Consider the following 57,671-nt stretch of genomic DNA (forward strand, 5'->3'; position numbering starts at 1 on the left):
CTGGCCGGTCGGGAGGACGTCGCCGGTCGCCATGGCGTTGCGCAGTCGTACTTCGGCCGGGTCGATGCCGAGCTTCTTCGCGATCTTGTCCATCTGCGCCTCGTAGGCGGCACAGACCTGCATGGCCCCTTCGCCGCGTACGTGGCCGGAGGGCGGGTTGTTGGTGCGTACGGCCCAGCCCTCGATGAAGGCGTTCGGGACGACGTACGGGCCGCAGGCGAACCCGACGGCGGCGGCCAGGGCGTCGGCGGAGGTGTCGGCGTAGGCGCCCGCGTCGAGCAGGATCTGCGCCTCGACCTTGACGAGTCTGCCCTCGGCGTCGGCGTGGTGGCGGTAGCGCAGCAGGGTGGGGTGCCGGTGGGCGTGGCCGAGGAACGACTCCTCGCGCGTGGCCGTGAGCTTCACCGGGCAGCCGGTGCGCAGCGCCAGCAGGCCGAGCGGGAGCTGGAAGCCCTGGTCCTCGCGGTCGGCGGTGGCGCCGGGGACGCCGGTGACGACGACCTTGACCCGCTCGGGTTCCAGGCCGAAGGCGGCGGCGGCCGTGTCGCGGTCGGTGTGCGGGTCGGTGGAGGCGAGGTACAGCTCCACGCCGCCGTCCGGGCGCGGTACGGCCAGGCCCGCCTCGGCGCCGATGGGCGCGGGGTCCTGGCGGCCGATGCGGTACAGGCCCTCGACGACGAGCTCGCCGGTGGCCTCCGGGTCGCCGTGGTGCAGCGGGATGTGCCGGATCAGGTTGCCGTCGGGGTGCAGCGGCTCGGCCTCGAAGGCCTGCTCCGGGTCGATGACCGGGTCGAGCACCTCGTACTCGACGATGACGGCGGCGGCGGCCATCCGCGCGGTGTCCGGGTGGTCGGCGGCGACGGCGGCGATGGGCTCGCCGTGGTGGCGCACGACCTCGGAGGCGAAGACCGGGCGGTCGGCCCTGCCGCGGCCGTGCAACGGGCTGCCGGGGACGTCCTCGTGGGTGACGACGGCGCGTACGCCGGGCATCTCGCGCGCGTGGGTGGTGTCGATGGAGACGATGCGCGCGTGCGGGTGCGGTGAGCGCAGCACGGCCGCCCACAGCAGGCCCTCGGCCCACAGGTCGGCGGCGTACGGGAAGGTGCCCTCCGTCTTGGCGCGGGCGTCGGCTGCCGGGAGGGAGGCGCCGAGGCCGTGCGGCAGTGGTTCGGAGGCGGAGGCGGCCTCCGCGGCCTGCGCGGTGGCTGCTTCGTTGGTCACGCCGGGCCTCCGTCCTGGCCGTAGGGCTGGTCATGGGGGTCTGGGGAGTGCGCGTCCGGGGCGTGCGGTTGCGGAGTGCGCGCTCCCGGGGGCAGGCCGAAGGCCGACGGGTTGACGCCGCCCGCCCCGGGGCCCGCCTGGTGCGGGATTCGGGGCTCGTCGGTGTCGCCGTCGGCGGGGGCGGTGTGCGTCTCGCGTTCGGCGACGACCTCCTTCACCGCGTCCACCACGCCCCGGTAGCCGGAGCAGCGGCACAGGTTGCCGCACAGCGCCTGCCGGGTCTCCAGCTCGGTCGGCGCCGGGTTGCCCTCCAGGAGGTCGTGCACGGTCATCGCCATGCCGGGTACGCAGAAGCCGCACTGCACGGCACCGCAGCGCGCGAGCGCCCGCTGCACGTCCGACGGCTGCCCGTCCTCGGCGAGGCCCTCGACGGTACGGACCTCGCTGCCCGCGGCGGTCACGGCGGGGACCAGGCAGGACGCGACGAGCCGTCCGTCGACCTGGACGTTGCACGCCCCGCACTCGCCCTGCGAGCAACCGTCCTTGGCCCCCGCCAGCCCGAGCCGCTCGCGCAGCACGTACAGCAGGGACTCGCCGATCCACGCCTCGGTGACGGGGCGTTCGGCGCCGTTGACGCGCAGGACGTACGAGGCGAGGGGGTGCTCCTCCTGCGGCATGGCGGGAGGCGTGTCGTGCGACGCCTCGTGGGCCACCTCGTGGGGGTGCGCGGCCGGGGCGTCCTCTGTCGGGGCGTCCGGGGCAGGGTCGTTCGAGCGCTCGGCGTCGACGTCGTCCGGTCCGGCGTCCGTGTCCGCCGCGTCCGGGAGGGGCCCGGCGGGCTGCTCGCCGGGGCCGTCAGCGCCCTCTGGAGCCTCTGGGGTCTCTGGTGCCTCTGAGGTGCCCTCCGCGGCCTCACCGGGCCCGTGGGCGGGCTGTGAGGCCTCCTGGGCGGGCTCCGGCGCTGCGGGCTCCGCGTGTGCCTCGGGTGCGGGGTCGCGGGCGGGCTGTGAGGCCTCCTGGGCGGGCTCCGGCGCTGCGGGCTCCGCGTGTGCCTCGGGTGCGGGGTCGCCGGGGGTCTCGGCGTAGGGCTGGGGCGACGCGGCGAGAGCGGGGCGCTCGGCTGGGTTCCCGGCGGGGCCGGACGGCTCGGGCGTGTGACCGGGGGCGCCCGTCGGATCCGGCGCGTGACCGGTTGCGCCCGCCGACTCCGGGCCATGTCCCGGAACGCCGGTCCGCTCCGGGCCGTGTCCGGGGAATCCGGAGGGCTCCGGCCCACGGCCGGGATAGGCGGGCTGTTCGGCCCCATGATCGGTGAAGGCGGGCTGTTCAGCCCTGTGCTCGGTGAAGGCGGGCTGCTCCGGCCCCCCGTCGGCAAAGGCTTGCTGCTCCGGTCCGCCCGCGGCGAAGGGCTGCTGCTCCCCCGCGTGGTCGGTGAAGGCGGGCTGCTCCGCCCCGTGCCCGGCGAAGTTGGAGGGGTTCGCGTCGTGTCCGGCGAAGCCGGAGTGCCCCGCGTCGTGACCGGGGAAGCCGGACCGCTCCGGCGCGCCTCCGGCCGCCGTCGGCTCGGTCGCGTGGCCGGCGGCCCGGTGTTCCTCCGGCGCGTGGCCGCGACTGTCGGACGGCTGGTGTGGGTGCTCGGCGGCGGGCATCTCCGGCCCGTGACCGGCGTACCCGGGCGGCGACTCGGGCGCGTGGCCGGCGTCGGCGTTCTCGTACGGCTGCGGCAGCCGGCCGTGACCGCCCGCCGCATGGCCGGGGCTCTCGTGCCCTCCCGGGGCGTGACCGGCCGCCGGGTCTGTCTCCTGCGGGAGGGGCCCGGCGGGTGGCTGCTCCAGGGCATGGGCGCTCTGCGTGGCCTGGTCCGGCGCGTATCCGGAGGCCGGTCCGGCGCCCTCGGGCCGACCTTGCGGCCGGTCGTGCTCCGGGCCGTGCTCGTGGCCGTGCTCGTGCGGGTGGCCCGGTCCGGGCTGCTCCTGGGCGGCCGGGTCCTGCTGCCCCCACGGCCGGCCCGCGGCCTGTGTCGCCCACGGCGCGGGCGCGCCGCCCGGCAGCGTGGGCGGCGGGGTGCCGCCCCACTGCTCGACCAGCGAGGAGGTGGTGAACTCGCCCGACTCGTCCGGGAGGTCGCCCCCGGCGACGGGGATGGACCACTGCCCGGTCACGTCATGGCCGGGCGCGGTCTCCGCCGCCGAGGCCTCTTCGAAGTTCCACTGCCCGGTGCCTCCCGGGTTGTACGTGAAACGGTCGTTCCCGCCGTGCTGCCCCGCTCCCGCGCCGGAACCGTACGGCGTGCCGGAGCCGTACGGCGCGTCGTAGGACTGCCCCCCGGCGTCGTGCTGCTGCTGGTGTCCGCCGTACTCCTGGCCCTGTCCGTGGCCCTGCCCCTGGCCCTGTCCGTGGCCCTGCTGGTGCGCCGTGTGCGGGTCGTGCCACTGGGCGCCGTCGGCGGGCGCGCCGGGCACCGGCCAGCCCGTGGCCGCCGGGTCGGTGCCGGCGGTCGTGGCGGGGTCGGCCGCTATCTGCGGCGGTACGTAGCCGTGGCCGGGCGCGGCGAGGGGACTGTGGGCGGCCAGCAGGGCGTCGACGCCCCCCTCGGGGAGTTCGACGAAGGCGGTGGCGCCGTCGTCGTACTCGCCCTGGGGCAGCGGGTCCCAGCGGCTCCCGCCGCGGGGCGTGCCCTCTCCGTGCTGGTCGTCGGTCACGACAGCGCCCTCCCCAGTGCTCGTCGGGCCAGCGCGGCGACGGTACGCCGCAGGTGCAGTACGGCGGGCGGGAGCTGCGGTACGGAGCCGTCCTCGGCCGGGGCCGCGTCGGGGATGCAGGCCGCGGCGACGTACTCCCCGAAGGCGCTGAGCGCCTCCGGCACGATCGCGCGGTTGTTGTCCCAGTCGATGAGCCGGCCCACCCACTGCTCGGCTTCCAGGGGCCGCAGCGGCATCGGCGCTATGGCGCCCACCGCGCAGCGCACACCCCGGCGCGCGGGGTCCAGGACCAGGGCCACGGACGCCACCGCGCGCCCCGGGCCGGTCCGGCCGGTCGCCTTCAGGAAGACCTGCGGGGCGTGCAGCAGCGGCACGCGCACGTAGCCGATGAGTTCACCGGCGCGCAGCATGTCCACCCCGGCCAGCAGGTGCGACACCGGGATGTCCCGACGGGCCCCGCCCGGGCCCGCGACGATCAGGGTCGCCTCCAGCGCGGCCAGCACCGGCAGCGCGTCGCCGGTGGGGGCGGCCGAGGCGATGTTGCCGCCCAGGGTGCCCGCGTTGCGGATGTGCGGCGGGCCCGCGGCGCGCGCGGCGGCGGCGAGCGCCGGGATCAGGGCCGCGAAGTCGGGGCGGCCCATGCGCGCGTGCGTGAGGCCGGCGCCGAGCAGCGCGTGCCCGTCGAGGTACTGCCAGCCGCGGATCTCGCTGATCCGGCCGAGTCCCACCAGGGCGGCGGGCCGGAGCTGCCCGGAGTTGACGGCGGCCATCAGGTCGGTGCCGCCCGCGACGGGTACGGCGGCGGGCACGGCGGTGAGCGCCGCGACGGCCTCGTCCAGCGTCGTGGGCAGCGTGACGGCCTGCGCCGCCTGCGGTGCGTGCGTGGTCAAACCGGCTGCCCCTTCCCGCTGCCCCACCTGGTCCCACCTGTGCTGCCGTACGGTACGTGCTGACAGGGCGGACGTGGCAACTCTGGCACATCTTGGCGAGAGCCGAAGACACGGGTCCGCTAGGAGGCATTCGCCCACCTCACCGGCGAGATGGTCCGTTTTCGTACAGGTTCGCCAGTGCGTGCCGATTGGCACTTTCGGTGACCCTTGTGCGCTTTTTCCGTGGCCTGTTCGAGCTGTTCGGTCGTGACGGCCGGCGCTACCGGCTGGGCGGCGGCCCGTCGATCGGGCGGCCCAGCACCCCGGGGCGCCGCTGCCAGGGCAGCGGTCCCGTGGGGGGCCGGTAGGCGACGCCCAGGGCGTCCAGCCGCCGGTAGTGGGCGGTCATACGGCGCTGGAACCCGTCGAAGTCCCGTTCCGCCGGGGCGGGCAGGGCGCTCCAGGCGACCTCCGCGAACGCCGCGAGGCGGGGGAAGGCCTGGTAGTCCACGCGCGCGTGGTCCTCCATCACCTCGGTCCACAGGTTGGCCTGGGTGCCCAGCACGTGCCGGGCCTCCTCGGGCGTCAACTCCGGTGGAACGGGCTCGAACCGGTAGACGTCCTCCAGGGTGCGCACCCACCCGATCGGTACCGGCTCCTCGGGGCCCGGGTCCTGACGGTGGTCCAGGTACACCTGCTGCTCGGGGCACATGACGACGTCATGGCCGGCCCGTGCGGCGGCGATTCCTCCGGCGTAGCCGCGCCAGGAGGACACGGCCGCGCCCTCGGCGAGCCCGCCCTCCAGGAGCTCGTCCCAGCCGATCAGCCGGCGGCCGCGCGCGGCGAGCCAGGAGTCGAAGTGCCCGATGAACCAGGACTGGAGCTCGTCCTCGTCCGCGAGCCCGAGTTCCCTGATGCGCGCCTGCGCGGTGGCCGACCGCCGCCACTGGTCCTTGGGGCATTCGTCGCCGCCGACGTGGACGAACTCCGAGGGGAACAGCTCGAGTACTTCCTCGAAGACGCCCTCGTAGAAGCGCAGGGTGTTGTCAGTGGGGGCGAGTACGTTCGGATTGATTCCCCAGGTGTCCCAGACGGAGAGGGCGGTCGTGTCGATGACGTCGGTGTTGCCGAGTTCCGGGTACGCGGCGATGGCGGCCTGCGAGTGGCCGGGTACGTCGATTTCGGGGACGACGGTGATATGCCGCTCGGCGGCGTACGCGACGATCTCCCGGATGTCGTCCCGGGTGTAGTAGCCGCCGTGCGGCTTCTCCTCCCACAGCGGCGAGGCACGATGGCCGGTTTTCGTCCGGGCGCGCCAGGAGCCGATCTCCGTCAGCCGCGGATGCCGCTCGATCTCGATGCGCCAGCCCTGGTCGTCCGTCAGATGGAAGTGGAAGACGTTGAGTTTGTGCGCCGCCATCAGATCGAGGTAACGCAGGACGCCTTCCTTGGGCATGAAGTGCCGGGCGACGTCGAGCATGAGGCCGCGCCAGCCGAATCGGGGGGCGTCCTCGATCGTGAGGTACGGCACGGCCCAGACGCGGTCGCGGTCGATCGGGGCCCTGCGGTAGGCGTCGGGGCCGAGGAGCTGCCGCAGGGTCTGGGCGCCCCAGAAGACACCGGCCGCGTCGCCGCCCTCGACGAGGACGCCGTTCCGGTCGCTGACGAGGCGGTACTCCTCGGAGCCGAGGCCGGGGGCGAGCCGGAGCCCGAGGCCGTCACCGTCGCCGTCGGCGTCACCGGGTCCCCGCGCCTCGTGCAGCGGCAGGCCGGTCGCCTGCCGGAGGGCGGTGCGCAGCCAGTGGGCGGCGCCCTGCGTCCCGGTGCCGGCGTGGAGCCGAGTGTGCTCCGTCAGCCGTACCTCGCCGGAACCGGCGACGACGTCACGGGGAGCCGGAATCAGTTCAGTCACGTCAGTCCTTTACCGCCCCGCCCAGCCCCGACACCAGCCGTCGCTGCACGAGTACGAAGAAGATCAGCACCGGAATCGTCATCACCGTGGACGCCGCCATGACGCCGCCCCAGTCCGGGTCGTCGGGCTTGTAGAAGACCAGCAGCGCCATGGGCAGCGTCGACTGGGAGGTGTCACTGATGATGAACGACTTGGCGAACAGGAAGTCGTTCCAGGCGGAGATGAAGGAAAACACGCTGGTGGCCACGAGACCCGGCAGGACGAGCGGGAAAAGGATCTGCCAGAGGAATCGTGCCCGGCTCGCCCCGTCGATGTACGCGGCCTCCTCCAGAACCTCCGGAACGGCTTTAACGAACCCCCGCAGCATCCAGATCGCGAAGGGCAGCGAGAAGGCGATGTGGGGCAGGATCAGCGAACCCAGCGTGTTCAGCTGACCGAAGTCCCGCATCAGGAAGAAGAGGGGGATCGTGAGGGCCTCCACGGGCACCATCTGGGCGATCAGAAACATGATCAGCAAGGTGGTCCGCAGCCGGAACCGGAATCGGGTCACGGCGGTCGCGGCGAGAAACGCGATGAGCGCGGAGGCGATCACCACACAGCCCGCGACGACGAGGCTGTTGAGGAAGTAACGGCCGAATTCCTGCTGCCCGAAGACGCGCCGGAAGGCGTCCAGGGACGGGGCGAGAGTCCAGGGCCGGGGCTCGGACGACTCGATCTCCCCGGCCGGTTTGAAGGCGCTGAGCACCATCCAGTACAGCGGGAAGGCGACGACGACCGCGATCAGCAGGGCGGCGGCCTCGGCGGCGAGCCGCCCGGGGCGGCGGACCCGGGCGCGTGGAAGATTCACAGTTCCTCCCCCTGGCGTCGCAGCAGCCGCAGGTACACCAGCGTGACGGCGAGCAGGATCAGCAGCATCACGACGCCGATCGCCGAGCCGAGGCCGTACTGCGAGGACGCGAAGGCCTGCTGGTAGGCGTAGACGTTGAGGACGAGGTTCTGGCCGGCGATGCCGCCGCCGTTCGTCATGACGTAGATCTGGGTGAAGACCTTAAAGTCCCAGATGACCGACTGGATGGTGACGACGACCAGGATCGGCCGGAGGATCGGGGCGAGTACGGAGCGCCAGATACGCCACTGCGAGGCGCCGTCCAGGGCGGCGGCCTCCAGGACCTCGGCCGGTACGGCGCGGATGCCGGCGTAGACGGTCACCATGACGAACGGGAAGGAGCACCACACCACTTCGAGCAGGACGAGGAGGAAGGCGCTGAGCCGTCCGTACGTCCACGCGTGGTCGCCGAGGCCCAGCATGCGGTTCACCGGGCCGAAGTCCGGGTCGAAGAGGAACAGCCAGACGGTGGAGCCGGTCACGGCGGGGGTCGCCCAGGCGCCCATGGCCGCCAGCATCAGCGCGAGCCTCGGCAGGGCCCGTACGCGGGTGAGCAGCACGGCGAGGGCGCAGCCGACGGCGAGTGTGGAGACGACACAGGCCGCCGCGAACAGCACGGTGGCGAGCAGCACCTGCCAGAACTGCGCGTCCCCGAACAGCTCGGCGTAGTTGCCGAACCCCCGGAACGCGGTCGGCTCCCCGCCGCTGACCTGAGCCTGCGTGTACTCGAAGAACGAGATCAGGCCGAGTTGGTAGACGGGGTAGACGAGCAGCCCACCGAGCACGAGGAGCGCGGGCGCGAGATACAGCCAGGGCGTCCAGCCGCCGGATACACGCCGGCTCCGGCCGGGCACGGCCCGACGCGGGCCCGGTCGCCCGCTCCGCGCCTTGCCGACGACCGTGCCCGAAGGCCGACGCGGCGAACCGCCGCCCTCCCCGGCGCCGCCCGCACCGGCGCGGGCCTCCCCGGTGCGATCCCCGGCCGGGCCACCCGGTGCTGCGGTGACGCTCGCGGGAGCGGGGGTGGCACGGCCGTCGGGCAGGTCACGCGCGGCTCCCGCCGAGACCTGCCCGACCGGGCCGCCCGCCGTGCCCGCAGGCCCCGCGCGACCGGCTCCCGTCCCGTCCGACCCGGCAGGGCCGCCCCCCGCCCCGGCGGTTCCCGGCAAGCCGGCAGCAGGCGGACCGGCCTCGGCGGCGCCGGTCCCGGCGAGGTCGGCTCCCGCCGACTCGGTACGGTCGTTCATCCGGCTCACCCGGCGGAGCCGAACGCGGTGTTCATCTTCTTCGCGGCGTCCTCGGAGGCGGCGGGCACGTCCTTCTTGCCGCTGATGATCTGCTGGAACATCGTCGGCAGGACGAGCGAGGAGTCGATCTGGGCCCAGGCGGGCGACGCGGGGACGAACTTGGTGCCGGCGGAGAGGGTCCGCACGAAGGGCTTCACGAACGGCTCCTTCGCCGCGGCCTGCTGCCGTACGTCCGTGAAGGTCGGCAGGAAGCCCATCGCGTCGAACAGCTCCGCCTGCGTCTTCTTCGAGGCGAGCTGTTCCATCAGGTCGACGGCGAGCGTGCGGTGCGAGGTGCTCTTCAGGACGCCGATGTTGTTGCCGCCCGCGAAGGCGGGGGCGATCGAGCCCGGCTTCACGCCCGGCAGCGGGACGACGGCGTACTTGCCCTTGACCTTCCCGGCCTCGACGGCGGTGTGGCTGAAGTCGCCGCCGATCGCCATCCCGGCCTTGCCCGCGGCGAACGCGGAGACCGTGTCGTTGCCGCCCATGCCGGCGCACTTGGCGGCGGGACAGTTGTCGTCGCCGAAGAGGGACGTGTACTCCTCGATGCCCTTCTGTGCCTCCGGGCTGTCGATGCCTGAGGCGTACGAACCGCCCTTGCCGCCGGCGAGTTCACCGCCGTTGGCCCAGACGAACGGCATCGCGCCGTAGGTGTAGGCGCCGCCGACCACGAGCCCGTAGAGGTCGGGGCGCCCGGCGCGTATCTTGCGGGCCGTGGTGGCCAGTTCGGCCATGGTCTTCGGGACGGCCAGGCCCAGCTCCTCGAAGACGTCCGTGCGGTAGTACAGGGCGCGGACACCGACGTAGAACGGGGCGCCGTACAGCTTGCCCTCCACCGTCACCGACTGCTTCGCGGTGGGGTCGGTGTCCTTCGCCTCGCTCCAGTCGCCGAACTCCTCGGTGACGTCGAGGAGTCCGCCGTCCTTCACATAGCCGGCCGTGTCGGTGTTGCCGTACTCCATGACGTCCGGAGCGGATCCGGGGTCGTTGAAGGCGGCCTTGACGCGCTGGGCGCGGGTGTCGATCGGGATGTACTCGACCTTGACCTCGGTGCCCTTGTGGGCCTTCTCGAAGTCGGCGACGACCGAGTCGACGACCTTCTGCTTGGGGGCGTTGCCGACCTCCTGGAAGAGCCACACGCGCAGCGTGCCGGTCTTCTCGTCCTCGCCGGAGGAGGAGTTCGAGGAGGTCTGGGGCGCGCAGGCGGTGGCCAGAAGGGCGGCGAGCGCGGTGACCCCGGCAAATCGGACGGACAGCTTCATGAAGTGCTCCTCCGCGGGAGTGTTGCAACATGCGCAATGAAGGTTTCGCTGTGCACAACACACCGGAGGCTAGGGACTGCATGAACACGCCCACAAGAGGTCTCAACCACTCTGTGACCGGCAGACCCACCCCGCGCAACGCCCGGACAGCACAAAAGCCCCCAGGGCACGCAAAACGCACCCTGGAGGCCTTACGCCGCGCGGGCGGGCGTTACTTGTCGCCCTTGCCCTGGTCGTCGTCGCCGGAGCTCATGGACTCGTAGATCTCCTTGCACATGGGGCACACGGGGTACTTCTTCGGGTCGCGGCCCGGCACCCAGACCTTGCCGCACAGCGCCACGACGGGAGTGCCGTCGAGGGCGCTCGCCATGATCTTGTCCTTCTGGACGTAATGGGCGAAGCGCTCGTGGTCACCGTCACCGTGGGAGGTCTGCGGCGTCGGCTCTACGAGGGTCCCCGTACCAGTCCCGCGCTCGGGCTCGAGAGTGCTCATAGGGCAAGGGTACTGAAGCTCACAGGCATCAGTTGAGCGACGGGTCGTCCGGATAGGTGGCCACCATCGCCAGCTCGCTGCGCTGGCGGCGCAGCACCTCGCGCCAGAGCCGCTCCGGGGAGGGGCAGGAGACGTCACCGGGCTCCGACTCGACGACGTACCACGCGCCGTCCACCAGCTCGTCCTCCAGCTGGCCCGGGCCCCATCCGGCGTATCCGGCGAAGATCCGCAGGGAGCCCAGGGCGGAGGCCAGCAGTTCCGGCGGAGCCTCCAGATCGACCAGACCGATCGCGCCGTGCACCCGCCGCCAGCCCAGCGGGGTGGCCTCCCCGGCCGCTCCGCCGGGGACGACGGCGACGCCGAGGGCCGAGTCCAGCGACACCGGACCGCCCTGGAACACGACGCCGGGCTCACCGGCGAGGTCCCCCCAGCCCTCCAGGATGTCGTCCACGTCCACCGGGGTGGGCCGATTGAGGACGACGCCGAGGGAGCCCTCCTCGTCGTGGTCGAGGAGCAGCACCACGGCACGGTCGAAGTTCGGGTCCGCCAGGGCGGGCGTGGCCACGAGCAGCCGCCCTGTGAGCGAGGACACCTCGGTCATGCCAGACATGATCCCGCATCTTCCCTCCACATGGGGCTGCAATGCGGGGACGGGAGGGAACGCAGCTCAGGGCGTACCGGCGCGCCCCGGGCGCACGAAAGTGACCGTGACCCCATGTGCCCGGCACGAAACGGTTCGTGTTGTGACAGAGCTATGACGTGGCTGGGTCTGACTCAGGCTTACAGAAGGGGGGTGGTGGGCGATTACCCTTTCCCTTCTGACCCCTGCCCGACTCCACGGAACGCGAGATTCATGACCGTCAACGACGATGTCCTGCTTGTCCACGGCGGAACCCCGCTCGAGGGCGAGATCCGTGTCCGCGGTGCGAAGAATCTCGTACCGAAGGCCATGGTCGCAGCGCTGCTGGGCAGCGCTCCGAGTCGGCTGCGCAATGTTCCGGACATCCGTGACGTACGGGTCGTACGGGGTCTGCTGCAGCTCCACGGTGTGACGGTCCGTCCGGGTGACGAGCCCGGCGAACTGGTGATGGACCCGACGCGCGTGGAGAGCGCGAACGTCGCTGACATCGATGCCCACGCGGGTTCCAGCCGTATCCCGATCCTGTTCTGCGGCCCGCTGCTGCACCGTCTGGGCCACGCCTTCATCCCGGGTCTCGGCGGCTGCGACATCGGCGGCCGGCCCATCGACTTCCACTTCGACGTGCTGCGGCAGTTCGGCGCGCGCATCGAGAAGCGGGCGGACGGACAGTACCTGGAGGCTCCGCAGCGGCTGCGGGGCACGAAGATCCGGCTGCCCTATCCGTCCGTGGGCGCGACCGAGCAGGTGCTGCTGACGGCGGTCCTCGCCGAGGGCGTCACCGAGCTGTCCAACGCGGCCGTCGAGCCGGAGATCGAGGACCTCATCTGCGTGCTGCAGAAGATGGGCGCGATCATCGCGATGGACACCGACCGGACCATCCGCATCACCGGTGTGGACAAACTCGGCGGCTACACCCACCACGCCCTCTCGGACCGCTTGGAGGCCGCGTCCTGGGCGTCGGCGGCGCTGGCGACCGAGGGCAACATCTACGTCCGGGGCGCCCAGCAGCGCTCGATGATGACGTTCCTGAACACCTACCGGAAGGTGGGCGGGGCCTTCGAGATCGACGACGAGGGCATCCGCTTCTGGCACCCCGGTGGCCAGCTGAAGTCCATCGCGCTGGAGACGGACGTCCACCCCGGCTTCCAGACGGACTGGCAGCAGCCCCTGGTGGTGGCCCTCACGCAGGCCACGGGCCTGTCCATCATCCACGAGACGGTCTACGAGTCCCGCCTCGGCTTCACCTCGGCCCTGAACCAGATGGGCGCCCACATCCAGCTCTACCGCGAGTGCCTGGGCGGCTCCGACTGCCGCTTCGGCCAGCGCAACTTCCTCCACTCGGCCGTCGTCTCCGGCCCGACCAAGCTCCAGGGCGCCGACCTGGTCATCCCCGACCTCCGCGGCGGCTTCTCGTACCTCATCGCGGCCCTGGCGGCCCAGGGCACGTCCCGCGTCCACGGCATCGGCCTCATCAACCGCGGCTACGAGAACTTCATGGAGAAGCTCATGGAGCTGGGCGCGAAGGTCGAGCTGCCCGGCAAGGCCCTCGGCTGACCCAAGCGGCCACACCCGCCCGGCTGGGGGTCCGGGGGTCACCCCCCGGGCAAGCACAGCATGGAGAAGCTCATGGAGCTGGGCGCGAAGGTGGAACTGCCCGGCAAGGCCCTCGGCTGAGCCGGACTCCGATTACGCCGATGGGGCGGTCACCCGAGATCGGGTGACCGCCCCATCGGCGTTGCTGGGGCGCCCCAAGGGGCGCGGGGAACTGCGCGACAAGCCACTACGCACCCGCTGCCGCCCACGGCGCCGAGCCAGCGCGGCGCGCTTGCGCGCTTACTTGCCCTTGGCGGCTTCCTTGAGCTTCGAGCCCGCGGAGACCTTCACGCTGTAGCCGGCCGGGATCTGGATGGGCTCGCCGGTCTGCGGGTTGCGGGCGGTGCGAGCGGCACGGTGGGTGCGCTCGAAGGTCAGGAAGCCGGGGATGGTGACCTTCTCGTCCCCCTTGGAGACGATGTCGCCGACGACCTCGGCGAACGCGGCCAGCACGGCGTCGGCGTCCTTGCGGGTCACCTCGGCGCGGTCGGCCAGCGCGGCCACCAGCTCACTGCGGTTCATGTTGTTACTCCCGTGTTCATCTTGCCGTTGAGGCGTCAGATCGAAGCCGATGCTGCCAGGGTCCTCTTGGAGTCCCCGGACCCGGGTCCGTCGTCAGACCCTCGCGCCCAGTGAGGCATCCTGCCTCTACCTGCGGCGGGAAAGCCAATCCGGCACCCGCAGGAGTCGTGAGAACACCCTGGAGGAGTCACACGAAAAGAGGGCCTGAGCCTGGCGCCACGATAGCTCCGCTGCTGACGGGGGTCTTGCGACGCGCCGGTCTCCCGGCCGCCGTGGGGTTACTCACAGTCCGGGGACTGGCCGTCCCCGGACCCCGCGCAGGCCCCTACGGGCGCGTTTTTCAGACGCCGGAGGGGCTGACCGCCGCCGCGCCCACGGCCTTGGCGGCTTCCCGCACCGCCCCGGCCACCGCGCCCGCGACCTTGTCGTTGAAGACGCTCGGGATGATGTAGTTCGGGTTCAGCTCGTCCTCGGTCACCACGTCCGCGAGGGCCGTGGCCGCGGCCAGCATCATCTCGGTGTTGACGGTGCGCGACTGGGCGTCCAGCAGGCCGCGGAAGACACCCGGGAAGACCAGCACGTTGTTGATCTGGTTCGGGAAGTCGGAGCGGCCGGTGGCCACAACCGCCGCGGTCTGACGGGCGATTGCCGGGTCGACCTCGGGGTCGGGGTTCGCGAGCGCGAACACGATCGCACCGTCGGCCATGGCGGCCACGTCGTCGCCGTCGAGGACGTTCGGGGCGGAGACGCCGATGAAGACGTCGGCGCCGCGCACGGCCTCCTTGAGCGTGCCCGTCAGGCCCTCGGGGTTGGTGTTGTCGGCGATCCAGCGCAGCGCCGAGTCCGGGGCGGCGTCCACGAGGTCCTCGCGGTCGGCGTGCACGACGCCGTGGATGTCCGCCACGACGGCGTTCTTCACACCGGCGGCGAGCAGCAGTTTGAGGATGGCCGTACCGGCGGCGCCGGCGCCGGACATGACGACGCGGATGTTCTCGATCGCCTTGCCCGTGACGCGCAGTGCGTTGGTGAGCGAGGCGAGGACGACGATCGCGGTGCCGTGCTGGTCGTCGTGGAAGACGGGGATGTCGAGGGCCTCGCGCAGCCGGGCCTCGATCTCGAAGCAGCGCGGCGCGGAGATGTCCTCGAGGTTGATGCCGGCGAAGCCGGGGGCGATCGCCTTGACGATCTCGACGATCGCGTCGGTGTCCTGGGTGTCCAGGCAGATCGGCCAGGCGTCGATGCCGGCGAACCGCTTGAACAGGGCCGCCTTGCCCTCCATCACGGGCAGCGCGGCCTTCGGGCCGATGTTGCCGAGGCCCAGCACGGCGGAGCCGTCCGTCACGACCGCAACGGAGTTGCGCTTGATGGTGAGGCGGCGGGCGTCCTCGGGGTTCTCGGCGATCGCCATGCAGACGCGGGCCACGCCGGGCGTGTAGACCATGGACAGGTCGTCACGGTTGCGGATGGGGTGCTTCGACGCCATCTCGATCTTGCCGCCGAGGTGCATGAGGAAGGTCCGGTCCGAGACCTTGCCCAGGGTGACGCCCTCGATGCCGCGGAGTTCCTCGACGATCTCGTCCGCGTGCGCGGTCGACGACGCCGCGATGGTGACGTCGATACGGAGCTTCTCGTGACCGGACGCGGTGACGTCGAGGCCGGTCACCGAGCCTCCGGAGGACTCCACGGCGGTGGTGAGCTGCGAGACGGCGGTTCCGCTCGCGGGCACCTCCAGCCGGACCGTCATCGAGTAGGAGACGCTGGGCGCCGTTGCCATGGCCGACTTCCTCTGCTTTCACCTGACGCTGAGTTGTGCCGTCCGATCGTCGCACCTACCGCTGAGTATCGGGTAGCCGCCCTCTATTGCGAACGTTTTGTTCGCGGAACGGGCCAGCAAAAAGAGACCCACGTCACGGGGACGTGGGTCTCTTTCGGAAGTTCAGGTGGCACCGACCCGCCATGCTCGCCTCGCGGCAAGTGGTCGCTCGTAGCGACGATGGTTGGGCCCGGGGGCTTGGATCGGGCCGGTGCCACATCCAGGCTAACAAACAGATCCCGTAAGGCCATTCCCGTACCGGGAGTTCATTTCGCCGGCAAGTGGGTATCGAGCCCCGGTTCCTGAGTCAGCCCCTGTCAGTCCCGTCAGTCCCGGAGAAGGTCGGGCACGCCCGCCGCGTCCGGCACGTCCCGCTCCGCCGAGACGACCGTGAGCTGCTGGGTGGCCCGGGTCAGTGCGACATAGAGCACACGCAGGCCGGCCGGGGACTCGTCGGCGATCTCCGCCGGGGAGACGACGACCGTCGCGTCGTACTCCAGGCCCTTCGCCTCCAGGCTGCCGAGTGCCACGACCCGGTCGCCGAGCCCGGCGAGCCAGCGGCGGGCCTCCTCGCGGCGCTGCATGGCGACGACCACACCGACGGTGCCGTCGACGCGCTCCAGCAGCCGGGCCGCCTCGTTCCGGACGGTTTCGCCGAGGGTGTCGTCGACGACCGTGAAGCGGGGCTCGACGCCCGTGGAGCGGACCGCTCTCGGGGATTCGGAGCCGGGCATGGCGAGGGCGAGGACCTTCGAGGCGAGCTCGGCGATCTCGGCCGGGTTGCGGTAGTTCACGGTGAGCTCGAAGCGGCGGCGCGGGCGGGTGCCGAGAGCCTCGTCGCGGGCCTCGGCGGCCTCGTCCGGGTCGGACCAGGAGGACTGGGCCGGGTCGCCGACGACCGTCCAGGTGGCGTGCCGGCCGCGGCGGCCGACCATGCGCCACTGCATGGGGGTGAGGTCCTGGGCCTCGTCGACGATGACGTGGGCGTACTCGGTGCGCTCCGCCGCCAGCCGCTCGGCGCGCTCGCGCTGCGACTCCTCGCGCACCGGCATCAGCTCCTCCAGGCCGGTGAGCTGGTCGAGCGGGTCGAGGTCGCGCCTCTTCCGGGGGCGGGCGGGGGCGCCGAGGATCGCCTGGAGTTCGTCGAGCATCGCGATGTCGTGCACGGAGCTGCCGTCGCGTCTGAGGGAGCGGGCGACCCTGCGGACCTCGCCGGGGTTCATGATCCGCCGGGCCCAGCGGCCGAGGCGGCGCTCGTCGGCCATGGCGGCCAGGACGGCCGCCGGGGTCAGCTCCGGCCACCAGGCGTCGAGGAAGGTGATGAAGGAGTCCTCGGAGGTGATGTCCTCGTCGAAGGAGGAGCGCAGTTCGGCGGCGAGTTCCGGGTCGGTGTGCCGGCCGGCCGCGCCGGACCGCTCCCACAGGGCGTCCAGGAGCAGTTTGCGGGCGCGGGGGCGCAGCAGGTTGACGGGGGCGGTGCCGCCGAGGACGGCGCGGCGGATGCCGGCCAGTTCCTCGGCCTCCAGCTCCAGCCGGCGGCCGAAGGCGACCACGCGCAGCCGGGTCGGTGAATCGTTCAGCTCCAGGGCGCCGCGCGCGGCCTTGCGCAGCACCTTGATCATGCGGGAGGAGCCCTTGGCGCGGGCCACGGACGGGGAGTCGTAGAGGGTGGCCTCGGCTCCGTCGACCAGGGAGCCGATGGCGCGGATGGCGACCTGGCCCTCCTCGCCGAGGGAGGGCAGCACGCCCTCGGTGTAGGCGACGAGCAGCGGGGTCGGGGAGACGATCAGGATGCCGCCCGCGTAGCGGCGCCGGTCCTGGTAGAGGAGGTAGGCGGCGCGGTGCAGGGCGACGGCGGTCTTGCCGGTGCCGGGGCCGCCCTCGACGTAGGTCACGGAGGCGGCGGGGGCGCGGATGACCAGGTCCTGCTCGGCCTGGATGGAGGCGACGATGTCGCGCATGGTGTGGCTGCGGGCCTGGCCGAGCGCGGCCATCAGCGCGCCGTCGCCGATGACGGGCAGCTCCTGGCCGTCGAGGAAGGCGTTCAGCTCGGGGCGCATGAGGTCGTCCTCGACGCCGAGCACCTTGCGGCCCTTGGAGCGGATGACCCGGCGCCGTACGACCCGGCCGGGGTCGACGGGCGTGGAGCGGTAGAAGGGGGCGGCGGCCGGGGCGCGCCAGTCGATGACCAGGGGGGCGTAGTCCTGGTCGAGGACGCCGATGCGGCCGATGTGCAGGGTCTCGGCGATGTCGGCGGTGTTGTCGTCCCGGACGGCGCCCTCGGCCGGCTCGACGGCGGTGTACGCGCCGTCGGGGCCCTTCTTGCCGTCCTTGCCGGGCAGCAGGTCGATGCGGCCGAAGAGGAAGTCCTCGAACTCGTTGTTGAGCCGGTTGAGGTGGACGCCCGCCCGGAAGACTTGCGCGTCCCGCTCGGCGAGGGCGCCGGGCGTGCCGACCTGGCCGCGCTGGGCCGCGTCGTTCATGAGGAACTCGGCCTCGTGGATCTTCTCCTCGAGGCGCCGGTACACCTGGTCCAGGTGTTCCTGTTCGACGCCGATCTCTCGGTCTCGCAGGGAGTCGAGCGCGGTTTCCTGTTGAGCCTGAGCGGCCACCGGGCCCCCTTCTGACGTGCATGGCAGCCGTCCACCGTACGCGAAGGGGACCCCCGAAGGCTACGCGTCGACCTCGACGAGCCGCTTGCCGTCGAAGTTCACGACCTCGAAGTGGTCGATCTGGTTCGGGTCGAACGCGGCGCCGCCCTGGACGTAGAGGGGTTCCTTGGCGCGGTCGGTCTTGGCGTCCGGGATGCCGTAGCCCCAGTCCGGGACGGACCAGGAGGACAGGGTCTCGCGCTCGCCGTTCTTGCCGACCGCGACGAGGGCGCACTTCTGCGGGCCCTTGAGGTTCTTCAGCTCCAGGATCGTGCCGGTGCCCCAGTCCTTCTTCTGGAGGGCGACCGTCGCGGTGACCTTGGTGGTCGGATCAGTGGCGGTGATCTTGTCGGAGATGCCGTCGAAGGCTTCCTTGACGGGGCTCGCCGCGAGCGGGCGGTTCTCCGCGCCGCCGCCGTCACCGCCGCCGTTCGTCGCGACCGCGACGAAGGGACCGCCGATGATCAGCGCACCGGCCGCGGCCACCATGTAGAGACTGCGGCGGCGCTTCTGGGCGCGGCGCTCGGCGACCTCGTCGACGAGCTTCTCCACTACGCGCGGACGGGGCTTGGCCGACAGCGACTCGCCGATCGCGGGCGTCCCGGAGCCGGGCAGGTCGGCGAGGGCGGCGAGCATCGGCTCCATGCCGGCCAGCTCGTCGAGCTGCTGGGCGCACCATTCGCAGGTGGCGAGGTGGGCTTCGAAAGCGGTTGCTTCGGCGTCGTCGAGGATGCCGAGGGCGTAGGCGCCGACGGTCTCGTGTTCGTTCGGCACCGGAGACTCCTGCATGGGACCAGACATACCCATGCCTCCCGTACCGAACCCTTGGTTACCCCCGTAAACACTCATCACGCCGTCACCCCCCGCTCCTCCAGTGCCAGCTTCATCGAACGCAGGGCGTAGAACACCCTGGAGCGGACGGTGCCGCTGGGTATGCCCAGGGTCTCGGCCGCCTCATTGACGGTACGCCCCTTGAAGTACGTCTCGACGAGCACCTCCCGGTGAGCCGGGGTCAGGTCGTCGAGTGCGTCCGACAGAGTCATCAGCCACAGCGCCTTGTCGATCTCGTCCTCCGCGGGGATGACCTCCAGCGGCGACGGGTCGACCTCCTGCGGCCGGGCCTGCCGGCTGCGGTGGCCGTCGATGACGATGCGCCGGGCGACCGTCACCAGCCAGGGGCGTACCGATCCGGTCGCCCGATTGAGCTGACCGGCGTTCTTCCAGGCACGGATGAGCGTCTCCTGCACGACGTCCTCGGCGCGCTGCCGGTCTCCGGCGACCAGACGCAGGACGTATGCCAGCAGGGGTCCGGCGTGTTCGCGATAGAGCGCACGCATCAACTCCTCGTCGGGTTCCGAGGGCTGGGACATGCGATGTCGGGCCCTCGGTGCACGTTCATTGGCCACGACGGAATCCTTGCGCACGCCCACCTCCGGTGTCCGGGGGTTCCCCCAGTCGGTCGCTCCACATGCCGTACGGACGCGAGCCGTTGGGTGTTCAAAGAGACGTGACAGATTTCTTCGGGATGACGTGACGAGCGGGACATGGGGTCACATTCCCACCCCGCGTTCTTTACATTTCCGCCACATCGGCACGATCAAGCCAGGGCTTCCCTACGGGGGCGTAGGTAAACGACATGTAATCGAAATCACTTCGACAGTGCGGTCGCAGAAGTCGCAATTAGGACAGCGGAATTGGCTGTACCGGACACGCAATTCCTTTGCGCCGAGGGGCAAAAGGGAATTAGAGGGCTCCTAAGCGCGAGCGAGTGCCGCGCGGCGTCGGTGCCGGGCGACGCGTTCGCGGTTCCCGCAGACCTCACTGGAGCACCAGCGCCTTCTGCGTCCCCGGGAGGTGTCGAGATACACGATCCGGCAGTTGTCGCCCTCGCACTGGCGCAGGGCGGCGCGGGCGACCGGGTCGGTGAGCAGGTCGACGGCGTCCCGGGCGACGGCCGCGAGCAGGGCGGCGCAGCCGGGCGGGTCGTCCAACTGCCGTACGAGCTCGCCGTCCGAGTCACGGACGGCTCGCGGGGCCGGGGGCGCGGTCCGCGCGAGGTCGTTGACGTGCGCGAGCGCGCGGTCGTACGCCCGGGCTCCCGGCCGCGACCAGCCGCGCACCAACCGGTCCGTCTGGCCGCGCAGTTCACGGAAGGCGACCAGCCAGCCGTCGTCGAGGTGGGCCAGGGCGGTGCCCGCCGGGACGAGCCCGGAGCCGGTGATCCAGGCGCGCAGCACGTCCACGGAGTCGAGCCGCTCCTCAGGATGCGTGGTGGAGAGCAGATCCAGGCAGATCCGCCCGGCATCGAACCGCAGCTCATAGGGGGCCGTGGCCGTACCCAGTGCCATGTGCCTGTCACCGCCTAGGGGTACCCCCCGAGCGCGAGGGGTCGGTGAGATGCCAGCGAGGGGGCTGGGAAACCGTTCCCTCTTACAGTGCCTGCCCAGCGCAACGCCGGAAACCCCTCGCACGGGCTGGACTGCCACACGCACCGGAAGTCAGCCTCGGCTGACGAACGCCGCCAGGGCAGCAGCCTCAGGGGCGCCCACACGCGGCGCACCCCGACGTGGATCGGCTCGGGCGGCCCGGTGCTCGTCACCGTGGCTGTTTTTCACCCAACTCGCGGGACGCCTCACGCGTCCGCGTACTTCGTCTCCGCCACCGGGTCCAGGGCCAGGCGGTAGCCCCGCTTGACCACCGTCTGGATCAGCTTGGGAGTGCCGAGGGCCGTGCGGAGGCGGGCCATGGCCGTTTCGACCGCGTGTTCGTCGCGGCCGGCGCCGGGCAGTGCGCGGAGCAGGTCCGCACGGGCGACCACCCAGCCGGGACGGCGGGCCAGGGAGCGGAGGAGGGACATGCCGGCGGGCGGTACGGGCTTGAGGTCGCCGTCGACCAGGACGGCGTGGCCGCGGATCTCCACCCGGTGCCCCGCGACCGGCAGCGACCGCGCCCGGCCCGGCAGCTCCTGGCAGAGGAGCTGGACCAGAGGGCCGAGCCGGAAGCGTTCGGGCTGGACCGTGTCGACGCCGTGGGCCTGGAGCGGCAGCGCGGTGACCGGGCCGACGCAGGCGGGCAGGACGTCGTGGCCCAGGGCGGCCAGGAGCTCCGGGAGGAGTCCGCGTTTCTCGGCCCTGGACAGAAGGGACGCCGCGGCCGGGGCGCTGGTGAACGTCAGCGCGTCCAGGCCCCGGGAGACCACCGCGTCGAGGAGACGGTCCACCGGGCCGATGTCCTCCGGCGGCATCCACCGGTACACCGGCACGCCGACGACCTCGGCCCCGCCCTCCCGCAGCGCCTCCACGAACCCGGGCAGCGGCTCACCGTGCAGCTGGATCGCGATCCGCGAGCCCTCGACGCCCTCCTCCAGCAGCCGGTCCAGCACCTCCGCCATGGACTCCGACGACGGCGACCACTCCTCCGTCAGCCCGGCCGCCCGCACCGCGCCCTTGACCTTGGGCCCCCGCGCCATGATCCGTACGCCGCCCAGACGCGACAGCAGGTCGTCGCCGAGCCCCCAGCCGTCGGCGGCCTCGATCCATCCCCGGAAGCCGATCGCGGTCGTGGCGACCACGATGTCCGGCACCTGATGGATGATCTCCTTCGTCGCGGCCAGCAGCTCACTGTCGTCGGCGAGCGGCACGATCCGCAGGGCAGGGGCGTGCAGGACGGCGGCACCGCGTCGCTGGAGCAGCGCCCCGAGTTCGTCGGCCCGGCGCGCGGCCGTCACACCCACGGTGAAGCCCGCCAGGGGCCCGTGATCCGGTCGCTGTTGTTCCTCGGTCATGGCTCTCGTCCCGCACTCGAGTCGTCGTACTTCGTAAGTACGGCGTACCTACATGCCGATCGAGCCTGTCAACGGCTCGTGACAGGCTCGGATCAACTTGATGTCGTCGGTGTTACTTCACACCTCGGCGTAACTGAGCTGCGGCTTCGCCTCCGAGGTCGTCGTGGTGTCGGGTACCCCGCGTGCCGTACGTCGAAGGTATACGGCCCAGGTGACACCGAAGCAGACCATGTAGAAGGCGAGGAAGGCGACGAACGCGCCGGTGCCGGAACCGTAGGAGAGGAAGGACTGGCGGAAGGCTAGGTTGATGGCGACACCGCCGAGCGCGCCCACCGCGCCGATGAGCCCCATGGAGGCGCCGGAGAGCCGGCGCCCGTAGGCCGCGGCCTCCTCGCCCCGCAGCCCCTTGGCCAGGGCCTTGTTCTGGAAGATGCCCGGGATCATCTTGAACGTCGACCCGTTGCCGAGCCCGCTGAGCACGAACAGCACCACGAACGCCGCCGTGAACAGCGCCAGCGACTTCTCCATGGAGGCACCGATCAGCACCGCCGTGGCGACGCCCATGGCGACGTAGTTCCACAGGCTGATCCGCGCGCCTCCGTACCGGTCGGCGAGCCAGCCGCCGACGGGCCGGATGAGGGAGCCGAGCAGCGGGCCGAGGAACGTGACGTACGCGGCCTGCAGCGGCGTACGGCCGAACTGGTTCTGCAGCACCTGGCCGAAGGCGAAGCTGTAGCCGATGAACGAGCCGAACGTGCCGATGTAGAGGACGGACATGATCCACGTGTGGGCGTCCCGCGCGGCGTCCTTGGCCGCACCGGTGTCGTTCTTGACGTTCTCCAGGTTGTCCATGAAGAGCGCGGCCATGACGGCGGCGACGAGGATCAGCGGGATGTAGATCCCGAGCAGTACGCGCGGGCCGCCGCCGGCGCCGATGATCGCGAGCGCGGCCAGCTGGATCACCGGCACGCCGATGTTGCCGCCGCCCGCGTTCAGGCCGAGGGCCCAGCCCTTCTTCCGCAGCGGGAAGAAGGCGTTGATGTTGGTCATGGAGGAGGCGAAGTTGCCGCCGCCGATGCCGGCGAGCAGGCCGACGAGCAGGAAGGTGGAGAAGGAGGTGCCCGGCTCCATCACGGTGAACGCGGCGACGGTCGGGACCAGGAGGAGGGCGGCGGAGATGATCGTCCAGTTCCGCCCGCCGAAGATCGCGACGGCGAACGTGTAGGGGACGCGGACGACGGCGCCGACGAGCGTGACCATCGAGGTCAGCATGAACTTGTCGGCCGGGGTCAGCCCGTACTCCGGGCCCATGAAGAGCACCAGTACGGACCACAGGGTCCAGACCGAGAAGCCGATGTGCTCGGACAGCACCGAGAAGTAGAGGTTGCGGCGTGCGACCTTCTCCCCGGTCTCGTTCCAGAAGGTCTCGTTCTCCGGATCCCAGTGCCGGATCCAGCGTCCGCCCCTGCTCGGGGGTGCGGGTGCCGTGCCAGGGCCTGTCATGACGCCTCCACTTGCTCCGGGACTCGGTCGTACTACGACTGGCTGGTTCCGAAGGTAGGGAGGACGCGTTTCGTGACTGTGCCAGCGAGTGACCGCAAGGGAACGTTGCTCTCACCCCGGGCTCGGGCGGGATGAGAGGTCCGCTGCCGGTCGGGTCAGTGTTGCGGCGGCTGCCAGTGGGGGTTCTGCTGCGGGTACGGCTGGGAGTGGGGCGGCTGCTGGGCGTAGGGGCCGGGCTGCTGCTGAGGCGGGTACGGCGTGGGCGCGGGCTGGGCTCCGTACGGGCCGGGCGCAGGCTGGGCTCCGTATGGGCCGGGGGCGGGCTGGGAGGGGTACGGCCCCGGTGCCGGCTGGGCGTAGGGGCCCGGTGCCGGCTGGGCGTACGGGCCCGGTGCCTGCTGTCCGTGCCCCGCGGGGGCACCCGGCATCCCGGGCGTCTGGCCCGGCGCACCCGCGTACCCGGGCGCCCCGGCCCCCGGCGCACCGCCGTACGGTCCGCCGCCGAACGGATTGCCCTGCCCCGGCACCTGCGCCCCCGGCGGCAGATACCGCAGCCGCCCGGTCTCGTCCCGCACCGGCGTGAAGCCCGCGGCCTGCAACCGCGCGGCGAACTTCGCGTTGCGCCTGCGCGTGACCAGCAGTCCGATGCCGAAGATCGCCATGAACAGCAGCCACACCACGCCCGCCACGACGAAGTCGGAGGCCTCCCCGCCGGAGCGCAGGGCCAGGACCACGCAGCCGACGGTGACGCCGAGGGCCGCGTAACCCATGCGCTTCTCGGCGTTCTTGCCGGTGAGGTCGAAGTTGATCCGGGCCTTGAGGAGTTCGAACGCGTCGGGCACGAGGGGCGGCAGGGAGACGCCGTCGGAGGCGTTCGGGTACTGCGCCCAGTTCTGCCCGGCCCGGGCCCTGGCCTGCGGGCTGGGGTCGGGCAGGACCAGCATGGTGAGCGCGCCGTTGCGGCCGCTGCTCTGCCGGACGTCCGCGTACTCGTAGCCGAACTGCTGGGCGATGAAGGCCAGCCGGGCGAGCTTCTTCACGGACGCCATCGGGCTGGTGAGCTCGACGGGTTCGCCGCTCGCCATCAGCCGCAGCATCTTCTGTGTCTGCCGCTTACTCATCCCCACCGCTTCCGCCGACCGCCGTGTTCACTTGCGCAACCCGGGCAGTTTTCCACACGGGGAACGGCCGGCGGAACGCGGTCCCGCCGCCGCGGTGGCGGCGGCCCTGCTCAGCCGCCGGGTGCCCGGCGCCTCCGGCTCCCCCGGGCCGTCTCCCGGGCCTTCTGCCGGGGCTTGCTGGGCCACAGCCGGGGCTGCTGCTTCGCCGCCAGGTCCTCCATCCAGCCGAACGCCAGGACGCAGCCGACGATCAGGATCCACACCACGACCAGCACCGGCCAGACACTCTCCAGCAACCCCGGCACGTTCTGCTCCAGCACCTCGAAACCCCACAGCCGGTCCCAGAGGGTCGCGGCGATCAGGATGCAGATGTTGTGCCAGAGGTAGATCGTCACGGCCCGGGAGTTGAGCAGGGTGATCGTGCCGGACCAGCGGCGCAGCCGGCGCGGCCACTCGGACCAGGACGGGCTGACGTGCAGCAGCAGAAGCACCGTGCCGAAGGACCACAGGGCCTGCGCCAGGGGCATGCTGTCCAGGTCGTTACCCGGGCCGAAGCCGTGGTGCAGGGCGTACCAGAGGCCGGCCAGGGCGATGACGGGCGCGACGGACGGGACGACGTAGCGCGGCAGTCTGCGCAGGATGCCCTCCTGGTGGGCCATGCCGAGGATCCAGCAGGCGCCGAAGGTGGAGAAGTCCGTGAGCGCCGAGGGGATCCGCTCGCCGGGCAGCGTGATGTAGCCGTGCTCGAAGGCGACGGCCAGGGCGATCGGCGCGAGGAGCGTGACCACCGGCATCGCGCGCAGGGCCTTCAGCAGGAACGGGGAGAGCAGCACGTACCAGAGGTAGGCGCGGATGTACCAGAGCGGTCCCGCGAAGTCCGCCGCCCAGTTCTCGCCGACGAAGCCGTGCAGTCCGGGCAGCCCCTCGGCGTACGGCGGGTCGCTGAGCGGGACGATCCAGAAGGTGAGGTGGAGCCACCACCAGCCGGGATGCCCGTCGGCGTCCGGCCCCCAGCCCTGGAGGACCATGCCGGTGACGCCGACGACGCCCAGCAGCCACAGCGGAGGCAGCAGCCGGCGCATCCGGCCGCGGATCACCTGGACGGGCGGGCGCTTGAGCGAGCGGGCCATGAGGTTGCCGGCGAGGGCGAACATCACGCCCATGGAGGGGAACACCAGCGGCAGCCAGGCCCAGCCCGTCAGGTGGTACAGCACGACACGGAACAGCGCGAGGGCGCGCAGCAGGTCGAAGTACCGGTCACGGACCGGTCCGGTGCGGGGGGCCCCTTCGTCCTTCGGGGCGTCGGTGACGGGAGTCTGCTGCATGGTCATCGGGCGGACCTCCCGCCCACCGGCTGCTGCGGAGTGCCGCTGCCGGTGCCGGGCAGGCCCACCGCGCCGGTGCGCCGCAGCTTCTGCCAGCGCAGCCGGCCGCCGGTGAGCGCGGTGATCCAGGACTGGAGCAGGACGACGTACATGAGCTGCCGGTAGAGGATTTGCTGGAGCGGCAGCGAGATCAGATGGGTCATGCGTTCCTTGTCCAGGTGGAACGCGTAGGCCGCGCACACCCCTTGCACTGCGAGGACGCCCAGCCAGGCGCCGATGGTCTTCTCCGTCGGGCCGAACACCAGCCCGTACAGCAGGAACACGTCGATCAGCGGGGCCAGCAGCGGCGCCACGACCATGAACATCGACACCAGCGGCAGGCCCACCCGGCCGAAGCGGCCCGAGGGTCCACGGTCGACGAGGGAGCGGCGGTGCTTCCAGATCGCCTGCATGGTGCCGTACGACCAGCGGTAGCGCTGGGACCACAGCTGCTGGACGGACTCGGGGGCCTCGGTCCAGGCGACGGCCTTCTCCGCGTACACGACGTGCCAGCCGTCGCGGTGCAGGGCCATGGTGATGTCGGTGTCCTCGGCGAGCGTGTCGTCGCTCATGCCGCCGACGCGTTCCAGTGCGCTGCGCCGGAACGCCCCCACCGCGCCGGGGATGGTCGGCATGCAGCGCAGCACGTCGTACATCCGGCGGTCGAGGTTGAAGCCCATCACGTACTCGATGTGCTGCCACGCGCCGATGAGCGAGTCCCGGTTGCCGACCTTGGCGTTGCCGGCGACGGCGCCCACGCGCGGGTCGCCGAAGGGCTGCACCAGTTCGCGGACGGTGGTCGGTTCGAAGACGGTGTCGCCGTCCATCATCACGATCAGGTCGTACCGGGCGTTGGCGATCCCCCGGTTGAGGGCGGCCGGCTTGCCCGCGTTGAGCTGGCGGACGACCCGCACCCCGGGCAGGCCGAGGTTCTCGACGATGCGCGCGGTGCCGTCGCTCGAGCCGTCGTCGATGACCAGCACCTCGATGGGGTGGTCGCTCGCGACGAGGGAACGGACCGTCTGCTCGATGCACTTGGCCTCGTTGTAGGCGGGTACGAGGACGGACACCGGTTCGGTGACGGTCTCACCCCAGCGGAAGCCGCGACGGCGGACCCGGCGGGCGTGCGCGACGGACAGGACCAGCATCAGCCCGAGCCGCCCGAAGACCAGCACCCCGACGACGGCGAGACCGGCGACGAGCACGTCGGTCGTCTCGTCCGAGGCCTGCACCAGGAAGACCCACGCCTCACCCTTCAGCGATTCCAGCCCGGCGACCGGGGTGTGCGCGCTGGGGGCGTTCAGGGCGGCGGTGAGGGTGTCGAAGCGGTAGCCCTTGTCCTGGAGTCCGGAGACGTACCGGTCGAGCGCGGCGACGGTCTGGGAGCGGTCGCCGCCGGAGTCGTGCATCAGCACGACGGCGCCGTCGCCGTTCTTCGGCGTGGCGTTGCGGATGATCTGTTCGGTCCCGGGCCTGCGCCAGTCCTCGCTGTCGGTGTCGTTGACGACGGTGATGTAGCCCTTGCTGCCGATGTACTCGGTGACCGGCCAGGAGTTGTTGTCCATGTTCTGGGCGAACGACGAGTACGGCGGGCGGAACAGCGAGGTGCGGATGCCGGCCGCACCGGCGAGCGCGAGCTGGTTCTGCGACAGCTCCCAGTCGACGCGGCTCTTGCTCTGCAGCGCCAGGTCCGGGTGGTTGAAGGTGTGCAGGCCGATCTCGTGGCCCTCGTCGACCATGCGCTGGACGAGTTCCGGGTAGCGGGAGGCCATGGTGCCGGTGATGAAGAAGACGGCGTGCGCGTCGTGCTTCTTCAGCACGTCGAGGACCTTGGGCGTCCATACCGGGTCCGGTCCGTCGTCGAAGGTCAGCACCAGCTCGCGGTCCGGGAGGTCCAGACTGGTCGGCCGCCCTTCCCGGGTGTCGATGACGGGCCCGCCCTCCAGGATGTCCTTCGGGACCCGGTCGTTCGCGGCGGGCGGTCCGACGCGGTGGTCGGCGAGGACCTCGCTGTGCACGTAGCCGCGCAGCATGAGCATGGCCATGAGGGCCACCAGGACGAGCAGGGGCAGCAGCAGCCGCATGGGCAGGCGGCGGCGAGGGCGGTTGCGGTCGCCGGGATCGTCAGGGGCTCGGGTCGCGCGCTCGGGACGGTGGGAACGGGTTGCCATCAGGGGTGGTACTCCGGCTGGTGCGGGGACGGGATGCGGGCGGGGAGGGGCCGTGGGGAGGCCGGGGGTGGGGCTGGGGCTGGGCGGTGGACCGAGCCGGGCAGTGCGGGGGCCGGTGCCGTCGCCGGGCCGGGTGGCCGGTGGCGTTCGCCGGGCCGAGGGCCGGTGCCGTCGCCGGGCCCGGCGGAGGCGTGGTGCCCGCGGGTCGGCCCGCACGGAGCGGCCTGCCGGGCGGAGTTGCCGCGGCCCGGGCGGGGCGGCCGGTGGCGACCGGCCGGCGGGGGCCGGCGGATCCGGCAGGCAACTGGACCTGGCTGAGCGGCAGGCGCTCGGACCCGCCACCGCCCCGGCCGGACCGACCAGCCCGCCGGATCTGACGACCTGACGACCGACCTGACGACCGACCGCCGGACCTGCCGGTGACCCGGCCGTACGGTCCGGCCATGCGACCGACCTGCGCCCCGGCAGTCCGGCTACGCGCCCTGTGACTCGGCGACCGGCGGTGTCTGCGCCGGACCCTCGGCGACGGTGCCGGTGTCGCCGCCGTCGCCGCCGCCGGTGCCCGTGGTCGCGGTCGGCTCGGGCGGAGCGGGGGTCGTCGGTGTCGGGTCGGGTGCGGGCGTGCTCGGCGGGTCCGCCGGCTTGCTCGGGGCCGGGTTCGTGACACCGGTGCGCGGGGCCGGTGTGGTCCGGGCCGCGGTCGGCGAGGGCTTGGCGGTCGTGCCGGATCGGCCGGGGCCCGCGGTGGCCACGGGTTCACGGGCGCTCGCGCCGGGCGCCGGTGCCGTGGCCTCGCCGGTCGCCGGCGTGCCACCCGGGGCGGTGGCTTCCGCCTCGGCGGACGGTGCCGACTGCTCCGGCAGGGGCGGGGTGTCGACCTTCCCGGCGGGCTGCCCCTCCTGCTGGCCCGGCACGGGCAGCCAGGGCGCTTGGGAGTTGCCCGAGAGCAGGGTGGCGACGATGACCACGGCGTAGACCCCGCAGACCAGGGCGACGGCCATGCCGATCCTGCGGAAGCGGCGGCTGCGGCGACCGGACTCGTCGACGAACACCGGCCGGTCGGCGGCCGATTCGGGGGTCCCCCCGGAACCTTCCTTGACCTGCCTCAGGAACCCGTCCCCGAGCTGTACGGCGTCGAGTTGGACGGTGACCTCGTGCGGGTCGTGGGTGTGCTCGGTGTCGTCCTCGTCCGGCGGGAGGGTCCCGGCCGGTTCGGCTTCCTCCTGCCAGGGGTCGCGGACGGCGGCACGGGGCCCGGGGTCCGGGGCGAACGAGTCGGCCTCGCCCTCGCTCTGCCGGGGAATGCCGCGCAATACCTCCGTCCCGGCGGGCAGTCGGCTGCCGGTCACCTGGACGTCGCCGCCGGCGAACACCTGAGTGGCTCTCCGGTCCCGGGCTCTGCCGTCCGCGGGGAGTTCACCGGTCGTCGTAGCGACCTCGGGCCACTCGGGTTGGGCGTCTTCTCGCCACTGTTTCACGCGCACGCACTTCCCCCCACGGGATGGTTCAGGTGCGCTTACGACCTGAGCACCCGTCGTCGGATCCGGGCCCCCACCCGTTCCGAGCGCCCCCCTTTACCACACCGTGCTCAGGCGTCGAATGTAGCGCACGCGGAGGTTGCGTGTGGACGGCGTACCGAATCGTGGCAGCCGTGGGACGCGCTGAGGACATCGCCCATGGCCGGAATCCCCCCTCCGACGGGATCGCCCAAGGGATGCGACACCGTCGCGGCGGGGCCGACGACCCCACCGCCCGGCACCTCGCCGTCAGGCACCCCGCCGCCCCGCACCACGCCGCTCAGACCCCGCCGGTCTGCTGAGACCCTTCCCCCTGCCCCGCCGCGTCGCCACCGGGAGCGGACCCGCCGGCGGGGTCCTTCGGCAGGGCCTGCCCCTGCCGGTGCCGCGGCACCGTCCGGACGGGAGGACGGGTCAGTGTGATCTGCCGCACGACCTGCTGGAAGCAGGCCAGTGCCGCCAACCCCGGCAGGGCCGCCGACGCGGTACCCAGAACCGTTCTGGGCGCCTGGGCGACGCACAGCAGTACGGCGACGCACGAGAAGACGAGGACCACGCACCAGGAGTGCACGGCACGGCGCTGGTGCAGCGCGGCCCGCAGGACGGACAGCGAGGCCACCAGCCAGGGCCCGTACACCAGCAGCGGCCACCAGGTGTGGAGGCTCCTGCCCGGGGGTGACACGGCGACGAGGCGCAGCGGGTCGTAGGCGACCATCCCGCTGAGCAGGCTCACCGCGGAGGCGATCACAGCGGCCAGGGCGGCGACGAGGAAGCTGGTGGCGCGGAGCACCCGCGGGGCCCTGCGATTGCGGACCTTGCGGTGGCGCCGGTGGACCTCCCGCACCGGCGCCAGTTCCTCGGTGATGTCCTGGAGCCGCCGGATGTGGCCGTCCGGGACGACGTCCGCCGCCGCGGTCCGCGTCTCGTCACGCGGGGCGGGGATCCTCGGCTCCTGCTCAGCCAGGGCTTCCTGGAGGATGAACGCGAGTTCCTCGGCCGGATCCCAGGTCGGGTCCGGTGGGGTGAGGGGCGTCACGAAATCCCGGGTGGGAGCCCGGTGCCGCCCGCTGCCCTCGATTCCTTTGTCATACATGGCGCGCCCCGACTATTCCGCGAGCGCGAAAGCGGACCATTCCGTCGCACTGGTCCAGCGCCGGGCGAGATCGATTTCCAGCGCACTCATGGCGTCGAGGAAATCGCGCAGCACCGGCTCCGTCACCTGCAACGTGACCGGGCAACCGGCCTTGGTGAGCGTGCCGTTGACGGTCGCCGACGAGTGCGCCGGAGCGGGAATGTAGGTGTAGGGGCCGAGCGTTACCGCCCACCCGTCTTTCCTGGTCGCCTCGGTCATGTACCGACTAACGTCGGCCTACTTCGCCGGATGCGCGGCAAACGAGTGAAGGATTTTGCCGTTCAGCATCTTTTCTATGTGCCATGAGGGCTCTCCATATCTCTGTATGAAGAACTGCGAACGATGATTACCGCCAGGTCCTACAACCCGGATGCCGGTGGACGACGCTGCTGCCACCGCGGCGGGCATGGCACAGGCCCCGCCGCTCGGAAGCGACGGGGCCTGTGCCCACATGGGATGAGTGGAGATGGCGGGAATCGAACCCGCGTCCAACGGTGCAGAAGCAGGGCTTCTCCGTGTGCAGTTCGCTGTGATTTTCTCGGCCCCGGCGATCACGCGAACAAGTCGCCGACGGGCCCAGTCACTGTTTGATTTCCCATCGGGCCCCGTGACCGGGCTCGATGGTTTAGTTCCCTAGATTATGCCAGGATCCGGGCCGGGAACACTCCCGGGCTGACACCCATTTAGGGTCCTTCAGTCACTGCTTATCAGGCAGCGAGAGCGAAGGACTGGGAATCGCGCTTGGTGTTGGCGATTATTTTTTGCGACATATGGTTTACGAGATCATTGCCGCTTCCTCGACACGCTTCCCCTGCTTCGACAGCCGCTGTCGAAACCGATCATCCCCATGTTGTGTTGACAATCCCTCCGGAGAGGGTCACGCACCCGCCATGGGGTGCAGGCACCATCGTACGTGACCAACGCGGGTCGGTGCCAGCGTATTCGCTACGCCCCGCGCTGCCTGCGCTTCACCGCCGCGATCGCGCGGTCGGTCTCCCGGCGGTCCTGCTTCTCCCGCAGCGCCTGACGCTTGTCGTACTCCTTCTTGCCCTTCGCCAGCGCGATCTCGACCTTGGCCCGGCCGTCCCTGAAGTACAGCGCGAGGGGCACGATGGTGTGGCCCGTGTCCCCCGACTTCGACTCCAGCTTGTCGATCTCGGAGCGGTGCAGCAGCAGCTTGCGCTTGCGCCGCGCGCTGTGGTTGGTCCAGGTGCCCTGGCTGTACTCCGGCACGTGCACGTTGTGCAGCCACGCCTCACCGTCGGTCAGCTGCACGAAGCCGTCGACCAGCGACGCCCGACCCTGGCGCAGCGACTTCACCTCGGTCCCGGTGAGGACCAGGCCGGCCTCGTAGGTGTCGATGATGAGGTAGTCGTGCCGCGCCTTCTTGTTCTGCGCGATCAGCTTGCGCCCTTTTTCCTTAGCCATAGTGCCGTCCATTTTCGCACTACGGAGGGGGCCCGCGGAAAGTCGATTACGAGGGGCTCGCGAGGCCGCGCAGTACGGTCTCGGCCCGCTGGAGGGCGCCGTCGTCGGTCTCCAGGTCGGGGGTGATGCCCCGGCCGTCGACCCCGCGGCCGGAGGGGGTGCGGTAGTGCCCGACGGTCAGCTCCGCGACGGAGCCGTCGGGCAGCCGGCTCGGCATCTGGACCGAGCCCTTGCCGAAGGTCCGGGAACCCACCACGAGCGCCCGTCCGCGGTCCTGGACCGCCCCGGTGAGGAGTTCCGCCGCGCTCATCGTCCCGCCGTCGACGAGCGCGACCAGGGGTCTCGTCGTGTCGCCGCCGGGCTCGGCGTGCAGGGCGCGCTGCTCGCCCTCGACGTCGTACGTGGCGACCAGGCCGCCGTCGAGGAAGGCGGAGGCCGCGCTGACCGCCTCGGTGACCAGTCCGCCGGAGTTGCCGCGCAGGTCGAGGACGACGCCGCCGGGCGGGGCGTGGCGGACGGCCTTGCGGACCTGGTCGCCGGAGCCCTTGGTGAAGGTGTCGACCTTGATGAGGGTGACCGGTCCGGCGAGCTCCCGCACGGTGACCGAGTCCGTGGTCAGCTGGGCCCGGCGCAGGGTCTCGGTCCAGGCGCGCCCGTCCCGCTCCAGTCCGAGGCGGACGGTGGTGCCGGCGGGGGCGTCGGTGGCGTCCCCACGCAGCAGGGAGACGACCTCGGTGACGGGCCGGCCGTCGGTCTTCGCGCCGTCGACGCTGCGCAGCAGGTCCCCGGGGCGGATCCCGGCGGTGGCGGCGGGCGAGCCTGCGCGCACCTTCGTCACCTCGACCCGGCCGTCGCGTTCGCTGCGCGCCCAGAGTCCGACGCCGGTGTACTGGCCGTCGAGGGCGTCCTCGAACTCCTCGTACTCGCCCTGGGAGTAGACGGCGCCCCAGCGGTCGCCGCTGCGGCTGACGGCGCGCTTGGCGGCCTCCATCGGGGACTTGCCGTCCGCCATGGCCTCCTCGGCGGCCCTGGCGACGGCCGCGTGACGCCCGACCGGGCCGGTCGAACGGACCTCGTCCGGCGCGGACTTGCGGCCGGCCTGCGGGAGGGAGCCGGTGGCCGCCCCGGCGACGAGCACGCTCGTGAACAGCAAGGTCAGGGCGGCCCCGCGGCGGATGCGACGGGGCTGACAGAACGGGTCACGACCTGACATGCCGGTGAGTCTAGGACAAGGGGAAGGGCCGTACGGTCGGTTGACCGCACGGCCCCTGTTGGCATGCGTCACACCTTCAAGTACTTGCGCAGCGCGAAGAACGCGGCCAACGCGGGCATCAGCAGACTCGTGGCGAGGATGAGCGGCAGCTTCGTGAGAACGGCGTCCCAGCCGATGAAGTTGATCAGGTTCAGCTTCTCGGACAGCGCCAGGCCGTGGTCGATGATGAAGTATCTGGCGATCAGCAGGAAGGCGCACGCGAGGGTGCCGCCGATGAGCCCGGCGACGGCGGCCTCCATGATGAACGGCGCCTGGATGTAGAAGCCCGAGGCGCCGACCAGGCGCATGATGCCGGTCTCGCGCCGTCGGCTGAACGCCGAGACCCGCACGGTGTTGACGATCAGCATCAGCGCGACGACGAGCATGAGCGCCATCACCGCCCGCGCGGCCCAGTTCATACCGTTGAGGAGCCCGAACAGATTGTCCAGAATGCCCTTTTGATCCTGAACGGACTGCACGCCGTCCCGGCCGTCGAAGGCGGTCGCGATCACCTGGTACTTCTGCGGGTCCTTCAGCTTGATGCGGTACGACTCCTGCATCTGGTCCGGCGTGAGGGAGCTGGCCAGCGGGGAGTCCCCGAACTGCTCCTTGTAGTGCTTGTACGCCGCGTCCTGCGACTCGTACGTGACCGTCTGGACGACGCCCATCTTGTCGAGGTCGGTCTTGATCTGCTGCTTCTGGTCGTCCGTCACCGCGCCCTTGGCGCAGTTCGGGTCGGACTCGGCATCGCTCTTGTTGCAGAGGAAGATCGAGACGTTGACCTTGTCGTACCAGTAGCCCTTCATGGTGTTGACCTGGTCACTCATCAGGAGCGACCCGCCGAACAGGGCGAGGGACAGGGCGACGGAGACGATGACGGCGAAGGTCATCGTCAGGTTGCGGCGGAGACCGACACCGATCTCGGAGAGTACGAACTGGGCGCGCATGGCGACGGGTTAAGCCTTTCCGTGGATCTCGTGCGGTGTCAGTGCTGGTAGCCGTAGACGCCACGGGCCTGGTCGCGGACGAGGCGGCCCTTCTCCAGCTCGATGACGCGCTTGCGCATCTGGTCCACGATGTTCTGGTCGTGCGTGGCCATCACCACGGTCGTGCCCGTCCGGTTGATGCGGTCGAGCAGCTTCATGATGCCGACGGAGGTCTGCGGGTCGAGGTTGCCGGTGGGCTCGTCGGCGATGAGCAGCTTCGGCCGGTTGACGAAGGCCCGCGCGATGGCGACGCGCTGCTGCTCACCACCGGACAGCTCGCCGGGCATCCGGTCCTCCTTGCCGCCGAGCCCGACGAGGTCGAGCACCTGCGGCACGGACTTGCGGATCTCACCGCGCGACTTGCCGATGACCTCCTGCGCGAAGGCGACGTTCTCGCCGACCGTCTTGTTCGGCAGCAGGCGGAAGTCCTGGAAGACCGTCCCCAGCTGGCGCCGCATCTGCGGAACCTTCCAGTTGGAGAGGCGTGCGAGGTCCTTGCCCAGGACGTGCACCTGCCCGTGACTGCACCGCTCCTCGCGGAGGATCAGCCGCAGGAAGGTGGACTTTCCGGAGCCGGAGGACCCCACGAGGAACACGAACTCGCCCTTCTCGACCTCCAGGGAGACATCCCTGAGGGCGGGGCGGGTCTGCTTGGGGTAGACCTTGGAGACATTGTCGAATCGGATCACGGATGCACCACGGGTCGCCGGGGGTAGATGAGCGTGACCATACGCGAACCGGGTACGTGACCGCAGTCACCGGTGGCGGTTGCACAGCGGATGTGCCGTTTTGTACGCCCTGGGGGCGTGGGGTGCTGCTCTTTCGCATCGACCGCGCGCCCTCCGGCGGAACCTGGCAAAGTGGGGAGGGGAACATTCCCCCACCCACGAACGTTGAACGACCTGGAACCGGCGCAAGGAGGGCGAGCGCATGACGTACGACCGGTTGGTGTGCGCGAACTGCGCGGCCCCCGTGAACGAGGGGCGCTGCCCCGTGTGCCGCGCGAACCGTGAGCGCCTACAGCAGGAGAACTTCCTCGCGAACCTGAACCCGATGGCGCTGATCGCCCTGCTGGCCGCGCTGATCGCGGCCGTGGCGCTGCTGGCGCACCAGACGGCGTGACAAGCGGGCGAGGACGAGCAGGACAGGACTGAGGGCCCGGAGCGTGATGCTCCGGGCCCTCAGCGTTGCGCTGTGCGCACGGTCCGTACGGACGCGGCTACCGTCAGGCGGCAGCCCCGCCGCGGCCGCCCATGAGGCGCGGCAGGACGCGGAAGCCGACACCGCCGGCGATCATCGTGGCGGCGCCGATCACCAGGAAGGTGGTCTGCGCGGCACCGGTCTCGGCGAGCTCCTCGCCGTTGCCCTTGCCCTGAGCCTGGGCCTGCGCGGCCGGGGCGGAGTCCGAGCCGGTGTCGGTGAGGGCGGAGGAGCCCTCCTCCTGCGGGGAGGTGCCGCCGTCGGGGTCGGCGTTGTTGCCGCCGCCGTTGTTGCCACCATTGGCGTTGCCGCCACCGTTGCCGCCGCCGTTCCCGTTGCCCGGGTCGGTCGGCGCGTCGGTCGGGTCCTCGGTCGGCTCGGTGGGCTCGTCCGTGGGCTCGGTCGGCTCGTCCGTGGGCTCCTCGGTGGACGGCGGGTCCGTCGGGAGGTCCGTCGGCGGGTCGGTGGGGATGTCGGTCGGCGGGTCCGTCGGCGTCGGCGTCGGGACCGGCGACTCGTCGGCGCACAGGATGCCGAGCAGGCAGTCGTCCGCCTCCGCGGCGGATGCGGCACCGGCGGCGGTCAGCGAGGCTCCGGCGGCGATCACGGCGCCGGCCGCTATTCGCGCGACACGGATCCGCGTCTTCTTCGTCATGTGGTTGCTACCCCCAGTAGCTCATCGTCATTAGGCAGCGTTCGGGGCTGTGCTCGACGGGGACGGCCGCGGTGAAAAGAGCCCCCCGGTTCACATGCGCCCCAGAGACACGCATGCCGCGCTTTACCCTTCCCATTTTTCAAAGGCTCGTCAAGGGCGTTTGCGGGTGCCGTGTCCAAGTACGGGGGCTATGCCGGGAGTCTGAGCCTGTGAGTGTGATGTAAAACCCGGACATCCGAGCGCAGAAAAGGCAACTACCGCCCCGGGGGCGGCAGTTGCCTTGTCGACAAACTTACTTCTCCTGCTGCTTGCGCCAGCGAATTCCGGCTTCGATGAAGCCGTCGATCTCGCCGTTGAACACAGCCTCGGGGTTGCCGACCTCGAACTCGGTACGCAGGTCCTTGACCATCTGGTAAGGGTGCAGCACGTAGGAACGCATCTGGTTGCCCCAGGAGCTGCCGCCGTCCTTGAGGGCGTCCATCTTGGCCCGCTCCTCCTGGCGCTGGCGCTCCAGCAGCTTCGCCTGAAGAACGTTCATCGCGGTCGCCTTGTTCTGGATCTGCGAGCGCTCGTTCTGGCAGGAGACGACGATGCCGGTGGGGAGGTGGGTGAGGCGCACCGCGGAGTCGGTGGTGTTGACGCCCTGACCGCCGGGGCCGGACGAGCGGTACACGTCCACCCGCAGTTCGGACTCGTCGATCTCGATGTGGTCGGTCTGCTCGACCACGGGCAGGATCTCGACGCCCGCGAAGGAGGTCTGGCGCCGGCCCTGGTTGTCGAAGGGCGAGATGCGCACGAGCCGGTGCGTGCCCTGCTCGACGGAGAGCGTGCCGTACGCGTAGGGCGCCTGGACGGCGAAGGTGGTCGACTTGATGCCGGCCTCCTCCGCGTACGACGTCTCGTAGATCTCCGTCTTGTAGCCGCGCTGCTCGGCCCACCGCAGGTACATGCGCTGGAGCTTCTCGGCGAAGTCGGCGGCGTCGACGCCGCCGGCCTCGGCGCGGATGTTCACCACGGCCTCACGGGAGTCGTACTCGCCCGACAGGAGGGTGCGGACCTCCATCTCGTCCAGCGCCTTCCGGACGGCGGCGAGCTCGGACTCGGCCTCGGCGCGGGTGTCCGGGTCGTCCTCCTCCTCGGCCATCTCGAACAGGACGGCGAGGTCGTCGATACGACCGCGCAGGGCCTCGGCCTTGCGCACCTCGGCCTGGAGGTGGGACAGCTTGCTGGTGATCTTCTGCGCCTCGTCGGGGTTGTCCCACAGGGACGGCGCGGCCGCCTGCTCCTCGAGCACGGCGATGTCTGCCCTCAGCTTGTCGAGGTCCAGAACGGCCTCGATCGACTCCATGGTCGAGGAGAGGGACTTGAGCTCTTCGGATACATCGACGACTGCCACGCCTCCAGCGTAACGGCTCCGCCCGGCGGCGAGCGCCGGGCCGCCGCTGCCGACGGTCGGGGAGGGACCGGGAAGAGGAACGTGCCGGGCGTCCGCCCCCGCGCACCTCGGGTGTCCGCCCCCGCGCCGCTCGGGTGTCCGCCCCCGCGCCGCTCGGGTGTCCGCCCCCGCGCCGCTCGGGTGTCCGCCCCCGCGCCCCTCGGGTGTCCACCCCGCGTCACCGACGGCCGGACCCCGGCGCCGACCTGCGCCGCCGGCGGCCGACGTCCGCTCCCCGGCAGGCGGCCCGCTCCCCGGGGGTCACGGGCTGCGGAGCGGCCCCTGGCCGCCCTCAGCCGTTCGTCGCCCTTCGTCGGCGGCGGGCCACGGACCTCGGCAGGGGCGGTGTCAGGGCGACTGGGGGGCCGAGTTCTGTGTGTCCTGGGGTGGCGTGCTCGCGTCGTCGTCCGATGCGGAAAGCCAGGCCCCGACGCCGATCGCGGCGATCAGGGCGACCGCGCCCGCTCCCAGGGCGAGGCGGCGGCGCCGGGTGGCGGCGCGGTTGCGGGCCGAGCCGGGCCGGGGCGTGCCCGACGCGCGCGGGGCCCGGGCCGTACCGTGCGCGCCCCCGGCCAGCTCGTCGGGGGCGGGGACGCGCATGGACGTGTGGGTGTCACGGTTGGAGTCGGCCGGTTTTGATCCGGGCACGAGGGGGACCGCGCCGCGGCGGCGGACCCGCTCACCGGTCGGGGCCGGTCCGGCGGGCTGCTCCTCGCGGTCGGTCTCCTCGGCGGACTCGGTGTCCGGCTCGTCCACCTCCAGCGGCGGCATGCCCGCCAGCATCGGCAGCAGCTCACGTAGCCGCGACCCGAGCTCCGAGGCCCGCAGCCGGGAGGCCGGGGCCTTGGCGAGGCACTGGATGATCAGCTGCCACAGCTCGTCCGGGATGCCGGGCAGCGGGACGACGGTCTCCGTGACGTGCCGGCGCAGCACCGCGCCCGGGTGGCCGCCGCCGAACGGGGTGAAGCCCGCGAGCAGTTCGTAGAGGACGGTGGCGAGCGCGTAGATGTCGACGGACGCGCGCGGGGGCAGGCCCTCGACGATCTCCGGGGCGAGGTAGTCGGGCGTGCCGATGATCTTCGTCGCCTTGGTCCGGCGCGGGGTGTCGATGAGTTTCGCCACCCCGAAGTCGGTCAGCAGCGCGCGGTGGGAGCCGCCGGGGCCGAGCGGGCCCTGCATGTCCAGGAGCACGTTCTCCGGCTTCACGTCCCGGTGCACGACGCCCGCGGCGTGCGCGGCCGCCAGCCCGTCGGCGATGTCCGCCGCGATGGCGACGGCCGCCTCGGGGGCGAGACGCCGGTCCCGCTCCAGCCGGGTGCGCAGGTCCGTGCCCCGGACGAGGTCCATGACCAGCGCCAGGTCGTTGCCGTCCACGACCAGGTCGCGCACGGACACGACATGCGGGTGCTCCAGACCGAGCAGCGCCGTCCGCTCCTGTACGAAGCGGCCGACGAGTTCCTGGTCGGACGCGAGGTCCTCGCGCAGCAGCTTGATGGCGACGGGGCCCTCGGGCCCCTCCCCCAGCCACACCGTGCCGGCACTGCCCCGCCCCAGGATCTGGTGGGCGGTGTACCGGCTGCCGATCTTCCGTGCCAAGGCTGCTCCCTGCGACGCGTGTTGTCGCCAAAACTACGCGTCCGAGGTGCCAACCTTCACCGTCGAGGCGGAAATCACCCGCCAGGTGTCGACAAATCACCAACCCCACAGGCGGGTTCGGGTCGGTTCGCGCCTATGCGCCCCCGCTGTTGCCGAGCTTCTCGAACCAGCCCGTCACGGTGTTGAACCAGTCGGTGAGCTGGTCCCAGTAGCCCTTGCCGGTGCCGATCCACTCCTGAAGCGGGCTCAGTTCCCAGACCAGCCAGCCGGCGACGAAGAGGATGACGATCGTGAAGAGACAGCCCTTCAGGCAGCCGAGCCCGGGGATCCGCATCGGGTTGGCGCTGCGCTGGCGCGGCTGCCGGGGCTCGCGCTGGGGCCGCTGCGGCTGCTGGGGCTGGGGCGGCGGCGCGGGCGGCGCGTAGCGCTGCGGCTGCTGGGGCTGCGGCGCGTACTGCTGGGGCTGCTGCTGCGGATGGCCGTAGCCGGGTCCGGGCGGGGGCTGCTGTCCCCGCTGCGGGGGCTGCTGCGGCCGGGCGACCTGGCGCTGGGGGCGGCGGCGCAGCGGGTCCTGGCCCGGGTCGAGGTACTGGACCTGCGTCTGCTCGTTGCGGTCGCGGGCCGCCCGCAGCTGGTTCTGCCAGGGGTGCGGGTCCTCGGGCCCGCCGGGGCCGCCCTGCTGGCCGGGTGCGCCCGGCGGGACCGGCGGCATGACGGCGGTCGGGTCGGCCGCGCCCCGTCCCGGCAGGACGGCGGTCGGGTCGGCGGCGCCGGGGGCGCCGGTGTGGGGCATGACGCTGGTCGCGGCGTTCGGGTCGTACGAGCCGGCGCCCTGCGGCAGGACCTGGGTCGGGTCGCCCGAGCCGAAGCTGTCCGGTACGGGCGCGGGCGCCGGGTCGGGCACCAGGAGCGCGCCCACCCCCTCGGCGGCGGCGATCTGCGCGGAGTTCGCGTGCACCCCGATGCCCTCGGCGACGACGCGCAGGCCGCGGGCGAGGTTCTCGGCGCTGGGCCGTTCGTCCGGGTTCTTGCGCAGACAGCGCTCGATGATCGTCCACAGCGGGTCGGGGACCGTGGACGGGCGGCGCGGCTCGGCGCTCAGGTGCTGGTGCAGCACCTCGAGGGCGGAGCTGCCGGCGAACGGCGGGCGGCCGGTGACCAGTTCGTACAGCAGGATGCCGGCGCCGTAGATGTCGACGGCGGAGGTCTGCGGGCGGCCCTCGGCGGACTCGGGAGCGACGTACGCGGGCGTGCCGACGAACTCCTGGGTGCGGGTCAGGCCCGGGGAGTCGGCGAGGCGGGCGATGCCGAAGTCGGTCAGCAGCGGGTGCATCTGCCCCTCGTACTGCTGGAGCAGGACGTTCGCCGGCTTCAGGTCGCGGTGGACGACGCCGTCGGCGTGGCTGGCGGCGAGCGCGTCGGCGATCTGGGCGGTGAGCAGCGCCGCCGCGACCGGGGTGAAGGGCCCGTTCTCGCGCAGGTAGCGGTGCAGGTCGGGGCCCTCGACGAGGTCCATGACCAGCGCCAGCAGATCGCCCTCGACGACCAGGTCGCGGACCCGGACGATGTTCGGATGGGTCAGCCGGAGCAGGACGGAGCGCTCCCGGAGGAACCGCATGACGACGTCCGCGTCGCTGGCCAGCTCCTCCTTGAGGACCTTGATCGCCACGGTCTCGCCGGGCTGTCCCGGAACGGCCGCCTCGGCGCCCGCGGTCTCGCGCTGGCGGGCTCGCCAGACGGTGCCCGTGGCGCCGCGTCCGAGCGGCTCCTCGAGCAGGTACTTGCTGCCTACCGGCCGCACGTCATGCGCTCCCTGGTGCTTGCCTTGCCTGCTGGCCTGTCCGACCCACTGTAGTGCCGTGCCGTCGAGGACCGGTGTGTCGTCATTCTGTGGGTCTTACGTATCCGCGTTCACAGCTGTTCGAAGCAAAGACGCTCACCTCGTTCTCCTGGTTGCCAGGAGGGGACGTGACCGATCTCAACTGATCGGGAGTGGGCCATCTCTCAGGCACTTTTGCGGGCAGAGCCGACCAATCAAGATCACTTGTTCCCGAGCGAGGGGCGCGCTGTCAGTGGCAGGTGCGAGGATGCGTGCAGTACTGGCCGACGTGCTGGGGCGGGGTGGGGGACTCCGCGCCTGAGCAGAAGGGACCGCTGACGGCGATGCAGATCCGGCTGACCGTCGTAGACCCACTGGGCCCGTCGGTGCCGGGGCGGGACCGCGCGCCACGCAGCGACGTGCTGGTCACGGCGCCCGCCGGCACGGCGCTCGCGGCGGTGGCCTCGGCACTCGCCCAGGTCGTCTCCGGCGGCGACGGCTCGGGCACCCCCGTGCTGTACGCCGGCGAACAGCGGCTGGACATCCAGCGGTGCACGCTCGGCGAGCCCCCGCTGACCGACGGTGCCGTGCTCTCCGTGGGCGCGCCGGGCGAGCCGGAGCCGCATCCGGAGCTGGACGACGCCCCGGCCCAGCTCCAGGTGGTCGCCGGTCCGGACGCCGGCGGGGTGCATCTGCTGCACGGCGGCGAGATCCGCATCGGCCGCTCCGCCGACGCCGACGTACCGCTGGACGACCCGGATGTCTCGCGGCTGCACTGCGCGGTGACGGTGAGCGCCGACGGCCGCGTCTCGGTCGCCGACCTCGACTCCACGAACGGCACCATGCTGGACGGCACCCGTGTGGGTGCCCGCCCGGTCCGTTTCGCGCCCGGGGCGCTGCTGCGGATCGGCGAGTCGGCACTGCGGCTGGCTCCCGCCGGAGGACCCGGTGGCCGGGTGGACACGACGCCGGACGGGGAGGGCCACGTGCGCGTGCCGGTGCCCGCCGACGGACCGGGGCCGGACGGCTCTGTGCCGGACCCGGCCTCTGCCGGTCCGTCCGGGCCCACCCGTCAGACGTACGGCTCGGTGGCCTGGGGCAGGCCGGGGCCCGCGGGGCGCGGCGCCGGCGACCCGGCCGTGGTGCCGGGCCAGGGCGGGGCGCCCCGAGTCGAGAGCAGGGGCGCGCCGGCGGCCGCGGAGGCTGCGCGGCCCGGGGCCGGCGAGGGCGGGCGGCGCGGGCCGGACCTGTCCCGGGGCCAGGGCGGCACGGGCGCCGTCGACGCGGCCGCGGGTCCCCCGCGCCCGGACGCTCCCGAGGGGCCTCGCCCGGGTTCCCGGGAAGAGAGGCCCGCGCTTTCGCCGGAGAGCTGGGTCCGCGCCCCCCGGCAGCGTGGCGCCGCCGGGGATCCGTCGGACACGGCCTCCCCCGACGGCGTCACCGGCGCTCCGCGGGAGCCCGGTGCGACGCGGTACGGGCTCGGCACCGGAGACACCCACGCGGGACGCTCCGCGACCGGGGCGTTCGGCGACGGGGGCACGGACGGCTCCGGTCGGCGCGCCGGAGCGGCGGACGGCCTCGCTCCCGGTGCGGACAGCGGACGCAAGGGCACGCCCCTGCGTGGCACCGACGTACCGCCGGGCACGCGCAGGCGGGGCGGGATCGGGGCGTGGGCGCGCCGGTTGGCCGGAGGGCGTGGCGAGCAGGCCCCGGGTCCCGCGCGCGGGACGTACGAGGACCCGTCGACCGCGGTCACGCCGGAGCGGCCGGCTGCGGTGCAGGCGGCGCCGGAGACCTGGCCGGACCCGGCCGCGTTGCTGCTGACGGCACTGGGGCCGGGCCCCCGGCTCTGGGAGCGCGGGCCGGGCCACCCGGAAGCGCTCGCGGTGCGCCTCGGTACGGCCGACCGCGCGGCACCGGACGGCTCGGGCCTGCTGCCCGCGGTGCCGGTGACCGCCGGGCTGCGCGAGGTCGGTGCGCTGGGGCTGGCCGGGCCGCGGGCGCGGCTCGCCGGGCTGACCCGTGCCGTGCTGGCGCAGCTCACCGCGCTGCACTCCCCCGACACGCTGGAGATCGTCCTGATCGCCGCGGACCGCTCCCGCTCCCTGGAGGAGCGCACCGCCGAGTGGTCCTGGCTGGGCTGGCTGCCGCATGTGCGTCCCGGGCACGGCCAGGACTGCCGGCTGCTCCTCGCCCACGACCGTGAACAGGCCGCGGCCCGCACCGACGAGCTCCTGCGCCGCCTGGACGACCAGCTGGCGGAGACGGGCCCGGGGCACGGCACGGCAAGGGGCGGCGGCCGGCTGACAAGCACGCCGATCCCCGACGCCCGCAGCACCGACCCGGCCACCGGCACCACAGCCGACGACGGCCGACCGCCCTACGCCCCTGGCCCGCACGGCCACGGGAGCGACAGCACCCGGGCAAACGCCGTCGGAAACAGCACGGCAGGGGGCGGCGGCCGGCTGACAGGCGCGCCGATCCCCGGTGCCCGCAGCACCGACACCACAGCCACCGACGGCCCACCGTCCAACGCCCCGGGCCCCCACGCTCACGGGAGCGACAACACCCGCGCGAACGCCTGGGGAAACAGCACCGCAGCGGGCGGCGGCCGGCTGACAGGCACGCCGATCCCCGACGCCCGGAACACCGACCCGGCCACCGACACCACAGCCACCGACGGCCCACCGTCCAACGCCCCCGGCCCGCACGGCCACGAGAGCGGCCCCCGCGCGAACCCCCGGGGAAACAGCACCCCGCACCCGGGCCCCGACGCCCCGTTCGCCCACGCCCCCGGGTCCGGCGCCCCCGCCACCGGCGCCGCGCCGGCCCACAGCTCGCAGGCCGCCACCCCGGCGAGCCGCCGCCCCTCCTGGGCTCAGGACGCCCCGGGCACGGACGGGGCGGACCGCTTCCCCGGTCCGTACACCGTCGTGGTGGTGGACGGCGACCCCGGCGGCGCCGACCTGCGCGAGGCCGTGGCACGGCTCGCGCTGGAGGGTCCCCGGGCCGGGATCCACGTCATCTGCCTGGCCGAGGCGGCCGCCGCCTCACCGGCCTCGCCGGTGACGGAAACCTACGAGGCCGCCTGCTCGGCGTCGCCGACGTTCCGGCAGTGCGGTGCGGTCGCGCTGCTCAGCGGGGACGTGGCGACGGCACTGCGGCTGATGCGCGTGGCCCGGGTCGGCGGCGGCTCCGCACCGGCCGGGCCCGTGGGCCACGGCACCGTCGCCACCGTCGACGCCGTCTCCCCCGCCTGGGCCGAGCGCTTCGCGCGGGCGCTGGCACCGCTGCGTACCGAGGGCGCGGCGAGCGAGCGGCAGCCGCGTGTCTCCGCGCCCCTTCCGCAGGCGGCCCGGCTGCTGGACGAGCTGGGCCTGGCCCGGGCGACCCCGGCGTCGCTGATGGCCCGCTGGGCGGACGCCGCCGATGATGCCGAGGCACTGGGCGGGCGGGTGCGCGCGGTGCTGGGTGCCGGGCCGCGCGGCCCGGTCGGCGCGGACCTTGCACTTGAGGGGCCGCATCTGCTGATCGAGGGCCCGTCGGGCAGCGGCCGTACGGAACTGCTGCGGGCGGTCGTCGCGTCCCTGGCCGCCGCCGAGCGGCCGGACCGCCTGGGCGTCGTGCTGGTCGACGGCCGGGGCGGCCCCGGCGCGGGCGGCGGGGCCGGCGAGGGGCTGCGCGTGTGTACGGACGTACCGCATGTCACCACCTATCTCACGGCCCACGACCCGGTCCGGATGCGGGAGTTCGCGCAGTCGCTCGGCGCCGAGCTGAAGCGGCGCGGCGAGCTGCTCGGGCGGTCCGGCTTCAACGAGTGGCACGCCGGGCGCGAGCTGTCCGGCCGGATGGTCACGCAACGCACCGCCACGGCCCGGGGCGGCGGCGCCCAGGCCGAGTCCGCCCCCGGGAGCGCCCCCAGGACCGCCGCCGGGGCCGGTGACCTCGACTCCGCGCCCAGTTCGACCATGCGGCTGCGGCCCGGAGCGGCCCGGCGGCAGACGGACGCGGCGCCGCCGCTGCCCCGGCTCGTCGTGGTCGTCGACGACCTGGACGCGCTGGTGTCCCCGGCGCTCGGTTCGACCGGACGGCCCGCCGCCGGGTCGGTGATGCGCGCGCTGGAGGCCGTGGCCCGGGAGGGCGAGCGGCTGGGCGTCCACCTGGTGGCGGCCACCGGCCCGTGCGCCCGCACGGCGGAGACGGAACCGGCCCGTCGGGCCACCCTCCGCGTGACCCTCGACGCCCCGGTGCCGGGTCCCGACGAGCCCGCTCCGGGCCGTGGGCGCCTGGACCGCGCGGACGGGCGGAGCACCCCGTTCCAGGGCGGGCGCGTCACCGGCCGCATCCCCCGGACGGCGACCCTGCGCCCCACCGTCGTCCCCCTCGAATGGCACCGCATGGGTGACCCTCCGGCCCGCCGTCCGGTGCGGGAACTCGGAAACGGCCCGACCGACCTGGCACTGTTGGCCAGCGCGCTGGAAAGGGCGGCGCGGGAGGTCTCGGCGGCGAGGGTGCCGTCACTTCTGTAGCACTGGTCCGTGGCGCTCTTCGGTGGCACTGGCCGGATGCCGACCCCGTCCGTCGGCCAGGGACGAGTCCCTGGTCACGACGGGGTCACGATCCCCCGCTTGACAGCCGACGCCATCTTGCCGCCCCCGCACACCCGGGCGTAGACCAGATCGCACGGGAGCGCGCTCGACGTTCGACGAGGAACGAAGAACGGGGCAGTCATGCGCATGACGAGCACCATCCGGACACGCTGGTCGCCGCAGCGGAACGAGGCGACCCCCCAGAGCCGCAGAGCCGTCAGGACAGCGGCCACCGTCGCCGCGGGAGCACTCGCGCTCTCGCTCACCGCCTGCGGAGGCAGCGACGACAACAGCACCGGCAACACGGGCCAGACCGAGGAGACCACCAACAGCGTCAACCTTCCGAAACTGGACGGGACGAGCCTGGAGGTCGCCGCCGTGTGGACCGGCACCGAACAGGCCAACTTCAAGAAGGTCCTCCAGGAGTTCGAGAACCGCACGGGCGCCAAGGTGACCTTCGTGCCCGCGCAGGACCCGATCATCAACTTCATCGGTTCGAAGGTGGCCGGCGGGCAGCCGCCGGACATCGCGATGCTGCCGCAGCCCGGCGCCATCAAGCAGGCCGTCGACAAGGGCTGGGCCAAGCCGCTGGGCTCCGACGCCGTCAAGGAGCTCGGCGAGAACTACTCCCAGGGCTGGCAGAACATCGGCAAGGTGGGCGGCAAGCCGTACGGCGTCTACTACAAGGCCGCCAACAAGTCCCTGATCTGGTACAACAACCAGGTCTTCGAGAACGCCGGGGCGAGTGAGCCCGAGACCTGGCCGGACCTGCTCAACACCGCGCAGACGGTCTTCGACTCCGGCGTCACCCCGTTCTCCATCGGCGCGGCCGAGGGCTGGACGCTGACCGACTGGTTCGAGAACGTCTACCTCTCCCAGGCCGGCCCGGAGAAGTACGACCAGCTGGCCAAGCACGAGATCAAGTGGACGGACCCGTCCGTGAAGGACGCGCTGACCACCCTCGCGCAGGTCTGGGGCAAGCCCGACTGGATCGCGGGCGGGGCGAACGGGGCGTTGCAGACCGACTTCCCGGCCTCCGTCACGCAGGTCTTCACCGGCGGGGACCAGCCCAAGGCGGCCATGGTCGCCGCGGGTGACTTCGCGCAGGTCAACATCCCGAAGAGCATGAAGATCGGGACGGACGCGAAGGTGTTCCCGTTCCCCGCGGTCGGTGACAACGGCCCGGTGGTCTCGGGCGGCGACGCGGCCGTGATCCTGGAGGACTCGAAGGGGTCCCAGGCCCTGGCCACCTGGCTCGCCTCCCCCGACGCGGCGTCGATCCAGGCCAAGCTGGGCGGCTACCTCTCGCCCAACAAGAACGTGCCGAACTCCGACTACCCCAACGCGGTGCAGCAGAAGATCGCCAAGGCGCTCATCGACGCCGGTGACGACTTCCGCTTCGACATGTCCGACCAGGCCCCGCAGGCCTTCGGCGGTACGCCCGGCAAGGGCGAGTGGAAGATCCTCCAGGACTTCCTGAAGAACCCGAAGGACATCGCGGGGACCCAGGCGAAGCTGGAGGCCGAAGCGGCCGCGGCCTACGGGAACTGACGTCATGACGTCGGCTACGGCAGGGGGCACCGAGCCCCCTGCCGCTCCCAAGTCGCGCAAGAGCGTGACCGGCACCCGCAGGACCGTCGCGGCGCTGTTCCTGCTGCCCGCGTTCGTCCTGCTCGGCGCGCTCGTGGTGTACCCGATCGGGTACTCGGTCGTGCGCAGCTTCTACGACCAGTCCGGTGACGGCTTCGCCGGAATAGACAACTACAAGTCCCTCTTCACCGACGAGGGCATCCGCACCGCGCTGAAGAACAACATCATCTGGGTGGTGTTCGCGCCCACGGTCGCGACGGCGCTCGGCCTGATCTTCGCGGTGCTGACCGAACGGGTGCGCTGGGGCACGGCCTTCAAACTGGTCGTCTTCATGCCGATGGCGATCTCCATGCTGGCGGCGGGCATCATCTTCCGCCTGGTGTACGACCAGGACCCGGACAAGGGCGTGGCGAACGCGGTGTGGGTGGGCGTGCACGACACCTTCGCCCCGTCGTCGGAGTTCCCGAAGGCCCACCCGGGCCGGGAGTCGCCGCTGAAGCCGGCCGGCGGCGGCGCGTTCGTCACCAAGTCGCCCGTGCGGACGGGCGAGACCGTCGCACTGCCGCTCGTGGGTGTCGCGCCGGATCTGATGCCGGACAACGCGAAGTCCGCCGCGGCGGCGAAACCCGAGCCGGACAAGATCACCGGCACGACCTGGCAGGACTTCACGCGCGGCAAGGGCGTGGGCAAGCTGAACGGGGTCGACGCGGCCGAACTGGGTTATGCGGGCATGAAGGTCGAGGCCGTCAAGGACGGCAGGGTCGTGGCGTCGGCGACGGCCGCCGACGACGGCACCTTCACGCTGCCGGCCTCGGCCGACGGGGCCCTGCTCCGGCTCCCGGCGAGCAACTTCAAGGAGCCGTACAACGGCCTGGACTGGCTCGGCCCGGCCCTGGTCACCCCGTCCATCATCGGCTCGTACATCTGGATGTGGGCGGGCTTCGCGATGGTGCTGATCGCGGCGGGGCTCGCGGGCGTGCCGCGTGAACTGCTGGAGGCGGCCCGGGTCGACGGAGCGTCGGAATGGCAGGTGTTCAGACGGGTCACGGTGCCGTTGCTGGCGCCGGTCCTCGCGGTCGTCACCGTCACCCTGATGATCAACGTGCTGAAGATCTTCGACCTGGTCTTCATCATCGCCCCCGGCTCCTCCCAGGACGACGCGAACGTCCTCGCCCTGGAGCTGTACCGCAAGGGCTTCTCCGAGGACCAGCCGGGCATCGCCAGCGCCATCTCGGTGTTCCTGCTGCTGCTCGTGATCCCGGTGATGTGGTTCAACGTACGGCGGCTGCGACGGGAGGTGCGGCGATGAAGGCCATGCAGTCGCTCGGGTCCAAGCTGGTCGAGGGGGTCAGCGGTGGGCTGGTGCGGGTGTTCCTCATCGTCGTCGGGCTGTTCTGGCTGGTGCCGACGATCGGTCTGCTGCTGTCCAGCCTGCGCTCGCCGGAGGACATCGCGGCGAGCGGCTGGTGGAAGGTGTTCACCGAGCCCTCGCAGATCACCTTCGACAGCTACCGGAAGCTGCTGGAGAACGAGGACATCACCAACTCCCTGCTGAACACGGTGTGGATCACCGTGCCGGCGACCGTGCTGGTCGTGGTCATCGGCTCGCTGGCGGGCTACGCCTTCGCCTGGATGGAGTTCCCGGGCCGGGACTGGTGGTTCCTGGGCGTCGTCGGCCTGTTGGTCGTGCCCGTGCAGGTGGCGCTGATCCCGATCGCCGAACTCTTCGGCGGCATCGGCATCTTCGGCTCCGTACTCGGCGTGGTGCTCTTCCACGTCGGCTTCGGGCTGCCGTTCGCGGTGTTCCTGCTGCGGAACTTCTTCGCGGAGATCCCGAGGGAACTGCTGGAGGCGGCCCGCCTGGACGGGGCGGGTGAACTGCGGCTGTTCCTGCGTGTCGTGATGCCGCTCGGCGGCCCGGCGATCGCCGCCCTCGGCATCTTCCAGTTCCTGTGGGTGTGGAACGACCTGCTGGTCGCGCTGATCTTCTCGGACTCCGGGAGCCAGCCGATCACCGTGGCGCTCCAGACGCAGGTACGGCAGTTCGGCAACAACATCGACGTGCTGGCACCCGGCGCGTTCATCTCGATGGTGATCCCGCTGGCCGTCTTCTTCGCGTTCCAGCGGCAGTTCGTGTCCGGCGTGATGGCGGGCGCGGTGAAGTAGCCATTACCACAGGGTGGTTGGCGGGGCGGGCCGACAGCGGTCCGTCCCGTCCGCGTTCCCCCGGATGCCGTAGCCACCGTAACCAAGTCGCCTCGCCGGCCGTTCCCGGGCCGAACGCCCGTGCCGACCGATGGATGGCCTCTTGCCCAGGTTCAGTGTCATTGTCCCCGCGTACCAGGTTCAGGCGTACCTGCACGAGTGCCTCGAATCGGTGCTCTCCCAATCGTGTCCCGATCTGGAACTGATCGTCGTCGACGACTGCTCGCCGGACGCATGCGGCGCGATCATCGACGAGTTCGCCGCCCGTGACGCGCGGGTCCGGCCCGTGCATCTGCCGGAGAACGTCGGCCTGGGCCGCGCCCGCAACGCGGGGGTCGCGCACGCGAGCGGCGACTACCTGCTGTTCCTCGACAGCGACGACACCCTCACGCCCGACGCGCTGCGGTCGATCACGGACCGGCTGAAGGAGACGGGCGATCCGGACGTCCTGGTCTTCGACTACGCGCGCACCCACTGGACGGGCGAGGCGGTCCGCAACCAGGCGGCCCTCCATCTCACCGAGCAGGGCCCGGCGCCGTTCCGCCTGGAGGACCGGCCGGAGCTGCTGCGGCTGCTGATGGTCGCCTGGAACAAGGCCTACCGGCGGGACTTCGTCGAGCGGAAGGGCTTCACCTTCCCGCCGGGGTACTACGAGGACACGCCGTGGACGTACCCGGTGCTGATGACAGCGGAGTCGATCGCGACCCTGGACCGGGTCTGCGTGCACTACCGGCAGCGCCGGCAGGGCAGCATCCTGCGCACCACCAGCGAGCGGCACTTCGACGTCTTCGAGCAGTACGACCGGCTCTTCGCATACCTCGACGAGCGCCCCGAACTGGCCAGGTGGCGACCGGCGCTCTTCCGCCGCATGGTCCATCACCTGGCGATCGTGTACTCCCGGCGGGACCGGCTGCCCCGCGGTTCGCACGCGGACTTCCTGCGCCGGGCCCGCGCCCACTACCGCCGCTACCGCACCCCGGGCGCCCGCCTCCCCCTGCGCGCCCGGGTGCACCATGTCCTGATCCGCTTCGGCCTGCACCGCACCTACCGCACGCTCCGGCTGGCCTCGGCCCTGCACCGCGGGGCGGCCCGGTCGGCCGGACAGCTGCTGCGGGCCCTCAGGTCCGCCGCCCTCGGGGCCCACTACCGCCTCCAGCGCTGTCTGCCGCTGCGCGCCGACCGGGCCGTCTTCGCCGCCTACGACGGCCGCGGCCACAGCTGCAACCCGGGCGCGCTGGAGTCCGCGTTCCGCGATCTCGCCCCGCACATCCGCACGGCCTGGATCGCCCGTCCCGAGCACCACCACGCGATGCCGCCGGGCCCGCGCCGCGTCGTCCCCGGCACGGCCGCCTACTGGACGGCGCTCGCCCGCTCCCGGTACCTGGTCAGCAACACCGACTTCGACCACCGGCTGGCCAAGCGCCGGGGCCAGGTGCTGATCCAGACCGGGCACGGCACCCCGCTGGGGCACATCGGCCTGGACCTCCAGGAGCGCCCGGCGGCAGCCCGCGGCAGGGACTTCGCCCGGCTGCTCAAGGGCGTGGACCAGTGGGACTACGTCCTGTCCGCCAACCGCCACACCACGCTGACCCACGAGCGCGTCCACCCCGGCCGCTACACCACGCTCGAGTACGGCTACCCCCGCAACGACGTGTTCCGCACGGCGACCGCGGCCGACGTGTCCCGGCTGCGCGCCTCGCTCGGCATCCCCGAGGGCACGGTGGCGATCCTGTACGCGCCGACCCACCGCGACTATCGACGGTCCCAGCGCCGCTGCCTCGACCTCCAGCGGATCGTGCGCCGTCTGGGCCCGCGTTTCGTCGTGCTGGCCCGCGCCCATCACTCCTACGGCGCCCCGCTGACCAACACCTGCGGCAGGGTCGTCGACGTCAGCGACCATCCGAGCGTGGAGTCGCTCTGCCTGGCCTCGGACGCCCTGGTCACGGACTACTCGTCGGTGATGTTCGACTACGCCAACCTGGACCGGCCGATCGTGGTCCTCGCCGACGACTGGGAGGCGTACGAGGCGGCCCGCGGCACCTACTTCGACCTGCTCGCCTTCCCGCCGGGCGCGGTCGCGCGCGGCGAGGACGAGCTGATCGACATCTTCGCCACCGGCCACTGGCGCGGCTCCCGGTCGACGCAGCTGCGTGCGGCGTTCCGTGAGCGGTTCTGCACGTACGACGACGGCCGGGCCGCCGAGCGGGTCGTACGCCGGGTCGTGCTCGGGGAGTCGGAGCTGCCGCCGGTCCTGCCGCTGGGAGAGCGCCGTCCGGTGCCGTCGGCGGCGGCCTCGTCGGCGCGCGAGCCACTCACCACGGTGCCGCAGCCGGCCGGTCCCGCGTCCTTCACCGACCGCCTGTGAACCCGTTCCGCAGTCCGGGGAGCCCGCATGCCCTCCAGCCCGTCGCGGCCGACGCCCAGCCGGCCGCCCTCCTGGCGCCCGTCCGGACGACCGGGACGCCGTGGCACCGCCTGACAGCGACCCGCTTCCGCAGAACCTGAGGGCGACCCCGCGTCCGAAGAACACGACAGAAAGAGCAGAATGCCCCGCTTCAGCATCGTCGTCCCGTCCCATGGGGTCGCGGGCCGGCTGGCCCAGGCGCTGGACTCGGTCCTCGCCCAGTCGTTCGGCGACTTCGAGCTGATCCCGGTGTGCGACGCACCCGACTCACCCGCGGCGGACGTCGTCGCCGGGTACGCGGAGCGGGACTCCCGGCTGACGCCGGTCAACTCCCCGCCGTCGGCCGGTCTGGCCGGGGCGCGCAACACCGGGCTGCGGGCGGCGGTCGGCGGCCATGTGCTGTTCCTCGACGGGGACGACGTCCTGGCCCCGGGAGCGCTGGCGGCGCTGGACGCCCGGCTGCGCGACACCGGCGAGGTGGACGTCCTGTACGCCGAGCACGAGCGCACCCCCTGGTGGGAGGGCGAGCCGGGCAAACCGGCCGCGCCGCTGCTGGCCGGCACACCGGACGGGGCCTTCTCCCCCGACCGGGCCCCGGAGCTGACGGGCGTGGCCCTGCCGGCGTGGAGCGCGGTGTACCGCAGGGCCTTCCTCACCGAGCAGGACCTCACGTTCCCCGGGGACCACTTCACCGACGTCGGGTTCGGCGGGCTGGTCGCCCTGCGGGCGGAGCGGATGGCGGTGCTGCGCACGGTCGTCGTCCGGCACCTGCTGCGCCGGCAGGGCAACCGGCTGGGCCTGCCCGGGGAGCACCACGCCGAGTTGCTCGACCAGACCGAGCTGGTGCTGACCCGGGCCGGGGAACAGGGGCTGGCGCCGCAGCGGCTGAAGTCGCTGTTCGAGCAGCTCTTCGCCGCCGTGCTGAAGACGGCCGCCCATCCCCGCCGGCTCCCGGCCGGACACCGGGCCTTCTTCCACCGGGCGAGCGGGCTCTACCGGCGGCACCGCCCGGCCGGCTACCGGCCGCCCGGCGGCAGCCTCGGCGTCCAGCACCGGCTGCTGGCGGCCGGGTCCTACACGGCGTTCCGCGCGCTGCGCACCGCCAACCGCGGAGCGCTGCGGGCCGCCGCGCTGCTCCCCCGGCCCCGGGGGCTGCGCACCCGGCTGCGGTACGCGGCGGCCCTGCGCCGCCCCCTGGACAGGAACCTGGTCGTGTACTGCGCGTACTGGGGCCGCGGCTACGCCTGCAACCCGGCCGCGATCCACGCCAAGGCGCGCGAACTCGCCCCGCACCTGCGCTCGGTGTTCCTGGTGGAGCCGGACGCGGTGGACACCCTGCCGGAGGGCCTGGAGTACGCGGTGATCGGCAGCCGGAAGTACTGGGAGGTGCTGGCCCGCGCCAAGTACCTCGTCAACAACGCCAACTTCGCGGACGCCGTCGTCAAGCGCCCCGGCAGCGTGCACCTCCAGACCCAGCACGGCACCCCGCTGAAGAAGATGGGCACCGACCAGGCGACGTATCCCGTGGTGGCCGCGGCGACCGGAAGCTTCGCCCGGCTGCTGGCCCGGATCGACCGCTGGGACTACAACCTCACCTCCAACCGGCACTCCACCGAGATGTGGGAGCGGGCGTTCCCCGGGGCGCACGAGATCCTCGAGTACGGCTATCCGCGCAACGACGTGTACTGCACGGCCTCCGCCGAGGACGTCGCCCGCGTCCGCCGGGAGCTGGGCGTCCCCGAGGGCAAGAAGGCCCTGCTCTACGCGCCCACGCACCGCGACTACGCCACCGGCTTCGCGTCGGGCCTGGACCTGGCGGCGTTCTGCGAGGCGATCGGCGACGACTACGTGGTCCTGCTGCGCGTCCACTACTTCTACGACCAGGGGGCGAGCCGGGGCGGCGGGCGGATCATCGACGTCACCGGGCACCGCTCGTCGGAGGACGTGTGCCTGGCCGCGGACGCCCTGATCACCGACTACTCGTCGATCATGTTCGACTACGCCAACCTGGACCGGCCGATCGTCGTGTACGCCGACGACTGGGACGTCTACCGGGAGACCCGGGGCGTCTACTTCGACCTGATGGGGTTCCCGCCGGGCCGGATCGCCCGCACGGCCGGGGAACTGGCGGCCGTCTTCCGCGACGGCACCTGGGCGGACGAGTCGGCCACGGCCCTGCGCGCCGCGTTCCGGGAGCGTTTCTGCCAGTTCGACGACGGGCGGGCCGCCGAGCGCGTCGTACGCCGGGTGCTGCTGGGGGAGCCGCCCGAGTCGATCCCGCCCGTGGTGCCGCTCGCGGAGCGCGTCCCGGCCCCCGCCGCCACCCTCGTGAGGAGCTGACCGAAGAAGTGCCCCGCTTCAGCATCATCGTCCCCGTCTACAAGGTGCAGGGCTTCCTGCGCGAGTGTCTCGACTCGGTGCTCGGTCAGTCGTACGGCGACTTCGAGCTGATCGCCGTGGACGACCGCTCGCCGGACGGCAGCGGCGCGATCCTCGACGAGTACGCCGCCCGCGACACCCGGGTGCGGGTGCTGCACCTGCCCGAGAACGTGGGCCTGGGCCGGGCCCGCAACGCCGGCCTCGCGCAGGCGGCCGGGGACTACGTCCTGTTCCTCGACAGCGACGACCACTACACGCCGGGCCTGCTGGCGGCCGTCGCCGCGCGGCTCGGGGCGACCGGCGACCCGGACCTTCTGGTCTTCGACCACGTGCGTACCCACTGGTGGGGCCGGGGCGGGCGCAGTGAGGCGGCGGACCTGCTGGCCGCGGCGGGCCTGGAGACGTTCTCCGTCCGGGCGTGCCCCCAGTACCTGAACCTCTTCCTGGTCGCGTGGAACAAGGCGTACCGGCGGTCGTTCTTCCTGGAGCACGGCCTGGCGTACGGGCCGGGGCTGTACGAGGACGCCCCGGTGACCTACCGGTCGATGGTGCTGGCCGACCGGATCGCCTGCCTGGACCGGATCGGGGTCGAGTACCGGCAGCGGCGGCAGGGCGCGATCACCAGGACGCCCGGGCGCCGCCACTTCGAGATCTTCCCGCAGTACGAGGGGCTGTTCACGTTCCTGGAGCAGCGCCCCGACCTCGCCTGGGCGCGGCCGTTGCTGCTGGAGCGGGCGCTGGACCACATGCTGTTCGTGCTGGCGCGTGAGGACCGGGTGCGGCCGGCGGACCGGGGGGACTTCTACCGCGAGATCCGTTCCTTCCACCGCCGTCACCTCCCGGAGGGCGGTTTCCCGGTGCCGGACGGCTGGCGCGGGGTGGAGATGCGGCTGCTGGCCTCGGCGCCCTACGCGTCGTACGCGGCGGTGCGCGGGCTGCGGGAGCTGCGCGCGACCGCCCTGGAGGGGCAGCGGCGGGTGGCGCGGAAGGCGTCGGAGACCGCGCGCCGCACCTGGTACGCGGCGCAGTCGAAGCGCCCGCTCGACCCGCACCTCGCCGTCTACTCCGCGACCCACCACCGGGGCGTGGCGGGCGACCCGGCCGCGATCCACGCCAAGGCCCGTGAGCTCGCCCCGCACATCCGGGGCGTGTGGGTGGTCCGGGAGGACGCGGTGGACGGGCTGCCGCCCGGCATCGACCATGTGACGCCCGGCTCGCGCCGCTACCACGAGGTCATGGCCCGGGCCACGTACTGGGTGAACAACGTCAACTGGCCGGGCACCCTGGCCAAGCGGCCCGGCAGCGTGCACATCCACACCCACCAGGGCACCCCGCTCAAGTACATGGGCGCCGACCTGCTGACCAAGCCGGGCGCCCGGCACGGCCTCGACGTCCCGCAGATGCTGCGCCGCGCCGACCGCTGGGACTACAGCCTGGTCGCGGGGCGGCACGCGGAACGGGCCTGGGAGCGGGCGTACCCGTGTCACTTCACCTCGCTGCGGACCGGCAGCCCGCGCAACGACGTGCTGGTCGGCGCCGGCCGGGAGCGGGGCCCGGCGGTGCGCGAGCGGCTCGGCATCCCGGCCGATGACACGGTCGTGCTGTACGCGCCGACCCGCCGGGACTACCGGCGCGGCGGCCACGTCGACCGGATCGACCTGGCCCGGTTCGCGGCGGACCTGGGCCCCGGCCACACCCTCGTCGTGCGCCTGCACCCCTCGTTGGCCGGGGGTGTGGCGCGCGGCCTGGGCCTGTCGGACCTGCACCGGCGCGGTGTGCTGGTGGACGCGACCGACGAGCCGCACGTGGAGGACGTGATGCTCGCCTCCGACGTCCTGGTCACCGACTACTCCGCCCTGATGTTCGACTACGTCCTCCTCGACCGGCCGGTCGTGGTCCACGCCGACGACTGGGGCGCGTTCGCGGCGAGCCGGGGGGCCTACTTCGACATCACGGCCGACGCGCCGGGGCACGTGTCGCGCTCCTACCGGGAGCTGACCTGGCTGTTCGCGTCCGGTACCTGGCAGGACGCGGAGTCGGGGCGGCTGCGGGCGGGCTTCCGGGAGCGGTACTGCGAGTTCGAGGACGGGCAGGCCGCCGAACGGGTCGTACGGCTGGTGATGCTGGGCGAGCGGGGCGGTGCGCCGCTGCCCGCGGCCCGCAGGACACCCGCCGTGGCCGCGCGGTCCGAGGCGCTGGTCGAGAGATGACGACACCGACAACCCCCGAGGCCCTGCCCTCCCTGCCCGGCCAGCGGGGCTCCTCGGCACCGCCGGCCGCCGTCGAGCGGCTGCTGCCGGTGCACCGGTGGCACGCGGCCCTGGTCGCCGTGCCCACCGCGGCCCTGTTCGTGCTGGGCTACGGGCGCCGCTGGATCTGCGACGACGGGCTGATCTACCTGCGTCCGGTCCGGCAGATCCTGGCGGGCAACGGGCCCGTGTTCAACGTGGGGGAACGGGCGGAGAGTTCCACCGGCACCCTGTGGCAGTGGCTGCTCGCGCTCGGCACCTGGCTGACCGGCGAGGACCCGGCGTTCCTCGCGGTCGGGCTGGGGCTGCTGCTGAGCACCGCCGGGTTCGGGTTCGCGCTGTACGCCACGTGCCGGCTGCACCGGAGCGCGGGGCTGCTCCTGCCGGCGGGAGTGGTCGTACTGCTGGCGGTGCCGCCCTTCTGGACGTACATGACCTCGGGTCTGGAGAGCGGCCTCGGCGTCTTCTGGACCGGCCTGTCGTGGTGGCTGCTGACGCGCACCCGGCGGGGACAGGACGCCCGGGAGACGTACCCGGCCGCCTTCGTGTTCGGGCTGGGTCCGCTGGTCCGGCCCGATCTCGCGGTGGTCACGGGGTGTTTCCTGGCGGCGCAGTGGTGGGTGCTGCGGCCCTCCCGGCGGGGTGTCGCGGCGATGCTGGTCTCGGCCGGAGCGCTGCCGCTCGCGTACGAGGTCTTCCGGGCGGGGTACTACGGGATCCTGGTGCCGCTGCCCGCCATCGCCAAGGAGGCGGGCGCCAGCGACTGGAGCCGGGGCGCCGGCTATGTGCAGGAGACGCTCGGGCCCTACTGGCTGTGGCCCGTCGTGCCCGTGCTCGGCGCGCTGGCGGTGCTGCTGGTGCGGCGCACCCGTCGGCAGCGGCGGGTGCGCGCCCCCGGCCGGGCCTCGCTCGCGGTGCTGCTCGCGCCGTTCGCGGCGGGTTTGCTGCTGGCCGGGTACGTCGTCCGCGTCGGCGGTGACTACATGCACGCCCGCATGATCCTGCCCGCGCTCCTGCTGCTGCTCCTGCCGGTGCTGGTGGTCCCCGCGACCAGGTTCACGGGCGTGGCGGCCGCGCTGCTGGTGGTGTGGCTGTGCGCGGCGGTCAGTCCCCTGCGGGCGCCGTTCGACGTGCGCGGCACGCCGACGACCTTCAATGTGCGCAGTTCCGACGTGGAGGGGCTCGGTGACCACAACCCGGTGCGCACCGCGACCTGGGTGGACCACTGGCCTGCCCTGCCGGAGGGGCGCGGCATGCTCGCCCGGGCCGAGCGCGCGCCCCGGCCGACGCTGCTGTACTTCGACGCGCGGCGGCGGCTGCACGCCACACCGGCGCGGCGGGACTCGCCGTACCACGTGGTGATCGTGGGCCGGCATCTCGGTGTCACGGGGGCCGCCGCCCCGCTCGACGCCTACGTCAACGACGCCTGGGGGCTGGCC

At 72.3% G+C, this 57,671-nt stretch carries 41 protein-coding genes and 1 other RNA gene (2 of these 42 running past the window's edge); 10 read left to right on the forward strand and 32 right to left on the reverse strand.

What is annotated here, in order from left to right; all coding sequences use genetic code 11:
• The 9 genes from ABEA82_RS04485 to ABEA82_RS04525 all read right to left on the reverse strand — a co-directional run.
• Positions 1 to 1,221: the 5' portion of a xanthine dehydrogenase family protein molybdopterin-binding subunit gene (locus ABEA82_RS04485; protein ID WP_345660015.1), read on the reverse strand. It extends 1,089 nt beyond the left edge of the window; 1,221 of the gene's 2,310 nt are visible here — the first part of the coding sequence; it begins with the start codon at positions 1,219 to 1,221; the stop codon falls past the left edge of the window.
• Positions 1,218 to 3,923: a 2Fe-2S iron-sulfur cluster-binding protein gene (locus ABEA82_RS04490; RefSeq protein WP_345660016.1), complete on the reverse strand. Its 2,706-nt coding sequence runs from the start codon at positions 3,921 to 3,923 to the stop codon at positions 1,218 to 1,220. The genes ABEA82_RS04485 and ABEA82_RS04490 overlap by 4 nt, the downstream gene beginning before the upstream one ends.
• A complete protein-coding gene (locus tag ABEA82_RS04495; RefSeq protein WP_345660017.1) occupies positions 3,920 to 4,813 on the reverse strand; it encodes an FAD binding domain-containing protein in 894 nt (297 codons plus the stop codon). The genes ABEA82_RS04490 and ABEA82_RS04495 overlap by 4 nt, the downstream gene beginning before the upstream one ends.
• A 259-nt stretch (positions 4,814 to 5,072) precedes the next feature.
• Complete coding sequence (locus ABEA82_RS04500; RefSeq protein WP_345660018.1) at positions 5,073 to 6,704, reverse strand: beta-N-acetylhexosaminidase; 1,632 nt, start codon at positions 6,702 to 6,704, stop codon at positions 5,073 to 5,075.
• 1 nt (position 6,705) lies between these two features.
• Positions 6,706 to 7,551 carry a carbohydrate ABC transporter permease gene (locus ABEA82_RS04505; RefSeq protein ID WP_345660019.1) on the reverse strand — a complete coding sequence of 282 codons (846 nt, stop codon included), beginning with the start codon at positions 7,549 to 7,551 and terminating at the stop codon, positions 6,706 to 6,708.
• Complete coding sequence (locus tag ABEA82_RS04510) at positions 7,548 to 8,444, reverse strand: carbohydrate ABC transporter permease (protein ID WP_345660123.1); 897 nt, start codon at positions 8,442 to 8,444, stop codon at positions 7,548 to 7,550. Before ABEA82_RS04510 ends, ABEA82_RS04505 begins: the two co-directional genes overlap by 4 nt.
• A gap of 398 nt (positions 8,445 to 8,842) precedes the next feature.
• On the reverse strand, positions 8,843 to 10,141 hold the full coding sequence (locus ABEA82_RS04515) for an extracellular solute-binding protein (protein ID WP_345660020.1): 1,299 nt from the start codon (positions 10,139 to 10,141) through the stop codon (positions 8,843 to 8,845).
• Between the two features lie 211 nt (positions 10,142 to 10,352).
• Entirely contained in the window at positions 10,353 to 10,634 is a 282-nt protein-coding gene (locus tag ABEA82_RS04520; protein ID WP_345660021.1) for a DUF3039 domain-containing protein, read from the reverse strand.
• 28 nt (positions 10,635 to 10,662) lie between these two features.
• Positions 10,663 to 11,235 carry a YqgE/AlgH family protein gene (locus ABEA82_RS04525; protein WP_345660022.1) on the reverse strand — a complete coding sequence of 191 codons (573 nt, stop codon included), beginning with the start codon at positions 11,233 to 11,235 and terminating at the stop codon, positions 10,663 to 10,665.
• A gap of 252 nt (positions 11,236 to 11,487) precedes the next feature.
• Between ABEA82_RS04525 and murA the strand changes: the two genes are divergently transcribed.
• Complete coding sequence (gene murA / locus ABEA82_RS04530) at positions 11,488 to 12,828, forward strand: UDP-N-acetylglucosamine 1-carboxyvinyltransferase (protein ID WP_345660024.1); 1,341 nt, start codon at positions 11,488 to 11,490, stop codon at positions 12,826 to 12,828.
• A 279-nt stretch (positions 12,829 to 13,107) separates the two neighbouring features.
• Here murA and ABEA82_RS04535 read toward each other — a convergent pair whose 3' ends face one another.
• The 19 genes from ABEA82_RS04535 to ftsE all read right to left on the reverse strand — a co-directional run bounded on the left by ABEA82_RS04535 (position 13,108) and on the right by ftsE (position 34,800).
• A complete protein-coding gene (locus tag ABEA82_RS04535) occupies positions 13,108 to 13,389 on the reverse strand; it encodes an HU family DNA-binding protein (RefSeq protein ID WP_003950507.1) in 282 nt (93 codons plus the stop codon).
• A gap of 340 nt (positions 13,390 to 13,729) precedes the next feature.
• Positions 13,730 to 15,163 (reverse strand): NAD-dependent malic enzyme, encoded by a 1,434-nt coding sequence (locus ABEA82_RS04540; RefSeq protein WP_345660026.1) that lies wholly within the window; start codon positions 15,161 to 15,163, stop codon positions 13,730 to 13,732.
• Between the two features lie 365 nt (positions 15,164 to 15,528).
• Complete coding sequence (locus tag ABEA82_RS04545; protein ID WP_345660028.1) at positions 15,529 to 17,814, reverse strand: HelD family protein; 2,286 nt, start codon at positions 17,812 to 17,814, stop codon at positions 15,529 to 15,531.
• 60 nt (positions 17,815 to 17,874) lie between these two features.
• Positions 17,875 to 18,702 (reverse strand): anti-sigma factor family protein, encoded by an 828-nt coding sequence (locus tag ABEA82_RS04550; RefSeq protein WP_345660029.1) that lies wholly within the window; start codon positions 18,700 to 18,702, stop codon positions 17,875 to 17,877.
• Positions 18,702 to 19,223, reverse strand: a complete 522-nt coding sequence (locus ABEA82_RS04555; protein WP_010039908.1) for a sigma-70 family RNA polymerase sigma factor — start codon at positions 19,221 to 19,223, stop codon at positions 18,702 to 18,704. Before ABEA82_RS04555 ends, ABEA82_RS04550 begins: the two co-directional genes overlap by 1 nt.
• A 384-nt stretch (positions 19,224 to 19,607) precedes the next feature.
• Positions 19,608 to 20,201, reverse strand: coding sequence for a CGNR zinc finger domain-containing protein (locus ABEA82_RS04560; protein WP_345660031.1), 594 nt, complete (start codon positions 20,199 to 20,201; stop codon positions 19,608 to 19,610).
• 284 nt (positions 20,202 to 20,485) lie between these two features.
• Entirely contained in the window at positions 20,486 to 21,637 is a 1,152-nt protein-coding gene (locus ABEA82_RS04565) for a uroporphyrinogen-III synthase (protein ID WP_345660033.1), read from the reverse strand.
• A gap of 117 nt (positions 21,638 to 21,754) precedes the next feature.
• Positions 21,755 to 23,140 (reverse strand): nitrate/nitrite transporter, encoded by a 1,386-nt coding sequence (locus ABEA82_RS04570; RefSeq protein WP_345660035.1) that lies wholly within the window; start codon positions 23,138 to 23,140, stop codon positions 21,755 to 21,757.
• Positions 23,141 to 23,295: 155 nt separating this feature from the next.
• Positions 23,296 to 24,261, reverse strand: coding sequence for a hypothetical protein (locus ABEA82_RS04575; protein ID WP_345660037.1), 966 nt, complete (start codon positions 24,259 to 24,261; stop codon positions 23,296 to 23,298).
• A gap of 110 nt (positions 24,262 to 24,371) precedes the next feature.
• Positions 24,372 to 25,592: an acyltransferase family protein gene (locus tag ABEA82_RS04580; RefSeq protein ID WP_425588474.1), complete on the reverse strand. Its 1,221-nt coding sequence runs from the start codon at positions 25,590 to 25,592 to the stop codon at positions 24,372 to 24,374.
• Positions 25,589 to 27,796, reverse strand: a complete 2,208-nt coding sequence (locus ABEA82_RS04585; protein ID WP_345660039.1) for a bifunctional polysaccharide deacetylase/glycosyltransferase family 2 protein — start codon at positions 27,794 to 27,796, stop codon at positions 25,589 to 25,591. The genes ABEA82_RS04580 and ABEA82_RS04585 overlap by 4 nt, the downstream gene beginning before the upstream one ends.
• A gap of 473 nt (positions 27,797 to 28,269) precedes the next feature.
• Positions 28,270 to 29,274: a hypothetical protein gene (locus ABEA82_RS04590; protein ID WP_345660041.1), complete on the reverse strand. Its 1,005-nt coding sequence runs from the start codon at positions 29,272 to 29,274 to the stop codon at positions 28,270 to 28,272.
• 319 nt (positions 29,275 to 29,593) lie between these two features.
• A complete protein-coding gene (locus ABEA82_RS04595) occupies positions 29,594 to 30,406 on the reverse strand; it encodes a hypothetical protein (protein WP_345660043.1) in 813 nt (270 codons plus the stop codon).
• Positions 30,407 to 30,418: 12 nt separating this feature from the next.
• Positions 30,419 to 30,664 carry a hypothetical protein gene (locus tag ABEA82_RS04600; RefSeq protein ID WP_345660045.1) on the reverse strand — a complete coding sequence of 82 codons (246 nt, stop codon included), beginning with the start codon at positions 30,662 to 30,664 and terminating at the stop codon, positions 30,419 to 30,421.
• A gap of 239 nt (positions 30,665 to 30,903) precedes the next feature.
• Positions 30,904 to 31,292: a transfer-messenger RNA gene (ssrA, locus tag ABEA82_RS04605) on the reverse strand.
• 98 nt (positions 31,293 to 31,390) lie between these two features.
• Positions 31,391 to 31,873 (reverse strand): SsrA-binding protein SmpB, encoded by a 483-nt coding sequence (gene smpB / locus ABEA82_RS04610; RefSeq protein ID WP_345660046.1) that lies wholly within the window; start codon positions 31,871 to 31,873, stop codon positions 31,391 to 31,393.
• A gap of 46 nt (positions 31,874 to 31,919) precedes the next feature.
• The gene (locus tag ABEA82_RS04615; RefSeq protein ID WP_345660047.1) at positions 31,920 to 33,086 is read right to left on the reverse strand and encodes a S41 family peptidase; all 1,167 of its coding nucleotides are present in this window, start codon (positions 33,084 to 33,086) and stop codon (positions 31,920 to 31,922) included.
• Between the two features lie 68 nt (positions 33,087 to 33,154).
• Positions 33,155 to 34,072 (reverse strand): permease-like cell division protein FtsX, encoded by a 918-nt coding sequence (gene ftsX, locus ABEA82_RS04620; RefSeq protein ID WP_345660048.1) that lies wholly within the window; start codon positions 34,070 to 34,072, stop codon positions 33,155 to 33,157.
• A 38-nt stretch (positions 34,073 to 34,110) separates the two neighbouring features.
• Entirely contained in the window at positions 34,111 to 34,800 is a 690-nt protein-coding gene (gene ftsE, locus ABEA82_RS04625) for a cell division ATP-binding protein FtsE (protein WP_003990615.1), read from the reverse strand.
• A 241-nt stretch (positions 34,801 to 35,041) separates the two neighbouring features.
• Between ftsE and ABEA82_RS04630 the strand changes: the two genes are divergently transcribed.
• Positions 35,042 to 35,233, forward strand: a complete 192-nt coding sequence (locus ABEA82_RS04630) for a hypothetical protein (protein WP_345660049.1) — start codon at positions 35,042 to 35,044, stop codon at positions 35,231 to 35,233.
• A gap of 103 nt (positions 35,234 to 35,336) precedes the next feature.
• Here the strand turns inward: ABEA82_RS04630 and ABEA82_RS04635 are convergent, their stop codons facing one another.
• From ABEA82_RS04635 to ABEA82_RS04650, 4 genes are all read right to left on the reverse strand, one after another.
• The gene (locus tag ABEA82_RS04635; RefSeq protein WP_345660050.1) at positions 35,337 to 35,966 is read right to left on the reverse strand and encodes an LPXTG cell wall anchor domain-containing protein; all 630 of its coding nucleotides are present in this window, start codon (positions 35,964 to 35,966) and stop codon (positions 35,337 to 35,339) included.
• Positions 35,967 to 36,258: 292 nt separating this feature from the next.
• A complete protein-coding gene (prfB, locus tag ABEA82_RS04640; protein ID WP_345660051.1) occupies positions 36,259 to 37,362 on the reverse strand; it encodes a peptide chain release factor 2 in 1,104 nt (367 codons plus the stop codon).
• Positions 37,363 to 37,749: 387 nt separating this feature from the next.
• Positions 37,750 to 38,997, reverse strand: coding sequence for a serine/threonine-protein kinase (locus ABEA82_RS04645; RefSeq protein ID WP_345660052.1), 1,248 nt, complete (start codon positions 38,995 to 38,997; stop codon positions 37,750 to 37,752).
• A gap of 133 nt (positions 38,998 to 39,130) precedes the next feature.
• The gene (locus ABEA82_RS04650) at positions 39,131 to 40,798 is read right to left on the reverse strand and encodes a serine/threonine-protein kinase (RefSeq protein WP_345660053.1); all 1,668 of its coding nucleotides are present in this window, start codon (positions 40,796 to 40,798) and stop codon (positions 39,131 to 39,133) included.
• A 362-nt stretch (positions 40,799 to 41,160) separates the two neighbouring features.
• Here ABEA82_RS04650 and ABEA82_RS04655 point away from each other — a divergent pair, with 362 nt between their 5' ends.
• The 8 genes from ABEA82_RS04655 to ABEA82_RS04690 form a co-directional block, all read left to right on the forward strand.
• Positions 41,161 to 45,345 (forward strand): FHA domain-containing protein, encoded by a 4,185-nt coding sequence (locus ABEA82_RS04655; RefSeq protein WP_345660125.1) that lies wholly within the window; start codon positions 41,161 to 41,163, stop codon positions 45,343 to 45,345.
• A gap of 201 nt (positions 45,346 to 45,546) precedes the next feature.
• Positions 45,547 to 46,956, forward strand: coding sequence for an ABC transporter substrate-binding protein (locus tag ABEA82_RS04660; RefSeq protein WP_345660054.1), 1,410 nt, complete (start codon positions 45,547 to 45,549; stop codon positions 46,954 to 46,956).
• Between the two features lie 4 nt (positions 46,957 to 46,960).
• Positions 46,961 to 48,304 carry a carbohydrate ABC transporter permease gene (locus ABEA82_RS04665; protein ID WP_345660055.1) on the forward strand — a complete coding sequence of 448 codons (1,344 nt, stop codon included), beginning with the start codon at positions 46,961 to 46,963 and terminating at the stop codon, positions 48,302 to 48,304.
• Complete coding sequence (locus tag ABEA82_RS04670; RefSeq protein ID WP_345660056.1) at positions 48,301 to 49,161, forward strand: carbohydrate ABC transporter permease; 861 nt, start codon at positions 48,301 to 48,303, stop codon at positions 49,159 to 49,161. The genes ABEA82_RS04665 and ABEA82_RS04670 overlap by 4 nt, the downstream gene beginning before the upstream one ends.
• Positions 49,162 to 49,303: 142 nt before the next feature.
• Positions 49,304 to 51,565: a bifunctional glycosyltransferase/CDP-glycerol:glycerophosphate glycerophosphotransferase gene (locus tag ABEA82_RS04675; RefSeq protein WP_345660057.1), complete on the forward strand. Its 2,262-nt coding sequence runs from the start codon at positions 49,304 to 49,306 to the stop codon at positions 51,563 to 51,565.
• A gap of 180 nt (positions 51,566 to 51,745) precedes the next feature.
• Positions 51,746 to 53,944, forward strand: coding sequence for a bifunctional glycosyltransferase/CDP-glycerol:glycerophosphate glycerophosphotransferase (locus ABEA82_RS04680; RefSeq protein ID WP_345660058.1), 2,199 nt, complete (start codon positions 51,746 to 51,748; stop codon positions 53,942 to 53,944).
• 8 nt (positions 53,945 to 53,952) lie between these two features.
• Entirely contained in the window at positions 53,953 to 56,193 is a 2,241-nt protein-coding gene (locus ABEA82_RS04685; RefSeq protein WP_345660059.1) for a bifunctional glycosyltransferase/CDP-glycerol:glycerophosphate glycerophosphotransferase, read from the forward strand.
• Positions 56,190 to 57,671, forward strand: partial view of an arabinofuranosyltransferase AftB family protein gene (locus tag ABEA82_RS04690; RefSeq protein WP_345660060.1) — the 5' portion only. It continues 321 nt past the right edge of the window; only the first 1,482 of its 1,803 coding nucleotides appear in the window; the start codon lies at positions 56,190 to 56,192; its stop codon lies off the right edge, out of view. Before ABEA82_RS04685 ends, ABEA82_RS04690 begins: the two co-directional genes overlap by 4 nt.

It is taken from the genome of Streptomyces venetus (genome assembly GCF_039540295.1).
Classification (GTDB): Bacteria; Actinomycetota; Actinomycetes; order Streptomycetales; family Streptomycetaceae; genus Streptomyces; species Streptomyces venetus.

Coding starts and splice junctions, on each gene's coding strand:
- ABEA82_RS04515 (WP_345660020.1), bottom strand. CDS start 10,141: ATGAAGCTGTCCGTCCGATTTGCCGGGGTCACCGCGCTCGCCGCCCTT.
- ABEA82_RS04520 (WP_345660021.1), bottom strand. CDS start 10,634: ATGAGCACTCTCGAGCCCGAGCGCGGGACTGGTACGGGGACCCTCGTA.
- ABEA82_RS04525 (WP_345660022.1), bottom strand. CDS start 11,235: ATGACCGAGGTGTCCTCGCTCACAGGGCGGCTGCTCGTGGCCACGCCC.
- murA (WP_345660024.1), top strand. CDS start 11,488: ATGACCGTCAACGACGATGTCCTGCTTGTCCACGGCGGAACCCCGCTC.
- ABEA82_RS04535 (WP_003950507.1), bottom strand. CDS start 13,389: ATGAACCGCAGTGAGCTGGTGGCCGCGCTGGCCGACCGCGCCGAGGTG.
- ABEA82_RS04540 (WP_345660026.1), bottom strand. CDS start 15,163: ATGGCAACGGCGCCCAGCGTCTCCTACTCGATGACGGTCCGGCTGGAG.
- ABEA82_RS04550 (WP_345660029.1), bottom strand. CDS start 18,702: ATGAGTGTTTACGGGGGTAACCAAGGGTTCGGTACGGGAGGCATGGGT.
- ABEA82_RS04555 (WP_010039908.1), bottom strand. CDS start 19,223: ATGTCCCAGCCCTCGGAACCCGACGAGGAGTTGATGCGTGCGCTCTAT.
- ABEA82_RS04560 (WP_345660031.1), bottom strand. CDS start 20,201: ATGGCACTGGGTACGGCCACGGCCCCCTATGAGCTGCGGTTCGATGCC.
- ABEA82_RS04565 (WP_345660033.1), bottom strand. CDS start 21,637: ATGACCGAGGAACAACAGCGACCGGATCACGGGCCCCTGGCGGGCTTC.
- ABEA82_RS04570 (WP_345660035.1), bottom strand. CDS start 23,140: ATGACAGGCCCTGGCACGGCACCCGCACCCCCGAGCAGGGGCGGACGC.
- ABEA82_RS04575 (WP_345660037.1), bottom strand. CDS start 24,261: ATGAGTAAGCGGCAGACACAGAAGATGCTGCGGCTGATGGCGAGCGGC.
- ABEA82_RS04580 (WP_425588474.1), bottom strand. CDS start 25,592: ATGACCATGCAGCAGACTCCCGTCACCGACGCCCCGAAGGACGAAGGG.
- ABEA82_RS04585 (WP_345660039.1), bottom strand. CDS start 27,796: ATGGCAACCCGTTCCCACCGTCCCGAGCGCGCGACCCGAGCCCCTGAC.
- ABEA82_RS04595 (WP_345660043.1), bottom strand. CDS start 30,406: ATGTATGACAAAGGAATCGAGGGCAGCGGGCGGCACCGGGCTCCCACC.
- ABEA82_RS04600 (WP_345660045.1), bottom strand. CDS start 30,664: ATGACCGAGGCGACCAGGAAAGACGGGTGGGCGGTAACGCTCGGCCCC.
- smpB (WP_345660046.1), bottom strand. CDS start 31,873: ATGGCTAAGGAAAAAGGGCGCAAGCTGATCGCGCAGAACAAGAAGGCG.
- ABEA82_RS04615 (WP_345660047.1), bottom strand. CDS start 33,086: ATGTCAGGTCGTGACCCGTTCTGTCAGCCCCGTCGCATCCGCCGCGGG.
- ftsX (WP_345660048.1), bottom strand. CDS start 34,072: ATGCGCGCCCAGTTCGTACTCTCCGAGATCGGTGTCGGTCTCCGCCGC.
- ABEA82_RS04630 (WP_345660049.1), top strand. CDS start 35,042: ATGACGTACGACCGGTTGGTGTGCGCGAACTGCGCGGCCCCCGTGAAC.
- ABEA82_RS04635 (WP_345660050.1), bottom strand. CDS start 35,966: ATGACGAAGAAGACGCGGATCCGTGTCGCGCGAATAGCGGCCGGCGCC.
- ABEA82_RS04655 (WP_345660125.1), top strand. CDS start 41,161: ATGCAGATCCGGCTGACCGTCGTAGACCCACTGGGCCCGTCGGTGCCG.
- ABEA82_RS04660 (WP_345660054.1), top strand. CDS start 45,547: ATGCGCATGACGAGCACCATCCGGACACGCTGGTCGCCGCAGCGGAAC.
- ABEA82_RS04665 (WP_345660055.1), top strand. CDS start 46,961: ATGACGTCGGCTACGGCAGGGGGCACCGAGCCCCCTGCCGCTCCCAAG.
- ABEA82_RS04670 (WP_345660056.1), top strand. CDS start 48,301: ATGAAGGCCATGCAGTCGCTCGGGTCCAAGCTGGTCGAGGGGGTCAGC.
- ABEA82_RS04680 (WP_345660058.1), top strand. CDS start 51,746: ATGCCCCGCTTCAGCATCGTCGTCCCGTCCCATGGGGTCGCGGGCCGG.